53 protein-coding genes, 1 tRNA gene and 2 pseudogenes are annotated in these 57018 nt (G+C 62.4%); 24 read left to right on the forward strand and 32 right to left on the reverse strand.

Annotation, left to right across the window (positions count from 1 at the left end; translation table 11 throughout):
- Window positions 1–182: 182 nt before the first annotated feature.
- Together CXY71_RS07150 and CXY71_RS07155 are read right to left on the reverse strand one after the other, a co-directional pair.
- Window positions 183–2567, reverse strand: coding sequence for an excinuclease ABC subunit UvrA (locus tag CXY71_RS07150; RefSeq protein WP_104134968.1), 2385 nt, complete (start codon window positions 2565–2567; stop codon window positions 183–185).
- Window position 2568: 1 nt separating this feature from the next.
- Window positions 2569–3333, reverse strand: coding sequence for an SDR family oxidoreductase (locus CXY71_RS07155; RefSeq protein ID WP_104134969.1), 765 nt, complete (start codon window positions 3331–3333; stop codon window positions 2569–2571).
- A 193-nt stretch (window positions 3334–3526) separates the two neighbouring features.
- On the opposite strand from CXY71_RS07155, the gene CXY71_RS07160 reads away from it, so the two are divergent.
- The 4 genes from CXY71_RS07160 to CXY71_RS07175 all read left to right on the forward strand — a co-directional run bounded on the left by CXY71_RS07160 (window position 3527) and on the right by CXY71_RS07175 (window position 6279).
- Window positions 3527–4012, forward strand: a complete 486-nt coding sequence (locus CXY71_RS07160) for an NfeD family protein (RefSeq protein WP_104134970.1) — start codon at window positions 3527–3529, stop codon at window positions 4010–4012.
- On the forward strand, window positions 4005–5009 hold the full coding sequence (locus CXY71_RS07165; RefSeq protein WP_104134971.1) for an SPFH domain-containing protein: 1005 nt from the start codon (window positions 4005–4007) through the stop codon (window positions 5007–5009). The genes CXY71_RS07160 and CXY71_RS07165 overlap by 8 nt, the downstream gene beginning before the upstream one ends.
- 91 nt (window positions 5010–5100) lie before the next feature.
- Window positions 5101–5799, forward strand: a complete 699-nt coding sequence (locus CXY71_RS07170; protein ID WP_104135010.1) for a glycerophosphodiester phosphodiesterase family protein — start codon at window positions 5101–5103, stop codon at window positions 5797–5799.
- 111 nt (window positions 5800–5910) lie between these two features.
- Window positions 5911–6279: an RNA polymerase-binding protein RbpA gene (locus tag CXY71_RS07175; RefSeq protein ID WP_104134972.1), complete on the forward strand. Its 369-nt coding sequence runs from the start codon at window positions 5911–5913 to the stop codon at window positions 6277–6279.
- 95 nt (window positions 6280–6374) lie between these two features.
- Here the strand turns inward: CXY71_RS07175 and lnt are convergent, their stop codons facing one another.
- The 9 genes from lnt to CXY71_RS07225 all read right to left on the reverse strand — a co-directional run bounded on the left by lnt (window position 6375) and on the right by CXY71_RS07225 (window position 16780).
- Window positions 6375–7901 (reverse strand): apolipoprotein N-acyltransferase, encoded by a 1527-nt coding sequence (gene lnt / locus CXY71_RS07180; protein ID WP_104134973.1) that lies wholly within the window; start codon window positions 7899–7901, stop codon window positions 6375–6377.
- Between the two features lie 7 nt (window positions 7902–7908).
- Entirely contained in the window at window positions 7909–10356 is a 2448-nt protein-coding gene (locus CXY71_RS07185) for an RNA helicase (RefSeq protein ID WP_104134974.1), read from the reverse strand.
- A gap of 33 nt (window positions 10357–10389) precedes the next feature.
- Window positions 10390–11151: a twin-arginine translocase subunit TatC gene (tatC, locus tag CXY71_RS07190; RefSeq protein ID WP_104134975.1), complete on the reverse strand. Its 762-nt coding sequence runs from the start codon at window positions 11149–11151 to the stop codon at window positions 10390–10392.
- A 47-nt stretch (window positions 11152–11198) separates the two neighbouring features.
- Complete coding sequence (gene tatA / locus CXY71_RS22435) at window positions 11199–11441, reverse strand: twin-arginine translocase TatA/TatE family subunit (RefSeq protein ID WP_104134976.1); 243 nt, start codon at window positions 11439–11441, stop codon at window positions 11199–11201.
- 18 nt (window positions 11442–11459) lie between these two features.
- Complete coding sequence (locus CXY71_RS07200; protein WP_104134977.1) at window positions 11460–11786, reverse strand: hypothetical protein; 327 nt, start codon at window positions 11784–11786, stop codon at window positions 11460–11462.
- 3 nt (window positions 11787–11789) lie between these two features.
- Window positions 11790–13925, reverse strand: a complete 2136-nt coding sequence (locus tag CXY71_RS21905) for a YafY family protein (RefSeq protein ID WP_233204536.1) — start codon at window positions 13923–13925, stop codon at window positions 11790–11792.
- 17 nt (window positions 13926–13942) lie between these two features.
- Window positions 13943–14890 (reverse strand): FKBP-type peptidyl-prolyl cis-trans isomerase, encoded by a 948-nt coding sequence (locus CXY71_RS07215; RefSeq protein ID WP_146071776.1) that lies wholly within the window; start codon window positions 14888–14890, stop codon window positions 13943–13945.
- 127 nt (window positions 14891–15017) lie between these two features.
- On the reverse strand, window positions 15018–16019 hold the full coding sequence (locus CXY71_RS07220; protein ID WP_104134979.1) for a tRNA (adenine-N1)-methyltransferase: 1002 nt from the start codon (window positions 16017–16019) through the stop codon (window positions 15018–15020).
- Window positions 16016–16780: an HAD family phosphatase gene (locus CXY71_RS07225; RefSeq protein WP_255412626.1), complete on the reverse strand. Its 765-nt coding sequence runs from the start codon at window positions 16778–16780 to the stop codon at window positions 16016–16018. The genes CXY71_RS07220 and CXY71_RS07225 overlap by 4 nt, the downstream gene beginning before the upstream one ends.
- A 79-nt stretch (window positions 16781–16859) precedes the next feature.
- Here CXY71_RS07225 and CXY71_RS07230 point away from each other — a divergent pair, with 79 nt between their 5' ends.
- A complete protein-coding gene (locus tag CXY71_RS07230) occupies window positions 16860–17816 on the forward strand; it encodes a proteasome assembly chaperone family protein (protein ID WP_104134980.1) in 957 nt (318 codons plus the stop codon).
- 3 nt (window positions 17817–17819) lie between these two features.
- On the opposite strand, the gene mshC is transcribed toward CXY71_RS07230, so the two are convergent.
- The 3 genes from mshC to CXY71_RS07245 are packed head-to-tail and all read right to left on the reverse strand — an operon-like array spanning window position 17820 to window position 21418.
- A complete protein-coding gene (gene mshC, locus CXY71_RS07235; protein ID WP_104134981.1) occupies window positions 17820–19094 on the reverse strand; it encodes a cysteine--1-D-myo-inosityl 2-amino-2-deoxy-alpha-D-glucopyranoside ligase in 1275 nt (424 codons plus the stop codon).
- Between the two features lie 42 nt (window positions 19095–19136).
- Window positions 19137–19991: an undecaprenyl-diphosphate phosphatase gene (locus CXY71_RS07240; protein WP_104134982.1), complete on the reverse strand. Its 855-nt coding sequence runs from the start codon at window positions 19989–19991 to the stop codon at window positions 19137–19139.
- Window positions 19992–20050: 59 nt separating this feature from the next.
- Complete coding sequence (locus CXY71_RS07245; protein ID WP_104134983.1) at window positions 20051–21418, reverse strand: M20/M25/M40 family metallo-hydrolase; 1368 nt, start codon at window positions 21416–21418, stop codon at window positions 20051–20053.
- Between the two features lie 106 nt (window positions 21419–21524).
- On the opposite strand from CXY71_RS07245, the gene CXY71_RS07250 reads away from it, so the two are divergent.
- Window positions 21525–21609 (forward strand) — tRNA-Leu (locus CXY71_RS07250).
- Between the two features lie 92 nt (window positions 21610–21701).
- Here CXY71_RS07250 and CXY71_RS07255 read toward each other — a convergent pair.
- From CXY71_RS07255 to CXY71_RS07270, 4 genes are read right to left on the reverse strand one after another with little or no spacing between them, the layout of a single operon-like run.
- Window positions 21702–22571 (reverse strand): ABC transporter permease, encoded by an 870-nt coding sequence (locus CXY71_RS07255; protein ID WP_104134984.1) that lies wholly within the window; start codon window positions 22569–22571, stop codon window positions 21702–21704.
- Complete coding sequence (locus CXY71_RS07260) at window positions 22558–23526, reverse strand: ATP-binding cassette domain-containing protein (RefSeq protein ID WP_233198381.1); 969 nt, start codon at window positions 23524–23526, stop codon at window positions 22558–22560. Before CXY71_RS07260 ends, CXY71_RS07255 begins: the two co-directional genes overlap by 14 nt.
- Before the next feature lie 37 nt (window positions 23527–23563).
- Entirely contained in the window at window positions 23564–24721 is a 1158-nt protein-coding gene (locus CXY71_RS07265) for a DUF2092 domain-containing protein (RefSeq protein ID WP_104134985.1), read from the reverse strand.
- 50 nt (window positions 24722–24771) lie between these two features.
- A complete protein-coding gene (locus tag CXY71_RS07270) occupies window positions 24772–25176 on the reverse strand; it encodes a hypothetical protein (protein ID WP_104135014.1) in 405 nt (134 codons plus the stop codon).
- A gap of 83 nt (window positions 25177–25259) precedes the next feature.
- Between CXY71_RS07270 and CXY71_RS07275 the strand changes: the two genes are divergently transcribed.
- Window positions 25260–26138: a hypothetical protein gene (locus CXY71_RS07275; protein ID WP_104134986.1), complete on the forward strand. Its 879-nt coding sequence runs from the start codon at window positions 25260–25262 to the stop codon at window positions 26136–26138.
- A 3-nt stretch (window positions 26139–26141) separates the two neighbouring features.
- Here CXY71_RS07275 and CXY71_RS07280 read toward each other — a convergent pair whose 3' ends face one another.
- From CXY71_RS07280 to CXY71_RS07285, 3 genes are all read right to left on the reverse strand, one after another.
- Entirely contained in the window at window positions 26142–27080 is a 939-nt protein-coding gene (locus CXY71_RS07280; protein WP_104134987.1) for a nuclease-related domain-containing protein, read from the reverse strand.
- Between the two features lie 129 nt (window positions 27081–27209).
- Window positions 27210–27374 carry a hypothetical protein gene (locus CXY71_RS21440; protein WP_199184242.1) on the reverse strand — a complete coding sequence of 55 codons (165 nt, stop codon included), beginning with the start codon at window positions 27372–27374 and terminating at the stop codon, window positions 27210–27212.
- A gap of 91 nt (window positions 27375–27465) precedes the next feature.
- On the reverse strand, window positions 27466–28185 hold the full coding sequence (locus CXY71_RS07285) for an SOS response-associated peptidase (protein WP_104134988.1): 720 nt from the start codon (window positions 28183–28185) through the stop codon (window positions 27466–27468).
- Window positions 28186–28258: 73 nt separating this feature from the next.
- Here CXY71_RS07285 and CXY71_RS07290 point away from each other — a divergent pair, with 73 nt between their 5' ends.
- Both CXY71_RS07290 and CXY71_RS07295 read left to right on the forward strand, forming a co-directional pair.
- Window positions 28259–29095, forward strand: a complete 837-nt coding sequence (locus CXY71_RS07290; RefSeq protein ID WP_104134989.1) for a DUF3097 domain-containing protein — start codon at window positions 28259–28261, stop codon at window positions 29093–29095.
- 309 nt (window positions 29096–29404) lie between these two features.
- Window positions 29405–29608, forward strand: a complete 204-nt coding sequence (locus tag CXY71_RS07295) for a cold-shock protein (RefSeq protein ID WP_035840308.1) — start codon at window positions 29405–29407, stop codon at window positions 29606–29608.
- 71 nt (window positions 29609–29679) lie between these two features.
- Here CXY71_RS07295 and CXY71_RS07300 read toward each other — a convergent pair whose 3' ends face one another.
- Complete coding sequence (locus tag CXY71_RS07300; protein WP_233204537.1) at window positions 29680–30159, reverse strand: Lrp/AsnC family transcriptional regulator; 480 nt, start codon at window positions 30157–30159, stop codon at window positions 29680–29682.
- 107 nt (window positions 30160–30266) lie between these two features.
- On the opposite strand from CXY71_RS07300, the gene CXY71_RS07305 reads away from it, so the two are divergent.
- Complete coding sequence (locus tag CXY71_RS07305) at window positions 30267–31469, forward strand: PLP-dependent aspartate aminotransferase family protein (protein WP_104134991.1); 1203 nt, start codon at window positions 30267–30269, stop codon at window positions 31467–31469.
- On the opposite strand, the gene CXY71_RS07310 is transcribed toward CXY71_RS07305, so the two are convergent.
- A complete protein-coding gene (locus CXY71_RS07310; protein WP_104134992.1) occupies window positions 31466–33283 on the reverse strand; it encodes a DEAD/DEAH box helicase in 1818 nt (605 codons plus the stop codon). The genes CXY71_RS07305 and CXY71_RS07310 overlap by 4 nt on opposite strands.
- A gap of 87 nt (window positions 33284–33370) precedes the next feature.
- Here CXY71_RS07310 and CXY71_RS07315 point away from each other — a divergent pair.
- Window positions 33371–34158 (forward strand): annotated as a pseudogene (locus CXY71_RS07315) (SGNH/GDSL hydrolase family protein).
- Window positions 34159–34223: 65 nt separating this feature from the next.
- Here the strand turns inward: CXY71_RS07315 and CXY71_RS07320 are convergent.
- Together CXY71_RS07320 and CXY71_RS07325 are read right to left on the reverse strand one after the other, a co-directional pair.
- Window positions 34224–35459: a D-alanyl-D-alanine carboxypeptidase family protein gene (locus CXY71_RS07320; RefSeq protein ID WP_104134993.1), complete on the reverse strand. Its 1236-nt coding sequence runs from the start codon at window positions 35457–35459 to the stop codon at window positions 34224–34226.
- 44 nt (window positions 35460–35503) lie between these two features.
- Window positions 35504–36313 carry an RNA methyltransferase gene (locus CXY71_RS07325; RefSeq protein ID WP_104134994.1) on the reverse strand — a complete coding sequence of 270 codons (810 nt, stop codon included), beginning with the start codon at window positions 36311–36313 and terminating at the stop codon, window positions 35504–35506.
- Between the two features lie 131 nt (window positions 36314–36444).
- Here CXY71_RS07325 and CXY71_RS07330 point away from each other — a divergent pair, with 131 nt between their 5' ends.
- Both CXY71_RS07330 and CXY71_RS07335 read left to right on the forward strand, forming a co-directional pair.
- The gene (locus CXY71_RS07330) at window positions 36445–37368 is read left to right on the forward strand and encodes a Sir2 family NAD-dependent protein deacetylase (RefSeq protein WP_104134995.1); all 924 of its coding nucleotides are present in this window, start codon (window positions 36445–36447) and stop codon (window positions 37366–37368) included.
- Window positions 37369–37423: 55 nt separating this feature from the next.
- A complete protein-coding gene (locus CXY71_RS07335; RefSeq protein ID WP_158253011.1) occupies window positions 37424–38026 on the forward strand; it encodes a histidine phosphatase family protein in 603 nt (200 codons plus the stop codon).
- Window positions 38027–38139: 113 nt separating this feature from the next.
- On the opposite strand, the gene CXY71_RS07340 is transcribed toward CXY71_RS07335, so the two are convergent.
- Together CXY71_RS07340 and CXY71_RS07345 are read right to left on the reverse strand one after the other, a co-directional pair.
- Window positions 38140–39204, reverse strand: coding sequence for a glycosyltransferase family 1 protein (locus CXY71_RS07340; RefSeq protein WP_104134997.1), 1065 nt, complete (start codon window positions 39202–39204; stop codon window positions 38140–38142).
- Window positions 39201–40124, reverse strand: a complete 924-nt coding sequence (locus CXY71_RS07345; protein WP_233198385.1) for an alpha/beta fold hydrolase — start codon at window positions 40122–40124, stop codon at window positions 39201–39203. Before CXY71_RS07345 ends, CXY71_RS07340 begins: the two co-directional genes overlap by 4 nt.
- Before the next feature lie 157 nt (window positions 40125–40281).
- On the opposite strand from CXY71_RS07345, the gene treS reads away from it, so the two are divergent.
- The 5 genes from treS to CXY71_RS07370 all read left to right on the forward strand — a co-directional run bounded on the left by treS (window position 40282) and on the right by CXY71_RS07370 (window position 44351).
- A complete protein-coding gene (gene treS, locus CXY71_RS07350) occupies window positions 40282–41979 on the forward strand; it encodes a maltose alpha-D-glucosyltransferase (RefSeq protein ID WP_104134998.1) in 1698 nt (565 codons plus the stop codon).
- 129 nt (window positions 41980–42108) lie between these two features.
- On the forward strand, window positions 42109–42792 hold the full coding sequence (locus CXY71_RS07355) for a GAF and ANTAR domain-containing protein (protein WP_199184243.1): 684 nt from the start codon (window positions 42109–42111) through the stop codon (window positions 42790–42792).
- Window positions 42793–42817: 25 nt separating this feature from the next.
- Complete coding sequence (locus CXY71_RS07360) at window positions 42818–43531, forward strand: GAF and ANTAR domain-containing protein (RefSeq protein ID WP_104134999.1); 714 nt, start codon at window positions 42818–42820, stop codon at window positions 43529–43531.
- 287 nt (window positions 43532–43818) lie between these two features.
- Window positions 43819–44094, forward strand: coding sequence for a type II toxin-antitoxin system Phd/YefM family antitoxin (locus CXY71_RS07365; protein WP_104135000.1), 276 nt, complete (start codon window positions 43819–43821; stop codon window positions 44092–44094).
- Window positions 44091–44351 (forward strand): type II toxin-antitoxin system RelE/ParE family toxin, encoded by a 261-nt coding sequence (locus CXY71_RS07370; RefSeq protein ID WP_104135001.1) that lies wholly within the window; start codon window positions 44091–44093, stop codon window positions 44349–44351. Before CXY71_RS07365 ends, CXY71_RS07370 begins: the two co-directional genes overlap by 4 nt.
- 100 nt (window positions 44352–44451) lie before the next feature.
- Here the strand turns inward: CXY71_RS07370 and CXY71_RS20635 are convergent, their stop codons facing one another.
- On the reverse strand, window positions 44452–45105 hold the full coding sequence (locus CXY71_RS20635; protein WP_233204538.1) for an FAD-dependent oxidoreductase: 654 nt from the start codon (window positions 45103–45105) through the stop codon (window positions 44452–44454).
- Between the two features lie 350 nt (window positions 45106–45455).
- Here CXY71_RS20635 and CXY71_RS07380 point away from each other — a divergent pair, with 350 nt between their 5' ends.
- The 3 genes from CXY71_RS07380 to CXY71_RS07390 all read left to right on the forward strand — a co-directional run bounded on the left by CXY71_RS07380 (window position 45456) and on the right by CXY71_RS07390 (window position 48018).
- Window positions 45456–46601, forward strand: a complete 1146-nt coding sequence (locus tag CXY71_RS07380; protein WP_199184244.1) for a type I glyceraldehyde-3-phosphate dehydrogenase — start codon at window positions 45456–45458, stop codon at window positions 46599–46601.
- 331 nt (window positions 46602–46932) lie between these two features.
- The gene (locus tag CXY71_RS07385) at window positions 46933–47208 is read left to right on the forward strand and encodes a hypothetical protein (RefSeq protein ID WP_199184245.1); all 276 of its coding nucleotides are present in this window, start codon (window positions 46933–46935) and stop codon (window positions 47206–47208) included.
- Between the two features lie 225 nt (window positions 47209–47433).
- Window positions 47434–48018, forward strand: coding sequence for a class I SAM-dependent methyltransferase (locus tag CXY71_RS07390; protein WP_233204539.1), 585 nt, complete (start codon window positions 47434–47436; stop codon window positions 48016–48018).
- 293 nt (window positions 48019–48311) lie between these two features.
- Here CXY71_RS07390 and CXY71_RS07395 read toward each other — a convergent pair whose 3' ends face one another.
- From CXY71_RS07395 to CXY71_RS07415, 4 genes and pseudogenes are all read right to left on the reverse strand, one after another.
- On the reverse strand, window positions 48312–50072 hold the full coding sequence (locus tag CXY71_RS07395; RefSeq protein WP_104135004.1) for a pyruvate dehydrogenase: 1761 nt from the start codon (window positions 50070–50072) through the stop codon (window positions 48312–48314).
- Window positions 50073–50772: 700 nt separating this feature from the next.
- Window positions 50773–51348 (reverse strand): annotated as a pseudogene (locus CXY71_RS22605) (recombinase family protein).
- Between the two features lie 725 nt (window positions 51349–52073).
- Window positions 52074–52856 (reverse strand): HpcH/HpaI aldolase/citrate lyase family protein, encoded by a 783-nt coding sequence (locus CXY71_RS07410; protein WP_104135005.1) that lies wholly within the window; start codon window positions 52854–52856, stop codon window positions 52074–52076.
- 35 nt (window positions 52857–52891) lie between these two features.
- Window positions 52892–53482 (reverse strand): Lrp/AsnC family transcriptional regulator, encoded by a 591-nt coding sequence (locus CXY71_RS07415; protein ID WP_158253012.1) that lies wholly within the window; start codon window positions 53480–53482, stop codon window positions 52892–52894.
- Window positions 53483–53712: 230 nt separating this feature from the next.
- On the opposite strand from CXY71_RS07415, the gene CXY71_RS07420 reads away from it, so the two are divergent.
- From CXY71_RS07420 to CXY71_RS07430, 3 genes are all read left to right on the forward strand, one after another.
- Window positions 53713–54906: a pyridoxal phosphate-dependent aminotransferase gene (locus tag CXY71_RS07420; RefSeq protein WP_104135007.1), complete on the forward strand. Its 1194-nt coding sequence runs from the start codon at window positions 53713–53715 to the stop codon at window positions 54904–54906.
- A complete protein-coding gene (locus CXY71_RS07425) occupies window positions 54903–55256 on the forward strand; it encodes a M20/M25/M40 family metallo-hydrolase (RefSeq protein WP_104135008.1) in 354 nt (117 codons plus the stop codon). Before CXY71_RS07420 ends, CXY71_RS07425 begins: the two co-directional genes overlap by 4 nt.
- Window positions 55257–55329: 73 nt before the next feature.
- A complete protein-coding gene (locus tag CXY71_RS07430) occupies window positions 55330–56853 on the forward strand; it encodes a Na+/H+ antiporter NhaC family protein (RefSeq protein ID WP_158253013.1) in 1524 nt (507 codons plus the stop codon).
- Window positions 56854–57018 lie beyond the last annotated feature (165 nt).

Consider the following 57018-nt stretch of genomic DNA (forward strand, 5'->3'; position numbering starts at 1 on the left):
CCTGGGCCGCTATGACTCGCATCGCGGGCGAAGTGTTGCCCAACCGGCGTATTCGCACTCTATGCGTATATGCCGCACACTTGTTGACATAATGTGCATTATCGGTCACAAGCATGTGAGCGACCGAGAGGGGTGACCGATCCGCAGAACTGCCGACCTGGCACCCTTCCGGTAGCGCCGGATCAGGCGCCGACGTAGGCTGCCAGGTGTTCACCGGTCAGCGTCGAACGCCCGGCCACGAGATCAGCGGGCGTTCCTTCGAAGACGATTCGGCCGCCGTCGTGCCCGGCCCCGGGACCCAGGTCGATGATCCAGTCGGCGTGCGCCATGACCGCCTGGTGGTGCTCAACCACGATGACGGACTTACCGGAGTCAACCAGCCGATCGAGCAGTGCGAGCAGGTTCTCGACGTCGGCGAGATGCAGGCCAGCCGTTGGCTCGTCCAGAACGTAGACATCGCCGCTGTCGGCCATCTGCGTGGCGAGCTTGAGCCGCTGCCTCTCACCGCCAGAGAGTGTCGGCAGCGGCTGGCCGAGGCTAACGTAGCCGAGGCCGACGTCGGCGAGGCGGCGCAGAATTGCGTGCGCCACCGGCATGCGTGACTCCCCCGCACCGAAAAACTGCTCGGCCTCGGTCACCGACATCGCCAGCACCTCACTGATGTTGCGACCATTGAGGTGATAGTCCAAAACGGATGCCTGAAATCGCTTGCCCTCGCAGACCTCACAGGGAATGGCGACACCCGCCATAATTCCCAGGTCGGTGTAGATGACGCCGGCACCGTTGCAGCTGGGGCAGGCGCCCTCTGAATTGGAGCTGAACAACGCCGGTTTCACACCGTTAGCCTTCGCAAATGCCTTGCGGATCGGCTCGAGCATGCCGGTATACGTCGCCGGGTTGCTGCGCCGCGACCCCCTGATCGGGCCCTGGTCGACGGTCACCACACCGTCCCGACCCGAGACCGAGCCGGTGATCAGCGAGCTCTTACCCGACCCGGCTACACCGGTGAGCACCGTCAACACACCGAGCGGAATGTCGACATCGACGCTCTGCAGGTTATGGGCGCTGGCACCGCGCACCGGCATGACACCCGACGATGCACGCACGGTCGATTTGACTGCGGCCCGGTCATCCAGATGCCGACCGGTCAACGTGCCGCTGGTTCGAAGCCCGGCGAGAGAGCCCTCGAAGACCACCTCGCCGCCGTCCGAACCAGCACCCGGCCCGAGATCGATGACGTGGTCGGCGATCGCGATCATCTCCGGTTTGTGCTCGACGACCAACACCGTGTTGCCCTTGTCGCGCAGTTGGACGAGCAGGGTGTTCATGCGCTGGATGTCGTGCGGGTGCAGTCCGATGGTCGGTTCGTCGAAGACATAGGTCACGTCGGTGAGCGAAGATCGAAGGTGACGGATCATCTTAGTGCGCTGCGACTCGCCGCCGGAGAGCGTGCCAGCGGCCCGGTCCAGGGACAGATAGCCCAGCCCGATCTGCACGAACGAGTTCAGCAGGAGCTGCAAACCCGTGAGCAGCGGCGCGACGGACGAGTCGTTTAGGCCACGAACCCACCCGGCGAGGTCGCTGATCTGCATCGCACAGGCATCCGCAATGCTGATTTCGTTGATCATCGACGATCGCGCGCCCTCGTTGAGTCGGGTGCCGTTGCAGTCGGGGCAAACGGTGAAGGTCACCGCCCGCTCCACGAACGCACGAATGTGCGGCTGCAGCGAGTCAACATCCTTGGTGAGCATCGACTTTTGAATCTTGGGAATCAAGCCTTCATAGGTGAGATTGATGCCCTCGATCTTGATCTTGGTCGGCTCCTTGTGGAGGAGGTCGACGAGCTCCTCCCTGGTGAAGTCTTTGATCGCTTTGTTGGGATCGAAGAAGCCACAGCCGGTGAAGATCCGGCCAAACCAGCCATCCATGCTGTAGCCGGGGACGGTCAGTGCTCCCTCGTTCAGGGACTTGGTGTCGTCGTAGAGCGCGCTCAGATCGATATCGGTGACCGATCCCCGGCCTTCACAGCGGGAACACATACCCCCGGTGATGCTGAAACTGCGGCGTTCCTTGACGGTTTGTCCCCCGCGCTCGATTGAAACGGCACCCGCTCCGCTGATTGAGGCAACGTTGAACGAATACGCTTGGGGCGAGCCTAGGTATGGGGCGCCGAGCCGGCTGAACAGAATGCGCAGCAGGGAATTGGCGTCGGTGGCGGTGCCGACTGTGGAGCGCGCATTGACGCCCATCCGCTCCTGGTCGACGATGATGGCCGTCGTCAGTCCGTCGAGCACATCGACGTCGGGCCTGGCCAGGGTCGGCATGAAGCCCTGCACGAATGTGCTGTACGTTTCGTTGATCATGCGTTGCGACTCGGCAGCGATGGTGCCGAACACCAGTGAACTCTTACCGGAGCCGGACACGCCCGTGAACACGGTCAGCCGGCGCTTGGGAATCTCCACGCTGACGTTCTTGAGATTGTTTTCCCGAGCGCCCTGCACGCGGATCAGGTCGTGACTGTCCGCAACCTGCGTCTCCGATGCCGGGTTCGCCGTGTTCGTGGTCATGTTATTCGCCCGTAAACCCGGCCGTGTCACCCACGTAGCGCGTGTTGCCCACCGGAACCGGCTCAACGGCAGCGGCTACAACCTCGGCTGCGAACTCGCTGACGTTGTACAGGCGACCGGCCGACTCCTTGCGGGCGCTGAGGGCGCCGGGGTTGGACCGCTCGAGCAGGGTCGCCGTGATAGTGCCCTCGATCATGTCGCCGGACACCACGACAAAGCCGATACCGGACTCTTCGAGCTGCGGAATCACCGCGCGCAGGGCATCCTCACCGGCACGCTTGCTGCGAGCCACCTGGTCGTACTCCGGCATGGTCGGGGTGGTCTTTATGAAGTGCGCTTGGTGGCTAGTGACGTACACGACCCGGGAGTCGTCGCCGAGCAGCGGGACCGCCTCGTTGAGCAGGTTCACCTGGGCATTGAGGTTCAACGTCATGGCGTAGTCAGCGGCCATGCCGCTCTCCATGCCACCCGAGGCGTTCATCACCAGAATATCGAGGCCGCCGAATTCGGTGCGAATGGTCTCGAACATCGCGGCGACCGATGCCGGGTCGGTCAGGTCGGCACCGACCGTGATTGCCGTACCTCCGGCAGCGCGAATAGCGTCGGCAAGTTTGTTCGCACGTACTTCTTTATTGCGATAGTTGATGACAACCCTGGCGCCGGCTTCGGCGAAGTACCCGACCGTATCGGCACCAATACCGCGGGAGGAGCCGGTGACGAGTACACGCTTGCCCTCGAGTGATCCTGCTGCAAGTGGATTGGTCACGGGTGCTCCTTTTTTGTTGCATACACGCCGGTAGCCATGCACGTCAGTCATTCACGTCGAATTTAGGTGAGGCTGGCATCGACTGCCACACACTCGCCTGACGACCTTATCAACAAGCACCGCCGCTCCCCCCGACGTGTTGTCGGTCGCACCTGCTAGTTTCAGAGGAAATGGATTGGGGAAAGTGGCACCCATGGTCGACCTGACTGATTATCTCTGGATTCTATGGCTCGTGTTCATTCTCGTCGCCATCACGATCGAGCTCCTGAGCTTGGAATTCACCTTCCTGATGATTTCCATCGGCAGCCTGGGGGGCTTGGCCGCCAATCTGCTCGGTCTGGAGTGGTGGCTGCAAATCGTCGTCGCCGCCGGCCTCTCGGTGCTGCTCCTGCTCACCATCCGTCCGTTCCTGCTGCGTGCCCTGCGCAAGGGCGGTGATCCGGCTTTAAGCAATATTGACGCCCTGATCGGTATGACCGGCCGCGTCGTCGCGACGGTGACCGAGACCGGCGGGCTGGTCAAGCTGGCCAACGGTGAAACCTGGACCGCGCGCCTGGTTAAACCGGCAGGTACCGCCGCCAACGGATCTATCGATCCCGGACAGGCGATCACCGTGCATCTCATCGAAGGCTCCACCGCCGTCGTCATCACCGCCGAAAGGACCCAGAATCATGCTTGACCCCGCAGCTTTCATCGGACAGATCTTCGTGTTCGCCCTGCTCGCCGTTTTGGCGGTGTTCGTCATCGTCATTCTGGTGCGCGCCATTCGCATCATTCCGCAGGGCAACGCCGGCGTGGTCGAGCGCCTCGGCAAGTACCACAAGACCCTGCTGCCCGGACTGAACCTGCTCGTGCCGTTCGTCGACCGGGTGCGCCCCCTCCTCGATATTCGCGAGCAGGTCGTGTCCTTTCCCCCGCAACCGGTCATCACCGAGGATAACCTCGTCGTCTCGATCGATACCGTCGTCTATTTTCAGGTGACGGATGCCCGGGCGGCCACCTATGAAATCAACAACTACCTCGGCGCGGTCGAGCAGCTCACCACGACCACCCTGCGAAATGTCGTCGGTGGACTGAACCTCGAAGAGGCCCTCACCAGCCGGGACAATATCAACAGCCAGCTGCGCATCGTGCTCGACGAAGCCACCGGCAAGTGGGGCATTCGCGTCGGCCGAGTTGAACTCAAGGCTATCGAGCCGCCGCACTCCATTCAGGACTCGATGGAAAAGCAGATGCGTGCCGAACGTGACCGCCGTGCGCTCATCCTCACCGCTGAGGGAACCAAACAGTCCGCGATCCTCACCGCCGAGGGCGCCCGCCAGGCAGCCATTCTCGAGGCGGAGGGTGACGCCAAGGCTGCCGTGCTACGCGCCCAGGGTGAGGCCGAAGCGATCACAACCGTGTTCAAGGCCATCCACGAGGGCGACCCCGACCCCAAGCTGCTGGCGTACCAATACCTGCTGACCCTGCCCAAGCTTGCCGAGGGAAGCGCCAACAAGCTCTGGATCGTTCCGAGTGAACTCTCCGAGGCGATGAAGGGAATCGGCAGCGCGTTCGGTGCTCAACAAAACGGTGCTCAACAAAGCAGTGCACAGACTGCTGGTGCGTACCCGGCGTCGGCGGCCAGCGCAGCCACACCGACGGCATCCGCTCCCCCGGTTTCGCCGCAAAGCTAGCCGGTGGCGGAAAATGCACGGTCGGTGTTTCTGAGNTGCACGGTCGGTGTTTCTGAGCGGGACGCAACCGCGGGTGATCGCCCACCGGGGCATGACCCTGGAAGCCCCCGAAAACACGCTGCTTGCTTTCGTGAAGGCGCTCGCGACCGGGGCCACGCATCTCGAAACCGACGTGCACATTTCACTCGACGGTGTCGCGGTGCTCAGCCACGACCCCGACCTGACGCGACTGGGCCGAGACGTACGCATTGATCAGCTCACCATGGTCGAACTCAAACGCATCAGCCTGGGCGAGGGCCAGGGGTTCACGTCGCTCAGCGATGCTCTCGAGACTTTTCCGAACGCACTGTTCAACATTGATATAAAAACGGATGCCGCGGCCGAGCCGGCCGCACGGGCGATTCTCGACCAGCGGGCTTCGGAACGGGTGCTCGTGACCTCGTTCAACGAACCACGGCGGCAGCATGCTCTCAGGCTGCTCCCCGGCGTGGTGTCGTCGGCGTCATCGTCACTCGTGGCCCAGGCGGTCGCCGCGACGAATCTGGGGCTGACCGCCTTGGTTCGACGCACACTGCAGGGGTGCGTCGCTGTGCAGGTGCCTGAACGGTTCGGACCTGTGCGCATAGTCACTCCCCGATTCATCGCGATGATGCATCGGATCGACGTCGAGGTGCATGTGTGGACCGTCAACGATCCAATCGACATGATTCGACTCCTCGATAGCGGAGTTGACGGCCTCGTCACGGACCGTGCAGATCTAGCCGTGGCCGCCGTTACTCGCCGAACCTGAGAGTTATCTCCCAGAACGGGGGGAGCGGGAAGGGTAACGCCCAGCTTGATGGTTTAGAACTGTGAAGGCATCGTGATCGATCTGTGATTGCGAGCGAGAGGAGACCACACTATGGCTGACCGCAGTTTGCGTGGCATGAGATTGGGCGCACAAAGCCTGCAGAGCGAAGAAGGCGTCACCTTCTCCCCCCGAGTGGGACACACCTACCGGTGTGAAGCATGCGGACGCGAGACGGTAATGATTTTCTCGGCCGAAGCCGAGGCTCCGGACGAATGGGAATGCAAGTACTGCGCACGGACGGCGACTCGGCTCGTCGACTCCATGCCCGTAGTTGTTGACCACTCCGACGAGAAAATTCCTCGAACCCACTGGGACATGTTGCTGGAACGTCGCACCAGGGACGAACTCGAAGAGCTGCTCGAAGAGCGCCTCTCGGTATTGCGCCTGCGCCGAGGTGGCCAGCAGAAGATTGGTGCCTAACCGCCCGAAACCCCCGCACGACCCCGCACCAATGTGCTTGTACCCCCGTACTCGTGCTCGTGGTGGCGGGGTCGTCGTTGGTTAACCGCGAGGATTCAGGGCTGGCGGTGTCGCCGGGCCGCGCCCAGGCAGAGCACCAGACCAGCCAAGCCCAGACCCGACAGCAACCACTCGATTCCCCGACCGGCCACCATGGCCGGCGTAATGGTGTCACTGAGCGGCACAGTCTGTACCATGCTGCCCGCAGTGAAGGTGGCCAAGCTGTCCAGAGTGTCACCGCTGGGTGTGATGATGGCGCTCGACCCGACCGTGGAGATGTTCACGACGGTGCGACCGGTTTCGATAGCACGTAGCCGGGCAATGGCGAGCTGCTGCACGCTCTCATCGGTGTGCCCAAAATCGGCATTGTTGGTCTGGGCCAAAATTAGCTGCGCTCCGCTGTCGATCATCTCGTGCACGAGCTGGTCATCGGCGATGTCAAAGCAGATCGCGATACCGGCCAGCACGCCATCGATATCGAAGACGTTGTCGCGGGTGCCGATGCCGTAGTCGCGCCCGATCAGGTCGATCAGCTCCGGTGCGAACGGTCGCCAAAATGCTCGATCCGGCATATATTCGGCAAACGGCACCGGATGCGCCTTGTCGTAGACGTCGACGGCCCCACGCCCGGCCTCCCAGAGCAGGGAACTGTTGAAATAGATGTCTTCGGGTTGGGTGATCGTGCCCGTGATGAGCGGAGCATCCATTTCGGTGCTGATGTAGTCGAGTACCTGCGCCGCCGCCGCCGACCGGGTCGGGTCGATGTCGCTCGCGTTCTCTGGCCAGACCACAAAGTCTACGCTTTCGCCGATCAGCGGCAGGGTGGCCGAGGTGTGGTCTTGCAGAATCTGACCGGGCGAATTCTCCGCAAACAGTCCGGCGTCGGCGTTGCCTTGCACCGCGGCCAGTCGGGTCGTGCCGCTGGGCAGCGTCGGCCAGGCGGGGATGGCGAGCACGAGGGCGACCGCGCCGACCGCCACGGCTGCCCGCAGGGTGTGGGCCAGGTCTGGCTCTCGCAATAGTTGCACGGCGAGGGCGCTCAGCCAGACCACGATGAAGCTCAGGCCAGACAGTCCTACCCAGGCGACAAGCGTGCCGAACGGGCTTTCCGACTGCGAGAGCGCGACCCGGCCCCAGGCGAATCCGCCGTAGGGCCAGACCGCGCTGATCGCCTCTCTGGCTGTCCAGAGCCCGGCCACGATGACCGGAACCAATCCGAGGCGGCCCCAAACACTCGGCCAGATACGTGGCCCGTGGCGCAGAACGAGCGTGCTGAGGCCGAGGCCGAACGCGAAGAACAGGCTTTGCAATCCACCGAGCGCGAACCACGGAACGAGTCCGAGATACAGCGTGATCCAGTAGATGTGGATCAGCCAGAAGGACAGTCCGGCGACCAACCCGACCAGCAGCCCGGTGCCGAGGCTTCGTCCGAGCAGAGCCACGAGCATGAGCGCCACGCCGACCGGGGCGAGAAACCACCAGTCCCGGTCCGGAAATCCGGCGTCCAGAATGGCGCCGGCGCCGGCCGCTACCAGAACGGATGCCCACAATGGCAGGTTGAACGCACGCTCACTTCTCCACATGGCTGGTTCAGGCCACCGAAGAGTAGGCGACGATGCCGCGACGAATCGAGTCCATGGCCTCGCGTGCGGTCGGTCCGACATGACCGTCACCCGCGATCGAGAGCTGGTCGAGCAGGTCGATGGTCTGTTTGGTCCAGCGCACGAAATCACCCGCCGCCATTTCGGCTTCGTAGAGCACGTCGGCGAGTGACGCGCCGTGGGCCCACTTCCACATGGCGAGGCTGAGGCCGACCGCGAGCGGGTTACTGCCGGGTAGTTTGTGGTCTCGTTCCAGGTCGTCGATGCGGCTCCACAGTTCTTGCGTCTCGTCCAGAGCCGGTCGGAACGGTCCCTTGGGCAGGTAACGCGCGTCGATCAGACCCTCCTCGCGGCGCGGCTCGAACACCAGGGCGCAGGCCATGGCGGCCAAACTGGCGGCGTCGAGGTCTTTCCACAGGCCGCGGCGCAGGGATTCGGCGACAAGTAGATCCCGTTCGGCGTAGATTCGGCGCAGGATGCGTCCGCTTTCGCTCAACGCGATCGTTCCGCGAACGTCGGATTCGAGGTAGCCGTAGCTGAGCAGAACGTCAGTCACCCGGTCGAAGACCCGCGCAATGGCACCGGTGCGTTGGGAGATCTGCTGGCTGAGGGCATCCGTTTGCCGCTTGAGCTTGAACCAGCGCTCAGCCCAGCGCGAGTGCGCCTCGCGGTCGGGGCAGTGGTGGCAGCCATGGGCGCGCATCTGCTTGCGCAGGCTGGCTACCTCACGCTGCCGTTTGTCGCGCTCCCCCCGGAGTGAGTTGTCGGCCTTGGTGCCTTCACGCTCGACCTCGGTCAGCCGACGTCGAATCGACGAGTACTCCTCAAAATTGCCGAGGTGGCACGTCATGCTGGTCTTGAACCCGGACAGGGACTCTTCCTGCTGACGCACGGAGCGCGCGAGATCGACGACAGCCCGATCGGCCTGGAACTGTGCGAAGGAGGATTCGAGGACAGCACGGGTGCGGGCGACGCCGAACTGATCGATCAGGTTGACAGCCATATTGTAGGTCGGCTTGAAACTCGAATTCAGCGGATAGGTACGCCGAGAGGCCAGCGACGCGACCGACTGTGGGTCCAGACCCTGGGCCCACTGGATGACGGAGTGACCGAGTGTGTCGATGCCGCGACGACCGGCCCGCCCGGTCAGCTGGGTATATTCCCCCGGCGTGATTGGCACCCTGGCTTCACCGTTGAACTTCTCGAGCTTGTCGAGGACCACGGTGCGCGCCGGCATATTGATACCGAGGGCAAGGGTTTCGGTTGCGAAAACGGCCTTGACCAGCTTCTTCTGAAACAGTTCCTCGACGACCTCCTTGAACGCGGGCAGCAGGCCGGCATGGTGGGCGGCAACACCGCGTTCGAGGCCGTCGAGCCACTCGAAGTAGCCAAGCACGCCGAGGTCTTCGTCGAGCAGGGTGCGGCACCGGTCGTCGACGATCTGGCGGATTTCGTCGCGCTCGTGTTCCTGGGTCAGGCGCACGCCTGAGCGCAGCACCTGCCGCACGGCCTGGTCGCAGCCGACCCGGCTGAAGATGAAAAAGATCGCGGGCAGCAGGTGTTTACCGTCGAGCATGCGCACAATGTCACCGCGATCCATGCGCCCAGCATCAAACTGTGGGCGTTGCTTGTCGTGACCGCGAAAGCCGCCGCCCTGCCGACTGGAACCACGGCCACGACCACCGGCCGAACGCCCACCGGCGTGGGCGAGCCGAACGAGTTCCGGATTGACCCGGTGAGTGCCGATCAAGCCCGTGGAATCAAAGAGATCGAGCATGTTGTTTTTGACCAGCACGTGCTGTTCAAGGGGAACCGGACGTTCCTCGGAGACGACGACGTCGGTCTCACCGCGCACTGCCTGCAACCAGTCCCCGAACTCCTCTGCGTTCGACACGGTGGCGCTGAGCGAGACCATCCGTACCGCCCGCGGCAGATGAATGATCACTTCTTCCCAGACGGCCCCGCGAAAGCGGTCGGCGAGGTAGTGCACCTCGTCCATCACCACGAAGGCGAGATCGGTCAACAGGTCGGAATCCGCATAGAGCATGTTCCGGAGCACCTCGGTGGTCATAACAACGATGCGCGCCCCCGGGTTCACATTGCTGTCACCGGTGAGTAACCCGACCTGCTCCGCACCATACTCGGCGACGAACTCCTGGAACTTCTGATTGCTGAGGGCTTTCATCGGCGCGGTGTAGAACACCTTGGCGCGGAGCTGCTGCATCGCGAGATAGATCGCGAACTCGGCGACGATCGTTTTTCCCGCGCCGGTCGGCGCGGCGACGAGCACGCTGTTGCCGGTCTCCAGGCAAGCGCAGGCTTCGCGTTGAAACGGGTCGAGGTCGAATTTCAGAGCGCCTTCGAAGGCCCGTAGTTTCGGCTGGCTGGTGCGGGTGCGCGCGGCCGAATATCGTTCGGCCGGCGATTGCGTGTGCATCACGTGATCCTTAACACTTGCGACATAGAAGTTCTAGCTGGCCCCGAGTCCGAGATCCTTCTCGAACGCGAGCACTTTTTTGGCCGTGCGTCGATCGTGCAGCCATGCGATCCCGTAGGCGGCAAAGTACAACATGACCATGGGGATCGCGAGAAGGAACATTGACACGACATCGGCCGCGGGGGTGGCGATCGCGGTGAACAACACAATGACCAGAATGGCGATCCGCCAGGATTTGATGATGGATGCTGCGCTGATGACACCGGCGAAGTTCAAGAGCACGATGAACACCGGCAAGACGAATGCGATCCCGATGGCAACGACGAGCTTGAGCACGAAGTCGAAGTACCCCTGGGCGTTGATGAATGCGGAGTCCTCGGTCGGGGCGAAACCCGTCATGAGTTCGACCACGTGCGGCAGCACGATCCAGCCGGCCGCGCAGCCGGCTAGGAACAACGGGATGGCGGTCAACAAAAAGCCGAAAGTGTACTTCTTCTCCGTGCGCGTCAAGCCGGGCACGAGGAACGCGAACACCTGGTACAGCCAGACCGGACTGGATACGATCAGACCGACGTAGAGGGAAATCTTCAGCTTCAGGTCAAAGGCGCTCGTAATGTCGGGGTAGTTGATCTGCGCGTTGCGATGCTGGGCGTTGATGATGGCGTAGATCGGTTCACGCAGCTGGTCCCAGACGAAATCCGAGAGGAACCAACCGGCGATCGCACCGATCAGGAGGCCAGCGGCGGCTAGGTAGAGGCGCTTACGCAACTCGACCAGATGCTGGCCGAGCGACATTTTGCCTTCAACGGGCGTACGCCGACGCGTGCGTACCGCCACGGTAGCTAGGGCTTCGCGGCAGGGTCGATCGGACCCGAGGACTTCGCAGCGTCATCGCCAGTAGAGCCGCCCGACTGGGTCGGTGCGTTGGGATCGGGATCGACACTGTCGCTCTTGATCTCGCTTTTGAAAATCTTCATCGACTGGCCAAGGCTGCGGGCGAGTCCGGGAAGTTTGGGCGCACCGAAGAGAAGCAGTACGACGACGAGGATGATCAGAAAATGCCATCCGGTCAGATTTTGCAGCATGAGGGCGTGTCCTCTGTGTTAGCGGGTAACGTAGCGGGCGTTCCGTATCAGTTTACCCCGCACAATCCGGCCGTCGCGACGCACCTGACGCCGATGGACGCGTTCCGCTTCGCGCTGCTCGACCTCGTGGCGCAGTCCCGCAAGATCCATGAAGACGGCTGGCCTGAACTCCTCCGGTCTCGGGCTGACATCCACGTTCAGTGCAGCGACCTGATCGGCCAGGGCTTCGAACGCACAAAGAGCGCCGAGGGATTTCCGGTAGAGCCGCAGACCGGACCATACCAACACGGCCAGGGAACCCAGCGTCAGCCCACTCCAGATAAGCAACCAGGACCACCACGGCACCCGCTAATCCTCGTCAGCCGGGACAGGGGCATCGGTGTACTGCGCGACGCCTGCCGCCGCCCAATCGGCAACGACACGGCGTGGTTCGGCGGGTTCGAGTACGGTGACGATCCCGGCCAGTCCCGCAACCAGTCGTTTAAGGGCGTGGGAGTGGGCGACCCGCAGGGTGGTGCGAGTGCGAACCCCTGTACCCACCGGAACCGAACGTTCGGGGCGGTAGTCCGCAAGCAACGGCAGCGCGGCGGTTTCGAGTTCGAGTCGTACATCCAGATCGCCGCTGGAGGCCTGGAACAGGGTATCGGGCAGTAAAATCTCCGCGGCATGCGTACTTCGTGCTTTGGTGGTCGTGCGCGGGTCGCTGATGCGATCAAGACGGAACGTGCGCACCGCTTCGCGGAGATGGCACCAGCCGCGCAGGTACCAGTCGTTGTCAACGGATTCGATGCGCAGCGGATCGACGCGACGGTGTTCGTGAGCACCACGAGCGTTGAGGTAGTCGAACTCGACCTGCATCCCCGACGTGAGAGCTGCCTGGACGAGTGCACGTGTCGCCCCGCCATCTCTCTGCGCGACGGCCAGTTGGGTTGGCGGAGCCGACGCCCCGCGCGTCAACTTGGCCATCAGCGATGCAATCGCATTCGTATCAGCGTTGTCGGGGAGGGCCGAGAGGTATTGCAGGCCGGCGATGAGCGCTGCAGCCTCCCGAGCCGAGAACCTGGGAGAATCGTCGATAGCGACCTGATGGGTGAGGACGATGCGGTCGTTCAGCTCAAATTCATCCCAGAGTATGTCGAAGAGATCGCCGTGCAAATACTGACGTGTTTCCCCGGGAATTCCGGACAAGGCGATGAGACTGACCAAGGATCGCACACGTTCAGGGGGCAGGCCGAAATGCTCGGCGACCTCTGTGACGGTCACCGGACCCTGCTCAATGAGGTACGGAACCAGCGAAAGTAGGATGGTGAGCTGGTCGCTGGCGATCCGCGACTGCGAGGCCGGCGTGGAGGGCTGCGTTTTGGGTTGCGTCAGCCGACGACGCGGCGCCCCTCCGGCTGCCCGGACTGGCAAATCGGGCGAATGCCCATCGCGAACGGCGAGCAATCGGCTGGTCACGGCCGTGCGCAGAGCGAGAGGACCAACGACGAATACTTCCGGCCCGAAGGCGGCCAATTCGTCGGCGAGAACGTGCAGGTCGGTGAAATGCAGGATGCGCTCCCGGCTGGACGCCGGGTCCGTTGCCGGGATGCCATACTGGCGCGCGCCGAGCCGTACTGCCGCGTCGGTGCCCGGCTGCACCAGGATGTGCGCGACGTTGCTCGCCCACAGCTCTTCTAATTCGGCCAGGGCGCGGGCACTGTCGGCAGCAGTGCCCGCGAACGTATCGTCGGCAGCGTCGGTGACCGGGGCCGGGGACGCCGCCGGTAGGACCGTGACCGCTCCCACGATGCGCGAGAGGAGGAAGGTGCGCGGCGCATGAGCAACCTCATCGGTCGCGTAGAGGTGCCAGCGTCCCTCATGCTGAACGAGAGCCCGGGGGACGACCACGCGACGGAGCGGTTTCCTCTTGCCTGGCTTGAGGTAGAGAAAGGCCACGACCTGGGTGCGATCCAGCGCTTTGCTCAGCGGGTCGAAGCTGTGGTCCCGCGTACGAAGCAGCGGTGCGTAGCCGAGCACAGGTTCGCTCGAGTCGACGCCGAGCGAATTTAACTTGATCAGGGCGCGGCGGGATTCACCGGACAATGATCCTTCGCGCCACACCGTGCCGGCGAGTGTGAGCAGCGACACTTCGTCGGGAGTGAAGGTCACATCGGCCGGCAGGTCGTACAGTCCTTTCGGTATGCGATAGCGCAAGTGATGGTTGCTGCCGGGATCGTCCAGGGTCTCGATCGTCTCGAGGGGAATGCCTAGTTCCCGAATGTCGTCCTTGTCGCGCTCAAATTGGCGCTCCAGACTGCCATTGGGTCCAGCGATCAGGAATCGCTGCCGATAGCCCTGAACGTTAGCGAGGATATCCGCCTTGGTCAGCCCGGATTCCGTCGCTACGAGTGCCAGGACCAGGCTGAACAGGCGTTCCGGAGCGGTGACCGGCCGCGGTTTGGGTGCGTCGCGGCGTTCGTCTGGGTAGACCGGGGAAGGCACGAGGTCGCTCCCGCCGTTCAGTTGATGCCGAGGATGTCGAAGACGAAGATGAGCGTGGAATCGGCCGGAACTGCGCCCGACGCGGTCATGCCGTAGGCCTGTGCGGGCGGAATGACGGCGACGATTTGCGACCCGACGGTTTGCCCGGTGAGGGCCGCTGCCATGCCGGGGATGAGCTCAGTGGGAACTAACTCGACCGGGCTGCCGTTCGCCCAGCTGGAATCAAAGACCGTCTTCTCTTTCCAGAGCACTCCGGTGTAGTTCAAGGTGACCGTCGAATCTTCCTGGACCTTCACCCCGGAGCCCTTCTTGAGGACCCCGATTTCGAGTTCGGTGGGCGCGTCACCGGACGGCACGACAATGCCGGGCGTACCATCGGCGTCCAGGACTACCGCGGGAAGACCGTTCGCGACCGGCTGGTCTGCGCCGTCGGCCCGAGGCAGGAAGGCCTTCACAATGTCGACCACGAGCACGAGGGAGTCCGTCTCCGCGACCTGGAACTGTTCGTTGCCGCCGGCTGGTCCGAAGGCATCCTCGGGTGCGATGACGATCGCGACGCGTGCCCCGACCTGGGCGCAGAGCAGACCGTCGACGAATCCGGGAAGGGTGCTCTCATTGAGGATGATCGGGACGGCCGTTGAGCCGTCAAAAGCGCTCTGCTGGATCGCAGCACCGGTCGTGCCGTTGTAGAGGTTGAACTCTGCGGTGATCTTCTGTCCGGGAACGACTTTTTCCCCCGATCCGGCAATGACCTCGGTGCGCTGGGTGGACGCGGACTTGAGGGGCGTCGGAAAAGTGACATCCGGTGCCGTACCAAAGTTGCCGGAAACCGACACCAGCTCGGAGGCTGCACCCGAGGAGACCGGTGCGTCACAGGAGGCCTGGGCCGTACCGGGGCTGGCACAGGCGGTCAATGCCGCCATCACGAGTCCGGCGGTGGCGATCAGCGCGGATGCTTTGCGCACAAGTCCTTCTTTCGGTACGGGGTTGCTGCAGCACAGGGTGCTGCGTTGGATGCTGGGGTCGTTCTGTGACCGGGTGGTGCTGCCGTCGCTTCGCACGTAGTAGAACCGAAGCGGGCCGGGCCCTATCCTAACCGGCGTCGAGGTCTCGAGCCTTGGAGAGGTCTGCACTGGTCCCGGCGATCCGCACGCGTTTGCGCATGACCTTGGCACTGACATTGCGCTCACCGAGCGCCCCCGGTGTCCACGCCTCGACGTCGGCGTCATTGAAGTCGGTCTTCGACGGTCGCCGTTTCAATTCGGGCAGAATCGTGTCGGGAGCGAGTCGTCTGGCGGTAATGAGAAAGCCGGTGTGCCCAATCATTCGATGGTCAGGGCGAACGGCGAGTCCCTCTACGTGCCAGCCGCGAATCATGGTCTCGCTGGAGTCCGGGTTGGTGTAAAAACCGGTACCACGAATAGCCTCGGCCACGCGGGACAGCTGCGTTACCGTGGCGACATAGCAAAGCAAAACCCCACCGGGCTTGAGCACGTCGGAAACCGAGCCAAGGCATTCCCACGGTGCCAGCATGTCCAGGACGACTCGGTCAACGCTCTGTGCCGGCATGGTCTTCGGCAGGGTTTCGGCGAGGTCACCGAGGGTGATGCTCCAGTTCTCCGGATCATTGCCGAGGAAGGTAGCGATATTGTCCCGGGCGACGTCAGCGAATTCCTCTCGTCGTTCGAAGGAAGCGAGCCGACCGGCCGGACCGATTGCCCGCAATAGCCAGAGCGAGAGCGCTCCTGAACCGACTCCGGCTTCGACGACAGTGGCACCGGGAAATACATCGGCCTGGGCCAGAATTTGCGCAGCATCCTTGGGATAGATGATAGCCGCGCCGCGCGGCATGCTCATCACGAAGTCCACCAGTAGGGGGCGCAGCGCAAGATGCTCGACCCCGACGTTGTTGGTGACGACCGAGCCGTCGGGCTGCCCGATGATGTCGTCGTGCGCGAGAATTCCACGGTGCGTGTGAAAAGTCAGGCCGGCCTGGAGAGAAATGGTGTTCATCCGCCCCTTCGGTCCGGTGAGCTGTACGCGGTCGCCGACACGAAAGAGTCCACTGTTTTGGATGACCTGGTTGTTGCTCATGCGAGTGGTGCGCTTTCGTGTCGGGCAGCCCCGGTGGGGGCGAGAGGATGAACGGATTCGGAGAGTTCAGCGGTGGAGAAACGATAGAGCGCTGCCACATCATCGATCGTGCGACCGGCCAGCGTCGGCCAGCGGGTGTATTGGTCGCTTTCCGGCAGGTCGATCTGGTGGGGCACGGCGATGGTGATGGTTCCGGCGGCGACAGCGGAAGCGACACCGGGAACGGAGTCCTCAATGGCGATGCACCGGCGCGGATCGACACCGAGCCGTTCGGCCGCTACGAGGTAAGGGTCAGGGTGCGGCTTGCTGTTGGCGATCATGTCGCCAGCGATCACCAGGTCAAACGCGGGAAAATCAATCAGGTTGATGATCTGCCGAGCCATGCGCTCGACCGACATCGTCACGAGCGCGGTCGGCACTCCCGCCTTCTTCAGCTCTTGCAGGAGTTCACGAGATCCTGGACGCCAGGGAATACCATGCTCGGTAAGCTGCTGCTGAACCCGGTCGGTGAGGCGAGCCACAATGGCGTCTGGCGTGAGATCCACTCCGCGCGACTGAAGAATCGCCGCAGAGTTCCACAGTCCGGAGCCGACCAGCAGCATGCAATCGTCCTGCGTCCAGACGCCGCCGAATTCAGCGACCAGCTCCGTTTCGGCGCGCATCCAGTACGGTTCGGTGTCGACGATGGTCCCGTCCATGTCCCAGAGGACGGCGGCGGGCAGGGAAACGGGCGCGGAGAGCTGTACAGGATAAACATTCACGGGATCCAAGTCTAGGGCCACCGCCTATCCTTGACTGAGGCGCTCCACCGGGAGGCCGAAAGAATTGAGGACATACACGGTGACTGACGGTATTAGGTTTCTGGGCGGGCGGCTTCTCGTCGTAGCTTTCGAGGGTTGGAATGATGCCGGCGAAGCTGCGACCGGGGCGGTACGTGCGCTCAAAGACCTCCTCGACGTCGAGGTCATCACCGAGGTCGATCCGGAACTGTACTTTGACTACCAGTTCAACCGACCGGCCGTGTCGACCAATGAAGACGGCGTGCGAGCGATCGGGTGGCCGAGCGCGATCATGTATGGACCGACGGCCGCCGGACCGGTGAGCGTTCCGCTGGCCGAGGACGCCGAGCTGCGCGTCAGTGGTACGAATGCCGGCAATATTTACCTGCTCATCGGTACCGAACCCTCACGAAGCTGGAAGAGTTTTGCGGCGGAGATTCTCCACGCTGCTCTCGCCGCCGATGTGAGCGGCGTGGTGTTTCTGGGAGCGATGCTCGCCGACGTTCCGCACACCCGACCCATTTCTATCTTCGTGTCAAGCGACAATTCAAAAGTGCGCGGCGAATTACAGATTGAACGCAGCAACTACGAGGGCCCCGTCGGCATTCTCAGCGTACTGTCGGATGCCGCCGAGACTGCGGGCATTCCGACGCTGTCGATTTGGGCATCCGTCCCCCACTATGTGCATAACGCGCCGTCGCCCAAGGCGATGCTGGCCCTGATCGACAAGCTGGAAGAAGTGATCGACGTCGTGATCCCCCGTGGTGCGCTCGTCACCGAGGCGGCCGAATGGGAAACCGGGATCGATGTACTGGCCGGTGAGGATGAAGAGATGGCCGCCTACATCGCCCAACTTGAGCAGGCCCGCGATACCGTCGACTCCCCCGAAGCGAGCGGCGAAGCCATCGCGAAGGAGTTCGAGAAATACCTGCGTAAACGCGGCACTGACGGACGTGATGGACGCGGTGACGGTCGACCCGACGGGCCTGGCAGTCGGCCAGAGGGCCCCCGGCAGTAAGTTCTAGAGCGCCACGCCCAGCAGGGCGTGGACGGCGCGCTGGACCAGTTCAGGGGCGTCGACGGTGTCGGCTGCAGCGTGGTCGATGATGCGCAGCGCCTCCGGAGTGTCCAGATCGTGGCGGAGAGCCAGACGAAGCGATTGCACGACCGCTGTCGCTGAACCGGAGGTACCGTCAAAGGCCGTGGCACCGGCACCGAAGGCCGTTGACCAGCGGGCCAAACGCTCCACCCCTTCGTCGAGCAGGGACGACGTCCACTCCCAGTCGGCGCGATAGTGGCGGTCGAGCAGGGCGAGACGAATGGCCCGGGGATCGATGCCCCTGGCCAGCAGTTGCGACACCAGTACGAGGTTTCCGAGCGACTTGCTCATCTTCTCACCCCGGTAGGCGACCATGCCGGTGTGGCTGTAGACGCCGGCGAGCGGATGCCCGGACAACCCTTCCGCGTGTCCGGCGCTCATGTCGTGGTGCGGGAAGATCAGGTCGGATCCGCCGCCCTGCACGGTGAAGTCGGTACCGAGTTCCTTCAGGGCAATGACCGAGCACTCGATGTGCCAGCCGGGTCGCCCCGCACCGACGCAGGATTCCCAGGCCGGTTCTCCAGCCCGGGCGGCCCGCCAGAGCAGCGGATCGAGACGGTCGCGCTTGCCCAATCGGTCTGGGTCTCCCCCGCGCTCAGCGAACAGTCGGAGCATGCTGACTAGGTCGAGGTTGCTCTCCTCGCCGAGCGTCCAGCCCGTGTTCGCTTGCGCAGCTGCGATATCGAAGTAGAGATCGGCGGCGATCTGCCCGTCAGCACCGGCTACGGCATCGTCGGTCGGTACCGGGTAGGCCAGTCCGGCATCGCGAAGTGCGGCGACGGCGGCGGCGATCTCGTCGATGACCTCGGTCACGGCGACGAAATCGTTCGGTGGAATAATGCTGAGCGCTTGCATATCGGTGCGGTACAGCTCGACCTGCGATTCGGCGAGGTCGCGCCAGTCCACGCCGGTGGCCGTTGCACGCTCCAGGAGCGGGTCATCGACATCCGTCACATTCTGGGCATAGTGCACGCGGAAGCCGGCATCGATCCAGACCCGCTGCAGGGTGTCGAAGGCCAGGTAGGTATTGGCATGACCGATGTGCGTCGCGTCGTACGGCGTGATGCCGCAGACGTACAGCCGGGCCGCATGGCGCGGCTGCGCCAGCACCAGGCTGTCCGTTTTGGTGTCGTGGAGCCAGGGAGCACTGGATTCGCCGGGGACAGAGACAATTTCGGGTCGTTCCCATGCACGCATGCAACCAGCCTAGCTTTCAAAGTGCAGTCGCCTTGCGAGTGCCTAGGCGGAGATGACGTTCGTGCCGAGGAGGATGAACAGCACGATTCCCAGCACGATGCGGTAAATCACGAACGGCAGGAAGCTGCGCTTGGAGATGTAGTTCATGAAGAAAGCGATCACGGCGAGGGCCACGAAGAAGGCGATGACGGTGGCCACGAGCGTTTCGAGCGGGCCGAAGATTTCGGGCGTGCAGTTGGCTGCGCCAGCCAGGCACGGCTCGGCGATGGACTTGTAGATCTGGAAGAAGCCGCTTCCGAGCACCGCAGGAATGGCCAGCAAAAAGGCGTAGCGGGCGGCGGCGGCGCGCTCGTAGCCGAGGAACAGTCCGGCCGTGATGGTCCCGCCGGAGCGCGACACGCCGGGGATGAGGGCGAGGGCCTGGGCGAATCCGAAGATGACGCCGTGCCCGACCGTAATGTCTTGTAGTCGACGCCGTTTGGCTCCGATATGATCGGCGATTCCGAGCAGAATGCCGAAGACGATGAGCATGGTTGCGGTGATCCAGAGCGACCGCAGCACGGTCTCGATCTGGTCCTGGAACAGCAGTCCGAGGATGATGATCGGCAGCGAGCCGAGAATGATGAGCCAGCCCATTCGAGCATCCGGATCTGTGCGGGGAACGCTGCCCCCGAATGATCTGGCCCATTGGCCGATGATGCGAACGATATCGCGCCAGAAGAAGATGACCACAGCCGCCTCGGTGCCGATCTGGGTGATCGCGGTGAAGCGTGCCCCCGGATCTTCGCCGGTGCCCATAAACTGGCCGACGATGGCGATGTGCGCACTTGATGATACCGGGAGGAACTCGGTCAGGCCCTGGACCAAGCCCAGGATGATCGCATTCAGAAAGTCCACACGCTTCGCTTTCTCAGATTATTCAATGGATGCCCTCTCCGAGCTGGATCCAGGGTTTGCTAGTAGCTGGAAAGCAGGTCGGTCAAAACCTGCCTGCCAAACACTAATGCGTCAAGGGGCACTCGTTCATCCACGCCGTGGAACATGGCCGGGAAATCGAGGTCGGCTGGCAGCCGCAGCGGGGCAAAACCGTAGCCCTTGATGCCCAGCGCGCTCAAGGCCTTATTGTCGGTGCCGGCCGACAACAGGTACGGCAACACCGGCGCTCCGGGATCGTGGCGCCCCAGGGTGCCCACGACGGCTTCGATCAGCGGACCGCTGAACTCGGTCTCGAGGCCGATGTCACGGTGCATCGTCACAATTTCGATGTCACTCCCCACGATCTGTTGAATTTGGGCGAGGACGAGGTCTTCCTCGCCCGGCACCGAGCGGATGTCGATGAGAGCCTCGGCCGCATCCGGGATCACGTTGTGCTTGTACCCGGCGGTAAGGCCGGTTGGATTCGCCGTGGTGCGCAGGCTGGCCTGGATGAAGCCGGACGCGGTTCCGGTGGCGAGAGCGAGCTCATCGGGGCCGACCTGCTGCGGATCGACGTCGAGAATGCGTGCTATCTCGCCGAGCAGCTGCTCGGTCGTGTCGGTAAGGCGAATCGGCCACTCGTGGCGCCCCAGTTTCGCCACAGCCTCGGCGAGCCGTGTGACCGCGTTGTTCGGGTGCATGCGGGAGCCGTGTCCGGCCACGCCGCGGGCGATCAGTTTGATCCAGACGAGGGCCTTCTCGCCGGTTTGCAGCAGGTAGGCGCGCTTGCCCCCGAGGGTGATGGAATACCCGCCAACCTCGCTGACCGCCTCGGTGGCACCGTCGAACAGGTGCGGGTGTTCGTTCACCAGAAAATGGGACCCGAGCACACCGCCGGCCTCTTCATCGGCGAAGAACGCGATGACCAGGTCACGCTCCGGCGCGCCCCCGGAGCCAATCACATCCTGCAGGGAAGCGAGAATCATGGCGTCCATGTTTTTCATATCGACTGCGCCGCGCCCCCACAGCAGGCCGTCTTTGATAACGCCGGCGAAGGGGTCGACGCTCCAATTCGCCGGGTCGGCCGGTACGACGTCGAGGTGCCCGTGCACAACCAGGGCAGGGCGGGATCGATCCTTGCCTGCCACCCGGGCCACGACACTCGTGCGGCCGGGCTCCGAATCGAAGAGCTGCGGCAGGAGCCCGAGGGCTCGCAGTTTCTCGGCAACGTACTCGGCGGCATCCGTTTCACCGTTTGAACGACCCCCGCCATAATTTGTCGTGTCGAAACGGATGAGATCACGTGCGATCTCGGCGGTCAGATCGAGTTTCGGAGCGGCCGCCGTGGGTGATGCACCCACTGAATCAGCGGAACTCGGGGCCGGAAACGTGTTCGGGGAGGAAGCCATAACCACACGCTACCCGTCGCCAACGGGCGCACGGACACAACGGGCGTTCTAAACCGTGCTAAGTTATTACCTCGGCAGCCGGTTGATCCGGAGGCCGTTTCACCCAGTCCGGGTGGCGGAATTGGTAGACGCGCTGGCTTGAGGTGCCAGTGCCCGTTAAGGGCGTGTGGGTTCAATTCCCATCTCGGACACGGAGATTTCTTTCGAGAGATCAACGAGGACTGGTTGAGACAGTTCACAATGCCGGATCCCAAGGATCCGGCATTGTCTCATTGACGAGGGGTTACGACAAGATGTCCTTGGTCACGAATCGACTGTAAGCCAAAGCCCCGAAAACGGCGACGTAGCAAACCTGCACGATCGCATTCTGGCCGAACGAGCCAAGGTCGAGCGGCTGCCGCAGCAGGTCGGCGAAGCCAAGCCAGTAGTGGCTGAACAGCCAAGGGTGCAGCCAGTCGAGCTGCGGGATGACGTCGAGAATCTGCGCGACGACCGAAACGACGATCGTCGCAGCCATGGCTCCAACGGGCACATCGGTGAGGGTGGAGATGAACAGTCCGATCATGGACAGTCCTAGCAGCGACACTGTGACATATGCGGCCACCAGCAGGGACCGCCACAGCGACTCGGTCACGCTGATGTTGTCGCCGGAGAGCAGCGTCACCGGTCCGACCGGGAACAGGGCTGCGCCGATGAGGGCGCCGGACACGGTCAACGTCAGCGTGGCGACCAGGCAGAACAGGGCAGCGCCCGCGTACTTGATCAGCAGCAGCCGTACGCGGCCGGTTGGGGCCACCAGGAGGTAGCGCAGGGTGCCGAGGCTTGCCTCCCCCGCGATGGTATCTCCGGCGACAACACCGATGGTGAGCGGCAGAAACAGAGGAATGGCGACCACCATGGCGGTGAAGCCGACAAACAGGCCGTTCTGGCTGACCCGGTCGAGGAACGGCGGCCCCTCCCCCGGGTCCAGCGTCGACGACGACAGGCGCACAGCCACGGCGAGCAGGGTCGGGATGAGCGCCACGGCGGCGAGCATGGCCCAGGTGCGACGACGACGAAACAGTACGGAGATCTCCGAGCCGAGCAGATCCCAGCCTCCCACGCGCGCCCGCGTGTGCGTCTGCGTCTGCGGCAGGAATTCACTGGACGACATCAAAACCCTCCCCGGTCAGTGCGACGAATCGTTCTTCCAGGCTGGGTTCCTCGATGGCGAAACCTCGGATGCGCACGCCACCGGCCACGAGAGCCGTCACGATAGCCTCCGGCTGCCAGTTGGTGTCCCCGAGCAGCGCGATGACGACCTCGTCGGCCGCATCGCTCGTGGCGAGTACGGGATCGAGTCCGAGGTGAGTGAGCACCCGCAACGCGCCGGCGGCATCCGGTGTGCGCAGGTGGACCCGTGATTCGCCGACCTGCCGCAGCTGGGCCAGGGTGCCCTGCGCGACGAGGCTGCCCGCACTCATCACGGCGGCGTGCGTGCACATCTGCTCAACCTCGGCGAGCAGATGGCTGGAGACGAACACGGTCGTGCCCTCGGCGGCCAGCGAGTGCACGAGGCTGCGCACTTCACGGGTGCCCTGCGGGTCGAGGCCGTTGGTGGGCTCATCGAGCACCAGCAGCTCGCGTGGGAGGAGGAGGGCGTTGGCGATGCCGAGCCGCTGCTTCATCCCCAGCGAGTACGCGTGCACCTTTTTATCGGCAGCGTGGGAGAGACCGACCCGTTCGAGGGCACCCTGAACCCTGGCCCGGCGGGTGCCGCGTGGGGCGAACCGATCGGCGGTGTCGAGACGACGCAGGTTGGCCGCACCGGACAGAAACGGGTAAAAGGCCGGACCTTCGACGAGGGCGCCGACGTGGGGCAGGACCTCATGCAGTCGGGCGGGCATGGACTGACCGAGCACGCTAATGGTGCCACTCGTCGCCAGACTGAGCCCGAGCAGCATGCGGATGCTCGTCGTTTTGCCCGATCCGTTAGGCCCGAGAAAACCGAAGACCGAGCCGCGCGGAACCATGAGGTCGATGCCATTCACTGCCGTTTGCGAGCCAAATTTCTTAGCGAGTCCCCGGGTCTCGATCGCCAGGCCCTGAACCTGGGTTTCGCCGGTCACAGTGCCGTGCGCAGGATGCCGGCCCCGGACACCGGTGTCACTCCGCGGCTGCCTGGAGCGCGGCGAGCGGAACCGCGCCGGTGAACACCCGCCCGTCGTTGCTCAGGAATACCGTCACAAGGGAGGTGGTCAGGGCACGGCCACCGTCGACGGTCGTAGTCAGCTGGTCAAGCAAGGGGTTGTCGGTGACCTCGGCCGGCATGGCTGCTGCCGGCACCTCGACGATGGTGGACCAGCCGGCACCCGTCACGACGGGAACCTCGTCCGCTGCCGGGCTGTGATCGCCCGGCTGGTCGCCGGTAGCGCCTTCCGTCGGAGACGGCATGGCCTGTTCCGTCACTGTGGCGGTGGCCGGGGGCGTGAAGTCGAACAGGCCGGCGTTCGGGGCCGCGAAGTCGATGGCGGTGAAACCGACCTGCACTGCCGGCGCGGTCTGGCCCTGGGCCAGCACGGTCACCTGCAGCGGCAGCCCGGTCGCGGAATCAACGGCGATAGAAACTGATGCGACGAGCGTGTCGGTCTTCAGCGTCTCGTTCGTTCGTGGCGTGAAGACCAGTTGGTACACGTTGCGCCCCGCGATGCGGGCGTCGGTGCCGACCGAGACCGTCGTACTTGGATCGAGCTCGTCCAAGAAATGCTCGGCGAGCTCAGCCGGATTCGCGAGATCAGTGGGCAACTGTGACTTCAGTTCGGCGGACTTCGCCTGGGCACTAGCTTCGAGGTCAAGGCTCAGGTGGGTCGCCGCGTTCGTGCTGGAGTCGTACAGCCAGACGTCGCTGCCGTTGTGCACAATATCACGTTCGGCCATGTGGTCCTTGATCTGCACCCGGGACTGGCTTTCGCCGCCAACATACAGTCGAAATTCGTGCGAACCGCTCAGGAGTTCTAGGGCCGTGGTCATTCCCAGGGGGATGGCGCCGTCGGTACTTTCGGGCAGGGCTTTCGACATGGAGTCGCTCATGCCCGCGCTGAGGTCTAGCGACGGAAGGCCCAGGTCAGCCGACTGTTCAACGGTTCCCGAGAATGCCGACACGGTGCTGTCGTTCACTAGGGCAAGAACCTGTTCCGGCGTCTTGCTGGGCAGATCGACGGTGGCACCGGCCTGGAACGGCACAGCGATCACGGCAGCGACGACGACTGCTGGAACGACCAACGCTGGCAGCCAGCCAAGAGAATTGCGAGACACGAGCTTCATACCGCGATCGTACGCCCCGGCGCCGCGCTCGAACGATGGAGTCAGCGTATTTACAGGTCCCCGGAAGGGCTATCGCGGGTCGGTTCGCTCCGGCTCGGCGCTTCATCGGTGATGCCGATGAATTGGCTGCCGATGCCGTCGCACTCGTTGCGCGCGAGTCCTTTGGCCGGATCGGGCAGTTCATCCGCCCCGTGGTTCGAGCAGGTGATATAGGTAAACGTCGGCCACCACTTCTTGGGCCGCACGGCCTCGGTATAGCCACAGATGGTGCAGGTGAGCTGCACCCAGACCGGCTTCTTTCCGGTGCGGTTCGCGCGCGACTGCAGTAACCAGGCCGGCGGCTCGGCTTCCAGCCTGACCAGCTGTGCCTCGCTCAGGCGCGAGGGAATGCCGTGGCGGGTGGCCATTTCCAGGGGGATATCCAGGCGCAGTGCTACTTCTCGTCGCGTAATCATCTCAAATAACGATAGGCGCTTTTTGCGGGCCGCGCGGAGCATCCGTTCTCAGCTGGTGTCCATGACTATGGGAGAATGACCCAATGCCAAACACTCCGTCCCCGCTGGGGCTGCTCCTGGACGTAGACGGGCCGATTGCGAGCCCGATCACCCGCACGATCAGTACGCCGAGCATCGTGTCCGATCTAATCACCCTGGCCGGCGCGCACGTGCCGATCGCCTTCATCACCGGGCGGTCCGCCGATTTCATTCGCGAGCAGGTCGTCGCTCCGCTCGTGGCCGGGGGGTTGCCCGAGAACTTTCGCATGTATGGGGTCTGTGAAAAGGGTGCTGTCTGGTTTCCGATCAGCACCGAAGGCATGGGCACTGTCGTGGTTGATCGGGCCGTCGCCCTGCCGTCGGCCGTCACCGACGAGGTGCGCCAGCTGGTCGCCACCTCGTTCGCCGCCGAGATGTTCTTTGACGAGACAAAGCAGGCGATGATCTCCGTTGAGCAGCGCACCGATGTCAGCCGGGAGGCCTTTCAGGCCCGCCAATCTGCGTTCAACGTCGCCGCCTTCGCCATTATGGTCAAGCACGGGCTCGGCGTTCGATTCGAAGACCTCGAAAGCGCGGACGCCTCCGGGCAGATTCCGTTTCGGCTGGACGCCACCATCATCTCGACGGATATCGAATCGGTTACCCTGGACAAGGACCATGCAGCTCAGCGAGCCCTCGCCTACTTCGCCGAGAGCGGTCCGCTGCCCCGGTTGTGGCGGTCGGTGGGTGACTCGCGCAGCGACTACCGCATGGCCGACCACCTGCACGAGGCCGGTTACGACGTGTCACACGTCGACGTTAGACCGTCCGATGGAATTCTCGACCGGCCGTATCCGGTCATCGTCATCGGTGATCAAATTCACGATGAAGCCGGGGCGACTTTTCTGCACTACTGGGTCGACCAGCTGGCGCTGCCCGCCTAATAGTCAGGTATTAACGAAGCGGATACCGTTCTGCAGCGTGCTGCGCAACTCGAAAACCTTCTCGAAGCTGCCTCGTTCCATGCCGACCAGTCCCTCGCGCAGTACACCAACCAGTCGTGACCTGGGGATTCCGATGATCATCGGGCGACGGCCACGCTTCGGCAGGGACACCGCTTCGTCGAGAGCGCCGTCCGGCAGCACGATAATGAGGGCGGTGAAACGTACCTTGAGAGCGCGCGTGATCGACTTCGCAGCGTCTTCGAACTGATGGATCGGGCGATCATCTGGGCCCTGGTCGTCGCCGACCAGTTCACCGCGCCGCAGCTGCACCGGGCCACCCCAGTCTTCGGAGAGGATACCGAACAGTCCGGCCGGCCCGAGAATGATGTGGTCGAGCTTGTCGGTCTGCGGGCCGGTGTCGATGTCGTGCCAGGCGGTGAATCCGATGCCGAGGTTGGCCACGACTTGAGCGGTGGCCTCCTCCGCGAGGGCCTTGGCGAGGCAATGCCGCACGAGACGGGGGGCGCTGCGGATCAGGGCCGGGGCGTACGGGTCGTCGATGACGGTGCCGCGGCCGGCCCATTCGCGCACGAGATCGAGGTATCTCAGGCGCGCCTGCCCGCCGGGGTGACCGTGCATGCGGGTTTTCAGGCTGGATTTCGTGGCCGGGCCGCGGGCGGCAGAGGCGGCGTAGGCGGCGTAGGCATCCACTTCTGGATCGGGCTCACCGAAGCGACGGCGATCGTAGGCCGCCCGGTTATCGGGCGTGCCAACGTGTTCCCAGGCCAACTGCACGGCATGAAACCTGATCGCGCTGCCTCCGACGTCGGGGTGCGTTTGGCGCAGGAGCAGTCGGTAGGCGCGGCGCAACTCGTCGTTGGTCGCCGTCGGGTTCACACCGAGCACCTCATAGGGGGTGGATGCGGCCGGGCTGTCATGCATCCTGGACAATACCTTTCTGCGGGTGCGGGCAGACCGTCACATAGACGATCCGAGGATTCACCGTATCGTGGGAATCTGACATCCCGCCGAGGGCGCCGGTCGCTCTGCAGCCAGGGTTCAGCGCAATCGCTAGTCGCGCAGCAGGTGGAAGGGGATTGCCATGGAGAGGGATACGCAAAGAATTCCGGCCACGAAGGTCAGTCCCATCAGCGACGTGACGGAGAACGCCAGACCGAACAACCAGAGGCCGAGGACGAAGATCGCGAACGCGACGATGAAGGCGACAATGTTCATAGGAAACCCTTTCACGGCAGTGCCCGGTGTTTTCGCCCAGCAACTGGTTTGAACGTACTTATTCGAGCGTACCGGCTGGGGCCGGTCGGAATTACAGGAAATCGCCGGCGATCGCGTCGAGCGGCTCGATCAGCTCGGGTCCGTTCCCGACCACCGGAGCGACCTCGTAAAAGTTGAGTGATTCCACGACCTCACGGGATGCGGCCACAGCAGCATCGACGAGCGTCTGGTCGGCGTCCGTAACCGGATCCAGCCACTGATCCCACCACTCCTCAGGCAGGGGAACCGGGGTGCGGTCGTGAATCTGCGTGAGCGGGCCCAGGGCCTCCGTCGTCAAGATTGCGGCTGACAGCACCCACCGCGCGGGATCGTCGTCGGCAGCCGCCGGATTCTTCCACCAGGAGTACAAGCCAGCGAAGGCGAGCGGCAGACCGTCATCCGAGTGGATGAAAAACGGCTTCTTCGTGGTTCCGTCGGTGTGCCACTCGAAGTAACCGGTAGCCGGCACGAGGGCCCGACGGGAACGCACCGACGTTTTAAAGGTCGGTTTCTCGGCGGCGGTCTCGGCCCGCGCATTGAAGGTTGGAAACTTCGAGGTGGGCTCGGTGGCAAAGGACGGAATCAGGGACCAGCGCGCCGATTCCAGCCGGCGCACGGCCGGATCGGTGCGCGCTGACTCGAGCACGATGGGAATCTGCTCCGTGGGCCGAATATTCCAGGACGGCTCCGGCAGGTTCTCCCCCTCATGCTCGACGTCGAACATGGCGGCCAGATCGGGCGCCGTATCGGTAATGATGAATCGACCACACATGTCTCCAGAATACCGCGGCCCGCCCGAGCACGGCGCGGAGTGCACGAGACGACAATCGACTAGCGTCGGTGCAATGGACGATCGATATAGCGAAGACGTACTCTCCCCCGGCTGGCGCGAGGCCGGTCGCATCATTATCCCCATCCAGGAAGCGACCAGGGACCTCGTGGTGGAAGAGATCGCAACCGGGTTCTGCGGCGCAATCATTGGGGTCGAGAAGAAGATCGTCACGCTGGAGGACCGGCACGGCAAGCTGCGCTTGTTTCCGCTCGGCTCCGGGTTTCTCATCGACGGCAAACCGGTCACGCTGATAGCTCCGACCATGGCGGCAGCCCTCGGCCGGGTGCGCACCGCTTCGGGCTCAACCGCGGTTCCGAATGCCCCGGCGCGCGTCGCGCGGGCTAGCCGGATCTTCGTCGAGGGCCGGCACGACGCCGAACTCGTCGAGAAAGTCTGGGGTGCCGACCTGCGTATCGAGGGCGTCATCGTCGAGTACATCGAGGGCGTAGACAACCTGGATGAGATTCTGCGCGAGTTCCGGCCTGGCCCTGAACGCCGGGTCGGCGTGCTCGTTGACCACCTCGTGCCGGGGTCCAAGGAGAGTCGCATTGCCAAGGCCGTGGCGCGCGGCCCGTTTGCGGCGAACGTGCTGGTGGTGGGGCATCCCTTTGTCGACGTCTGGCAGTCGGTGAAACCGGCTCGCGTTGGCCTCGCCGCGTGGCCCGAGATAACGCGGAGCATCGAGTGGAAGCACGGAATCTGCGCGGCGCTCGGCTGGCCACACGAGGAGCAGGCCGATATCGCCCGGGCGTGGCAGCGTATCCTCGGCCAGGTGGGCACTTTTGCCGACCTGGAGCCGCAAATTCTTGGCCGGGTGGAACACCTGATCGACTTTGTGACAGCGCAATGACGGTTTGCTCGTCGTTTTCGGTGATCTCGCAATCGCAGTCATTCCCAGTGGTAGACCCGCAGTTCACCCCTTTTCCACAGCAAATGACACGCTATCCGGTAAAAAATACGCTGAATTCCGAAACCATCCAGACTTGTGGGCTAGTGTTGGATTCGAAGTTGTAGTGCTTGCACGTCTTAAACGCACTGATTGTGATTCATCTGGATCATAGTTAGTGCGCCACATTCCTTTCGGAAGCGGACGACGAATACCGCGACGAACGGTCCCGACAGTCGGGGCCGGTCTAACACTCCTGGAGGAGTTTTACAAATGGCAACAGGTACCGTGAAATGGTTCAACGCTGAAAAGGGCTTCGGCTTTATCGCACCCGACGACGGAAGCGCCGATGTTTTCGCGCACTACTCCGCGATCGCGTCGAATGGCTACAAGTCCCTCGATGAGAACCAGAAGGTCGAGTTCGAGGTAACCCAGGGCCCCAAGGGTCCTCAGGCCGAGAACATCCGCGCCCTCTAAATAGAGCTTGCGAAGAACGCTCCCCGCTTTGGCGGGGGGCGTTCTCGCTTTAACCGTTCCGGTGAATTGCCCTATTTGACCAGGTCCTGCCAGCCATCACCGTCGACGTACTCAAAGATCAGGTTGGTCTCGGTGTGGGCGACGGCCGGATGCTCCGCAAGATGCTCGAGCACAAAGTCGCGCAGGTGCGAGGCATCCGCTGCGGCCACGTGCAGCAGGTAATCGTCGGCACCAGCGGTGTGGAATAGCCCGATCACGCCGGGCCAGTGCGGGGCGGCGTTGCGAAAGTCATCGATCTGCACCCGGGCATGCTTGGCCAGCCGCACCGAGATGAGCGCCTGCAGGCTGGCCCCGAGCGCGGCCAGGTCGATATTGGCCCGATACCCGCGAATGTGGCCCAGCTGCTGCAGCCGACGCAGGCGCAGGGATACGGTGGACTCGGCGACTCCGATTTCGCTCGCGAGCGCCGCTCCCGAAGCTCTAGCGTTGATCGACAGCGCGCGCAGTAGTGCACGGTCGACCCGGTCGAGTTCCGGCTTCTTCGATTCCATCAACAGACTCCCTTATTTCTAGCAAGTTTATGCGATTCGGCTCAGTGATTTGCAAGGGTCTGCAAAGTCACTTGTGTTCAGGGGCAGAACCTGTTTCTGTATGGCTCATGTTGCCACCGCTGTCACATATCGAAACAGTTGCCGTGCACGCCGGAATGGATGGTCTTACCGAGGCTGGTACCCACGTTCCGGGGATTGATTTGTCGACCACGAACCCGCTACGCGGAGTGGAGTCTGGCGGGGATTCATACGAAAATCTCGCCACCGGCGGCACGCCGGGACCCAGCGATTCCGCGGTCTACCAGCGATTGTGGCAGCCGGGCGTCGCCCGGTTTGAGAACGCACTGTCTGCCCTGGAACGGACCGAGGGCACCGTTGCCTTCGCCACCGGAATGGCGGCCCTGACCGCGACCCTGATCGCCACAGTCACGGCCGGCAAGCCACACATTGTGGCGCTGCGTCCCGTGTACGGTGGAACCGATCATGTTCTCGCGAGCGGGCTGCTCGGCACGACGGTCACCTTCACCGACCTGGCCGGCGTTGGTGCGGCCATCCGCTCAAACACCGGCCTGGTAATTCTAGAATCACCGGCTAACCCGACGCTCGAATTGACCGACATCCAGGCGGTGGCGGATGCTGCCGGGACGGTTCCCGTGCTGGTGGACAACACCTTCGCGACGCCCGTGTTGCAGCGCCCGGTCGAGTCGGGCGCCACGCTCGTGCTGCACAGTGCGACCAAGTTTCTCGGCGGGCATGGTGATGCCATGGGCGGCACGGTGTCTGGCGCCGCCGAGTGGATGGTGCGGCTGCGTCAGGTGCGCGCGCTGACCGGCGGCCTGCTGCAGCCGTTCAACGCGTATCTGCTGCATCGCGGGCTGCGCACCCTGCCGATTCGGGTGCGCGCCCAGCAGGCTAGCGCTGGCGAGATCGCTGACTGGCTCAGCGCCCACCCGGCATTGACCCAGGTGCTCTATCCCGGGCTGCCCGGCCAGGACCCGCAGGGACTGATCGGCCGGCAGAGCGCCGGGGCCGGGTCTCTAATCGCGCTCGATCTCGGCTCTTTTACCGCGGCTGTGCGCTTCACCGAGGCTCTGCGACTGATCACCCACGCGGTGTCGCTCGGCGGGGTCGATTCGCTCGTGCAGCATCCGGCCTCGCTCACGCACCGACCTGTGGCGGCTGATGCACGGCCGGGGGCCGGCATCGTGCGGCTGTCGATCGGGCTCGAGCACGTCGACGATCTCATGGACGACATCCTCACCGCGCTGATGGTCGCCCGGGTACCGATAGGAGCGGTCGCGACGGCCTAGCTGCGGCCGAGGCGGCGGCGCAGCAGGTCGATGCGCCTCTGCAGCTGAGTCACGCTGGCCTGAGCGACGGCGGGCCCGCCACAGATCCGACGCATCTCCGCGTGGATCATGCCGTGCGGTTCGTTGGCGAGCTTCGACCACATGCCCACGAGGCTGGACAATAGGGTGCGCTGTTCTTTGAGTGTGCGGTAGAGGGGCGGCGGTTCGAGCGGGGCGATCTCCCCCGTCACCGGGTCCTTGCGCTTGTCGGTCGACCGTTTGGACTGACGGGATTGGCGTTGCCGCAGCAGCTCCGACACCTGTTCCGGTTCGAGCAGGCCCGGGATTCCGATGAAGTCGAATTCCTCATCGGTGCCTGGTTCAGCGAGCTCGCCGAATTCGTCACCGTCGAACATGACCATGTCGAAGGTGGCCTGCGAGTCGAGGGCCTGCCAGGTGAAGTCGTCCAGGCCGAGGTCGTCTGACGCCTTGTCCTCCTTGTTCGCCGCAGCGACCATGGCATCTTCGGGGTTATACATGCCGTCGTCGCCGTCTTCACGGTTGCTGCGGTCGAGGGCGTGGTCGCGTTCCAGTTCGAGCGTGTTGGCCAGGCTGAGCAGCCCGGGAACGTTGGGCAGAAAAATGGATGCTGTTTCACCGCGTCGACGGGCCCGCACGAATCGTCCGATCGCCTGGGCGAAGTACAGCGGTGTGGCCGCGCTGGTCGCGTAGACGCCGACGGCAAGGCGCGGCACGTCGACGCCCTCAGACACCATGCGCACGGCGACCATCCACCGACGGGTGTTCTTGGAGAACTCGTCGATCCGGTCGCTGGCTTCTTTCTCGTCGGAGAGCACAATCGTGACCGGTTCACCGCAGATGTCCTCGAGGATGACGGCGTAGGCGCGTGCGGTGGTCTGGTCGGTCGCAATGACGAGGCCACCGGCATCCGGGATGCCGTGCCGTACCTCGGTCAGGCGGGAATTCGCGGCACGCAGTACCGATGGAATCCAATGCCCGCTGGGCTCAAGCGCGGTGCGCCAGGCTTGGCTGGTGATGTCCTTGGTGTTGCCCTCGCCGAGTTTGGCTTCCATCTCGTCGCCGGCCCGGGTGCGCCATTTCATGTGTCCGGCGTAGACCATGAACATGACCGGGCGCACCACACCGTCGGCGAGGGCCCGGCCGTAGCCATAGGCGTAGTCGCTCTGCGACATGCGGATGCCGTGCTTGTCTGGCAGGTAGCTGACGAACGGGATCGGCGAGGTGTCCGAGCGAAACGGGGTGCCGGTGAGTGAGAGACGACGGGTGGCCGGGCCGAAGGCCTCGCGAATCGCGTCGCCCCAGCTGAGGGCGTCTCCCCCGTGGTGAATTTCATCGAGGATCACCAAGGTACGGCTGGATTCGGTGAGCTGTTTGTGCAGGGCAGCGCGGGCTGCCACTTGGGCGTAGGTGACGACGACGCCGTGATAATGGCTGCCGTAGCTACGGTCGGCGTTCTTGAACATGGGATCGAGACGGATGCCGGCGCGCGCCGCAGCATCCGCCCACTGGTTCTTGAGATGCTCGGTCGGCGCCACAACGGTGATGCGGTCGATCGTGCGGCGAGAGCGCAGTTCAGCGGCCAAGCGCAGGGCGAAAGTGGTCTTTCCGGCTCCCGGTGTGGCTGCGGCGAGGAAATCGCGTGGCTCGTGCACGAAGTAGGCCTCGAGCGCCTCGGCCTGCCAGGCGCGTAGCTTGCCGGCTGTACCCCAGGCCGCGCGTTCTGGGAAAGACGGCGACAGGTGTTCGGCTGCACTCGTTCCCTGTGCTGGGCCGAAAACCGATGGAGTATTCACTTCTCATAAAGCTACCAAAGACCACCGACCTTCGTAACCGACGGCACTGTTTGCACTAATGACACCGGGTTCAGAGAGAATGGTTTGATGACGAAGCAACAGCATCCATGGTCGCGCTACGTCGCGCTCGGCGATTCGTTCACCGAGGGTATCGGTGACCCGGAAGATCAGAGCCCCGGTGGGCACCGGGGCTGGGCTGACCGGGTCGCCGAGGTATTGAGCGAAGGGACCGATGATTTCGCCTATGCCAACCTGGCCGTGCGCGGCAAACTCATCCGACAGATCGCCGACGAACAAATCGAGCCGGCGCTGGCTCTACGCCCGGACCTGATCACGATTTCGGCCGGTGGCAACGACGTCATTCGCCCCGGAACCGATCCGGACTTCATCGCGGCCCGTTGCGATGAGGTGATTTCCGGGCTCCGCCGGGACGGTGCGACGGTCGTGCTGTTCACCGGAGCCGACGTGGGATTCTCTCCCGTGTTTCGCAGCATTCGCGGCAAGGTCGCGATCTACAACGAGAACATCCGGGCGATCGCGACGAAGTACGACTGCATCGTGGCCGACATGTGGTGCTCACCGAAATTCAGGATTCGCGCATGTGGGCGCCCGACCGGCTACACCTCAACGCGCTCGGACACCACACCGTGGCGCGCATGGTGTTGCAGACCCTCAATGTGAAGAACTCGTTGGAGCCGAGCGAGCCGGAGCCGATGCCCGGAACAACCTGGCGGCAGGCCCGCACCGAAGATTTCGCCTGGGCGAGAGAATACCTGATGCCGTGGGTGCTGCGTCGGGTGCGCCACCAGTCCTCCGGTGATCACGTACTGCGCAAGCGCCCCGAAGCCGGCCCGTCCACGCTCCCGCGCGTCTGACCCGTCTTTCTATCCGGGCCCGGACCGTGCCACGGGTGGGCAGCTGGGCGGGTCAGCCGGGCGGGTCAGCCGGCGGCGAGTTCGCCCGGGTGGCCCATGCGCCAGGCCGGGCCGGGATCGGTGACGCTGTCCTGAAGTTCGAGCGGCACCGTCACCGGAGATCCCGTTCCGATCGTGAACGACACCTCGCCGACGTCGTCGCCGGCACGTCCCAGCTGCAAATCGGTCGCCGTCACGGATCCTGAAATAGGTGAGTCTGACCAGACCAAAGCGGATACCGCCCGCGCGGCGACGATATCGCTCACGTCACCCCACTTAGTCGTGTAACTGCCGAACACGGCGCCTTCCTCGGTTAGTACGACGTCCTGGAAACCGGGCTGCACACTCTCGATCAGCGCGCTGATCGCCGAATTGAGTTCGGAATGGGTGTCGCCACCCAGCACCACTCCAACGAGCGTGACCGTGTTGTCGCCGACGATGAAATCAGTGGAAAAGAGCAGGCAGGCGCCCGCGACATCCGTTGTACCGGTCTTGATGCCGTCGACGCCGTCGCGGCCTAGCAGTTTGTTGGTATTGGTGATCGTGCCAATGACCGGTAGCACCGCCGAGGGCAGGGCGACTATTTCGGCTAGGGACGGGTGGCCGACGACGAGCTTTCCGATCTCGACGAGGTCGGCTGGGGTACTTACGCTGGCCGTTGATATTCCGCTCGTGTCCGCGACACTGGTCTGGGTCAGGGCGTTGTCGGCTAGCCAGGTGGTGGCGGCCGCCAAATAATTATCGACGGATCCGTAGGCCCAGACCGCGAGCGAGGCGGCATAGTTATTGGCTGACGGGAGCAGCATCGCCTCAAAGACCTCACGCTGAGTGAGCACCATGCCGGAAACGACGGGGGCCGCCGATCCGTTCTCGGCGATCACATCGTAGTAGATATCCACGTCAGCATCCGTGAAGGTGATATTGGGCCCGGCCTCACCGACGCCGAGCGGCTTCGCGTCGAGAATCACCAGGGCGGTGACCATCTTGGTGATGCTTGCGATCGGTACCGTGTTCTGGTCGCCGCTCGAAGCAAGCACGCCGGGGAGACCGACCGCGCCGATCGCACTGCTACCAAAGGCCGGCCAAGTCAGTGCGGCGACCGGCTGGGTCAACGATGCCGGCTGCACGATCGTGGCAGCGCTCTCTGGAACCGGAGCGAGGTTGGTGGCGCCGACATAGCCGACGCCGCCCAAAACCACGAGCAGAACGCTGGCGACGGCGAGTCTACGCCGTCGGAGGATGATACGCCGGGAGGGAGACATCCGCTCAGCCTAACTTCTTCATCGCGCTCGGCGAGTCGGCGCGCTCACGCGCGCGTACGCAGCGCGTATAGCGCGACCGCGCTCGCGGAGGCGACGTTGAGCGAGTCGACGCCGTGCAACATCGGAATGGTCACGACCGTGTCGGCAGCTTCGAGTGCGTGCCGGCTGAGCCCGTCGCCCTCGGCACCGAGGATGATCGCCAGCCGTTCGGGCATCGCCTCGGCAAACACGTCGAGGGAGATCGCGTTGTCGGTCAGTGCCAGCGCCGTCAGGTGAAAGCCGGCAGCGTGAAGCAGCGGGGTGGCCACCCTCCATTCCGGGAGGCGGGTCCACGGCACCTGCAACACCGTGCCCATGCTCACCCGCACGCTGCGCCGGTAGAGCGGGTCGGCGCAACGCGGGGTGATCAGCACGGCATCGGCGCCGAGCCCGGCTACGGAGCGAAAGATGGCCCCGACGTTGGTGTGGTCGACGATGTCTTCGAGGATCACGATGCGGCGGGCATGGGTGAGAAGCGCCTCGACCGGCTCGAGCACCGGCCGGTGCATCGCGGCGAGGGCACCGCGGTGCAGGTTGTAGCCGGTGAGTTGTTCCAGCACGCTCGCCTCGCCGACATACACCGGTACTTCGGGCCAATCGGCGAGTAAACGCTCGGCGTCGAGCATCCACTGTTCCTGAATGAGCAGGGAACGCGGAAGATGACCGGCCCGGAGAGCACGAGCAATGACCTTGGGCGACTCGGCGATATAGAGGCCGCCGGCCGGTTCCAGCACTCGTCGCAGGGCGACGTCGGTCAAACGCGAATAGTCGGCCAGACCCGGGCTGGACAGGTCGGTAATGCGGGTGATTTGCACGGAAAAGTGCCTTTCCAGAAGGGGTATTGGGCTCAAGCCTGACAGGTGGGTAGTCAAACGGGAAAACAGACGAGTTTAGAATCAAGAGACCAGTATTTTTTGCTGTCCGTCTCTGCCCGAAAGGAACGCCGATGACTGCCGATTCGGTCGTGCCCAGCGACACGGTCCTGGTGGACGCGCTTGAGCCTACCGATGGTCCCGACGCCGCCGCCGCACTCGCCTCAGCGGTGGCCCTCGATTCCGAGCGGGCAGTGGATGCCGTCGCCACGCTCCTGCGCGGCAAGCGTGCCGCAGTGCTCACCGGCGCCGGCCTCAGCACCGATTCGGGGATTCCCGACTATCGCGGGGAAGGCGCGCCGAAGCGCACGCCGATGACTTTTCAGACCTTCGTCGTCGACGAACGATCCCGCAAAAGGTATTGGGCCGGCAGCCACGTGGGCTGGAGCGTGTTTCGACGGGCCGAACCCAACCTCGGACACCGCTCACTCGTACAGCTGGAAAGCGCCGGCGCCATTGCCGGCGTCATCACCCAAAACGTCGACGGACTTCACACCCGAGCGGGATCGCGCCATGTGGTCGAGCTGCACGGGTCCCTCGACCGGGTCATCTGCCTGGCCTGCGGGCAGGCATTCGGCCGGGACAGCATTGCTGCCCGGCTCGAGGCCGCCAACCCGATTCTGCGTGATTCGGACAGCATCCGAATCGCTCCGGATGGCGATGCCGACGTGGGCAACATCGACGACTTCGTGGTGCCGGACTGCACGGTCTGCGGCGGCATGCTCAAGCCCAGGGTGGTCTTTTTCGGCGAACTCGTGCCGACGGAAACGTTTTTGGAGGCATCCGCTTTGATTCAGGCGGCGGACGCGCTGATCGTTGCCGGGTCGTCGCTCGCGGTGAATTCGGGCATCCGTCTGGTCGAACAGGCGCGACGCCGCAAGCTACCGATCATCGTCATAAACCGTGGGGCGACCAAGGGTGACGGACGAGCCCTGCACAAGCTCGAGGCCGGAACCAGTGAAACCCTCGCCGCACTGGCCGACCGGCTGCTGGGCTGATCGGGCTTGTGCGCGGCCCAGGCAATCACCGACCGATGAATCGGGGCAATCATTCGTGACCAGGTTCTCCATTGTGCGTCATGGCCAGACCGACTGGAATCTACATCAGCGAATCCAAGGCAGCACCGACATTCCCCTCAACGCTACCGGGCGCGCCGAGGCCGTCGCCGCCGCTGAGCGTCTGCAGAGCAGGCGGTGGGATGCCATCGTGACCAGCCCGCTGTTGCGCGCCGCGGAATCGGCCAGAATTATTGCCGCGGAGCTCGGGTTGGAGGAACCCGAGGTGGTTCCCGCCCTGACCGAACGTCACCACGGCGCCATCGAAGGCCTCACTTTCGCCGAGCGTCAACACCGTTTTCCCGACGGTGTCCCCGTTCCTGGACTCGAGACCCGCCGCGACGTCATTGACCGGGTGCTCGGGGCATTATCAGCACTTGCCGTCGGGCGTACTGGCCAATCCGTTCTCGTATTGAGTCACGGCGGCATCATCGGAACGCTGCTGCGTCACCTCACGGACGGCGACCGTCCCCGGCACGGCGAGTACATCGCCAATGGGTCCGTGCACGACTTCTCCTGGGCGGACGATCAGCTGCTGCTCACCCACTTCGACGCGGCGACGCGCGAGCCGGGCGACCGAGGCTCGTCTCCGGTGCTCTGACCCCGACCGGATCACCCTACGAGCCGGCCGAGCACAACGCGTCGCGCGGGATCTACGCCAGTGCGCCGAAGTTGGGCGCAACTCCCGTGCACCGCGAAAGTGCTGCGCTTTGATTACGCCGAACGCTCCTCCAGCACCTCGAGCAGCGTGCGTGCCGACTTGGCCCAGGTAAAGCGGGCGGCCTGCTCCACCGACCGAGCGGACCGGGCCGCCCACTCCCCCGGTTCTGCCAGGCTTCGAACTGCCGTGGCAATGCTTTCCGCATTGCGCGGGTCGAAATACAAGGCCGCCGAGCCGCCGATCTCCCGAAAAATGGGAATGTCACTGGCCACGACGGGAATTCCAAGGCTCATCGCTTCGACCAGGGGAATTCCGAAGCCCTCATCGAGCGAGGCGGTCACCAGCGCGGTCGCCGATCGCAACAGCCGGTGGTATTCATCATCGCTGACCCCGTCGTGAAAGACCAAGCGCGCCTGCGGGGCACGTCGCCCCAGTCGGGAACGATCGGCCTGAGACACCCGGCTGAGCAGGTGCAGCTCGTATTCCGGCAGGTCGGCCATGGCCAGAACCAGGGTATCGAGGTTCTTGTACGGCATAAACGAGCCCATATAGACGAGCCGGGTGGTCTCCGGAATGCTGCGATGACGCAACGTCCCCATAACAGGATCGGCAGCGTTGGCCACCACAGTGACCGGTCGCCGGGTGAGCCGGTGCTCTGTGATCAGCGCTCGGGTGGTTTCGGACACGGTAACGACGCCGTCGGCACCGTTGAGCAGCATCCGTTGTGGCCACCAGGAAAGATGGTAAGCCCGCCAGAGCAGCCGGATAAACGCGGGCAGATCATGCGGTGGTGTGCGGTTATGGTAATAAATGAGGTCGTGCACGGTCAGAAACAGCCGATACTTGCGTCTCCACGAGCCCATGGTTTGCATTGGACTGAACACCACATCAGGCTTCAACCGGTTGACCGACAATGCGATCAGCGGTTCAAGTAAACTGGTCGGTGCCCGCACGAGCTGCCACGGCAAGGCCGGCAGCATCGCCAATTGCCGATGGTCGCTGATCAGCATGGTAAGCGGATGCAGCCGGCCGAGTTCGGTCACCAGGCCAGCGGTGTACCGGCTGATGCCGTCGTGCTGATCCAGCCGGATGTACCGGCAGTCGACCACGATTCTCACTCCGGTCGCTCCTCGGCAAGAAATTCACGAATGTAGGTGGCCGCCGGTTTTGGCGTTTCATAGTGGATAAGGTGGCCCACGTTGTCGATGACGCGCAGGGTCGCATTCGGAAACAAGCTCCGCAGCCGAAGTTGCGCCGCGAGCGGCGTGATGTCGTCGCGGTCGGCCGCGATCAGCAACGTCGGCTGCGGAATGCGTGCCGCGAATTCGCTCACGTCATGGCTGACCGAGGCGGTGAACGCCGCCATGACCACCTTCCGGGAGGCGAAGGCACTGAAGTATCGATCGTGCTGATTGTGGATCCAGCGGCGCACCGCCGGGTCCCGCGTTTTCGCCATGCTCACGCTCATGACGCGCACGATAGCTCGGTTCTGCAGCAGTGCGTAGCCCCACCGCTCCGGAAGGGATGCGGCGGCCCAGTAATAGAAGATGGCCAGCCGGGTGAGAATTCCGCGTGGTCCGGACAATGCCGGAGCGGCGATCGGGTTGACCAGAACGACGTCGGCGGCGGCCAGCCCCTCGGCGACAGCCGCGGCGACCACGATCGACCCGAAGGAGTGCCCAAGCACGACCAGACGCCCCGTAGAGGCCAGTTCAGTGAGAAATTCATGCAGCCAGCGGGCGTATCCGGCCAGGGAATGGTCCCCGTCGGGGAGCGGCTCCGACCGGCCGAATCCGGGCAGGTCCGGTGCGATGATGCGCAGGGCGGGAGCTGCGGCATCCGTTTCGACGGCGCTGGAGGATTTACCGGCACCGAGCAACTCGGCCACGACCAGTTGCAATCCGTGGTGATCGCCCCGAAACCCGTGCACCAGCACGAGCGTGGTAGCGGCAGCGGGGTCACCGTATTCCCAGTACCGGGTGGTGCTGCTTCGCCCGTTGGCGCCGCGAACGGATGCCGTGAGCTCGCGCACCGTCAGGTCAGCCAAGACTTTGTCGTAGGGAGAAGAAACGTTCACCGGCCCTAGTTTAGGCGGGAGACTTGCGTGAAGCTGGACCTGCACTGGGTCGGCCGTTCTAGACTCGAACCACGACGCGGATCGAGATAGAGCCCTTTGCCGGGACGGAAGGACAACCGTGAGTTTCACCGCCCCCATTCAGTTACCCGGTTTGGCACTCGATCCGCTGTGGTATCGCCGCGCCGTCTTCTACGAGGTGATGGTTCGCTCCTTCGTAGACAGCAACGCCGATGGATCCGGTGATCTCGCCGGGCTGGTATCGAAGCTCGACTACCTGCAGTGGCTCGGAATCGACGCCCTGTGGATTCCGCCGTTCTTCAACTCTCCGCTGAAAGACGGCGGCTACGACGTGGCCGACTACCGCACAATTTTGCCGGAATTCGGTACCCTCGAGGAATTCAAGGATCTCGTCACCAAGGCGCACGAACGTAACATGCGCATCGTGATCGACTTTCCGCTCAACCACACCTCGGACCAGCACGAATGGTTTCAGCAATCCCGCGAAGACCCGGACGGACCCTACGGTGACTTTTATGTCTGGAGCGACACTGACGAGCGCTACCCCAACATTCGCATCATCTTCACCGACACTGAGGAATCGAACTGGGCCTTCGACCCGGTGCGTCGCCAGTTCTTCTTTCACCGGTTCTTCTCGCACCAGCCCGACCTGAACTTCGAGCTCCCGGCCGTGCAGGAGGCGATCTTCGACGTCATTCGTTTCTGGCTCGACCTTGGCGTAGACGGCTTTCGGCTCGACGCGATCCCCTACCTGTTCGAGTCTGAAGAGGGCAACGGCGAGGGCGAGCCACCGACGCACGAGTTCGTCAAGCGCCTGCGGGCCATGGTCGACCGCGATTACCCGGGGCGGGTCATGATCGCCGAGGCCAACCAGTGGCCCCGAGAGGTCGCCGCCTTCTTCGGCACCGAGGAAGAACCGGAGTGCCACATGGCCTTCGACTTTCCGGTGATGCCACGCATCTTCTACTCGTTGCGTTCCCAGCAGGCCAATGAGCTGGTGCGGGTGCTCTCCGAAACGACCGACATTCCCGAGGGGGCGGGCTGGGGCGTATTCCTGCGCAACCACGACGAGCTCACCCTCGAGATGGTCAGCGAGGAATATCGGCAGGCTATGTATGGCTGGTACGCCTACGACCCGCGGATGCGCGCCAATATCGGCATCCGCAGACGGCTCGCTCCGCTGCTTGACAATTCGAGGGCCGAGCTGGAACTGGCCTATGCCCTGCTGTTTGCCCTTCCCGGCAGTCCGTTTCTTTACTACGGCGATGAGATCGGCATGGGCGACAATATTTGGCTGCCCGACCGGGACAGCTCACGCACACCGATGCAGTGGACCCCCGACCGTAATGCCGGTTTTTCGGATGCCGATCCGGGCAAGCTATTTCTGCCCATTGTGCAATCCCTCGTCTACAACTTCACCCAAACCAACGTGGAGTCACACCTGGCCCAATCGGGTTCGTTGCTGCACTGGATTCGCAATGTGATTCACGTGCGAAAAGCCCACCAAACCTTCGGCCTCGGCACCATCCGCGTGCTTAAAACCAACCATGAATCGGTATTGGTGTTCACGCGCAGCTACGCCGGTTCCGGTTCAATGTTCGGCGACCAGCCCGAAACCGTGATGTGTGTGTTCAGTTTCTCGCACAACCCGGTCGCATTTACGATCGACGACGTCGACATGGCCGGAACGCGGTTGTACGACCTGTTCGGTGGATCCGTCTTTCCGAGCTTCAATGAGGAGGGCTTACTCACGCTCACCCTGGGGGCGCAGAGCTTCTACTGGCTGCATTGCGGTTGACAGATCACGGCAAAAGAGCGGATGCTGCGAGCTGGTCAATTGCCCATCCGCTGTCCTTGTTGCCGCATCCGAGAGTACGTATCCTTAAAACTAGCAAGCTATCGCCCTAGGTCTGGAGGCCGGTCGATCGTGCCTGAATGGTTCAGCTCAGAAGGTGGCGTCGAAGACGTGCCCCTGTGCGCCACCTTTGTCGATGCGTTGCCCGTAACCGGTGCCGCGGTTTCGGTGTTTGGCGGGGCTGTTCCCGAAACGGTCGTCTGCGCCACCGATGGGCTGGCCGCTCGCCTCGACGAGCTCCAGTTCGATTTGGGCGAAGGTCCCCGATGGGAAGCGGCGCGCACGCGCAGTCCCGTGCTCGAACCTCGGGTGCGCGAGGGAGCGCATCCGCTTTGGCCGGTCTTTTTCTCGGCACTCTTGGATACCGAGGTGGAGGCGCTCTATGTCTTTCCGCTTATCCTCGGCGCGCTCGATGTGGGCATCGTGGAGCTCTACAGCACCACCTCTGGAGCGCTCGATCTAACCGACCGGGCGAAGGCACTCGTCCTGGCCGATCAAACGGCCTGGAACCTGTTAGATCGGCTGCTTCGAGATAAGGAAGCCACAGCTTCAGCGACGATCACTGAGGCTTCTCCCCTGTCGAGACGAGAAATTCACCAGGCTACCGGCATGGTAATAGTACAGATGAATGTCACGCCAACGGATGCGCTGCTCCTCCTCCGCGGACACGCGTTTGCGCACGGTAAGACCGTTCGCAGCATCGCCGGTGATGTCATTGCCAGGCGGCTGCAATTCACTCCGGATACTGAGCAATAAGCTGGAAAGGTCATAGAATCAACCCATGGTCAGTCAGACTCGTGCCTCGATGGTGAGCGCCGCCTTCGTGAAGTTGACGGACACTCTGGTGGGCGCATATGACGTTCTCGACGTACTGCACACCCTCGTCGAGGAATGTGTTGAGTTGCTCGACGCCTCCGCTGCCGGCCTCTTGCTGGCGGATCCGAGTGGCGAGCTGCAGGTCGTCGCCTCGACGAGCGAGGAAAGTTATCTCGTCGAAGTTTTGCAACAGCAGGCCGGAGCCGGGCCATGTGTCGATTGTTACCTCACCGGCAAGGTCGTCACCATGGGCGACATCGCCGCTTCCGGCGATACCTACCCCGAATTCAAAGCCGCCGCGCTGTCCCAGGGCTTCCGCTCGGTGCATGCCATTCCTATGCGAGTGCGTGACCGGGCAATCGGCGCTCTCAATCTGTTCCGTATCGAAACCGGCGATGTCACACCCGAAGATGCCGCCATCGGCCAGGCCATGGCTGACGTGGCGACGATCAGTATTTTGCAGGAACGCACCGTACGCGAAGACGCCATCGTCAACGAACAGCTACAACGTGCCCTCAACAGCCGCATTGTGATTGAACAGGCCAAGGGGGTCATCGCTCAGCTCAGCACCGTCGATATGGACGAAGCCTTCAAGAGGTTACGAGCTGATGCCCGCGCACGCAATCAAACCATGCGCGAGAGCGCCGAAAACGTCATCAACCGTCGCATTCGCCTCTGATCAATTTCACGCCACGATTCAGGTCAGCGACGAGTCTTGGAGCAAAGAAGATCAGCCCGAGCCATGAGTTGAAATGCAAGCCCGTGATGACAGCCGGTTCTTGTTGCTCGGGCCACGATTTGGAAACGCCGATACTTCGTCTTGGCAGCTCCGGAGTTCTTCATTTGCCCGGGCTTAATGATGCCGGAAGGACGAGCACGGAATTGCACTGTCACCATTCCAATGTCCAACCCCTGGTGGGATGCTCGTTACTTGTACATCTCATGCCAGGATTGGACGGTTGAGTTATGTCGACCACAATCCCCGTCACGGTCTCTGAGGCACGTGAACAACTCGCATCAATCATCGACCAGGTTCGTTCTGAGCACGAGCGTGTTTTCCTTTCGCACCGAGGTCGTCGAGTGGCGGCCGTCGTCGACGCCGATGACCTGGAGCGCCTCATCGAATTGGCCGAAGACATGGCCGACATTCGTGCCGCGGAGGAGTCCCGTGAGGAGATGCGCCACACGCAAATTGAACCGACTCCGTGGGACCAGGTAAAGGAAGACCTCGGCCTCGCATGACTTACTCCGTCCGGATCGCACCGGGCGCACAGCGGCAGCTGCATAAATGTGATCCGCCGGTTCGCCGGAGGATCCAAGCAGTGATCGATCTTCTGGCCCAGGATCCACGTCCGCCTAAAGCAATTCAACTCGTCGATGGCTCCGGTGAGTGGCGGGTGCGCACCGGCGACTACCGCATCAGCTACGAAATTCACGACGCGCAATTGGTAGTGCTGGTCCTCCGGCTCGGACATCGTCGCGACATTTACGAATCCTGATAGGAGAACCCTGTGCGGGACAAGAACCCGCGGAGACTAAGCGGATTTGTCCGCCTGATCGAGGAACAAATCGATGATGTGCCGGCATGCTGCTGGCCATTCAACCCACGGATAGTGTCCGCACGATTCGATCGTCGCGGAGGCTCCCGAAGGGGGTCTGAGTAGTAATGGATCGAAAACGTCCGCTAAGGGTTCGGTCGTTCAGTCCTGGCTGTTCGGATCGCGCAGCGGGCGGAGTTGATTGGGCGGTAGCTCGGGCATGCTGAATTGGTATCGGCCGAGGAAGTTGATGTGTTCGTGGCCGGGTGAGCTGCTGTTGTTGAGTCAGGCGCGGGTCGGCGACGCGCTGATCACCGCGCGCACTCTCCCGCCCGGCGTCGGTCCGGGCCGCATCGCGCTCGACGGTCACTGTCACTGTCACGGTCACTGTCACGGTCACGGTCACGGTCACGGTCACGGTCACTGTCACGGTCACGGTCACGGTCACGGTCACGGTTGCGGTTGCGACAATACTTCGTCGGGTGATGGCCTCAACCCGGGTGTATCCGCCGCCGATGAAGACGAAGGTTAGTGTCTTCGTTCGTTCGACCGGGTCATCGGCCGAGGCGGCACGGGCAATGCTGTCCAGTATCCGGTTGCGAAGGTACAGCGTCTCCTCGATCGTCTTGAAATCGACCGCGTTCTCCTCTAGGCCCGGTGTGGGAAAGGTGCGCGTAATTGCACCCAATGCGACGACCACATGTTCGTCATGCATGACGCGGATCTCCCCGTCGAGGGAAATTAAGGCTGTTGTTTTCGAGCCGCAGTCCAGCTTGTGTAAACGGTTGCAGTCCAGAAAACGGTCGTAATGCAGGCTCGACCTTACGCCGCGCGCAGCGCAGTTGTACGGTCACATTGCGCGGTTCAACTTCACCACTTGCCATTTCTGGAAGTAGCGCCATGTACGCATTGGGCGCAACCAGGGTGATCGTTATTGGTATCGAGAACAGGTGTTTCCGCAACCCTCCCGCGGTGTAGGGGCCGACGTAACCGCCACCGAGAATGAGCACATGCAGCCTCGAGGCTGCATGACCCCATTAGACATCCGGTACATGCTACCGACAAGTGATCCCGGCAATGTGCTTCCGCTTGTTGACGGCAGCTGATGGAGGGGGGCAGCATGAAAGGGTGCCTATCTTGTCGTGGAAACCGGCGAGTGGAATACCGATGAGTAGAAACAGGGGATTTCAGATGCCGAAAGTTGCGATCAATGGGTTGGGTCGAATCGGGCGGGCGGCATTGAAAATTGTGCTCGAGTCGGAGGATTTGGAACTTGTTGCGGTCAACGATGTGGCATCAATTGAGAATCTTGCCTACCTGCTGCGATACGACACGGTCTACGCCCGGTACCACCGTCAGATTGTTGTGGAGGCTGATGCGCTGGTCATCGACGGCCACCGGGTGGTGGTCCTTGCCGAACGAGACCCAGCGGCGCTGCCATGGCAGGAACTCGCAGTCGACCTAGTGTTTGAATGTACTGGTGCTTTCACCCAGGCGGATGACCTGGCCAAACATATTCAGGCGGGCGCGTCGTTCGTCATCTTGTCTGCCCCGACGAAGTCCGACTCCGTCCCGACGGTGGTGCACGGGGTGAACCGGCCGGACGGGCATCCGCAGATCATCTCGTGCGCTAGTTGCACGACGAACTGCATCACACCGGTCATCGAGATCGCGACAAGGCGGCTGGGGATGGAGCGTGCGATCATGACCACAATTCATGCTCACACCGCGACCCAGCGCTTGGTCGACTCGCCGAACAACAATTTCCGACGTGGCCGCGCAGGTGGCGCGAACTTGGTACCCGCGCCGACTGGTGCTGCGCAGGCGACAATCCGGGCATTGCCGGAGCTGACCGGGCTCTTTGACGGGATTGCGATCCGCGCTCCGATCGAGGTTGGTTCCATTGCCGACATTGTCATTGTCACCTCCCGCCCGACCAGCGCAGAGGAGATCAACGCCGTGTTCACCGAGGAGGCGAAAACGCCCAGGTACCAGGGTATCCTGGGCGTTTCGGCGGACCCGATGGTCTCCTCCGACATCATCGGTGATTCACGCGCGTCCGTGGTGAACCTCGACCTGACGCAGGTGGTGGACGGCACCCTGATCAAGATCATGGCCTGGTACGACAACGAATGGGGCTTCACCCACCAAATGATCCGCGAAGCTAGGGCCACCCTCGGGCTATCGCTTAGTGGGGAAACATCTCTGTGACGAGAAATACAGTGAGGTTTCAACGTCACCTTCCACAGGTAGGGAATGTAGCCCGATCCGCGATATTGGCATTTTAGGGCAGAGAGTTTGGCTCAATTACATCCGACGTAGCCCGCTTATCTTTGGCGAGTTCGAATGGATGATGCGTATTCAAGTCAGCTGATCCGCACCGTGACGATGAATTACACCACACGGCGAGACATGACCGATCGGGCAGATCAGCCCAGACACTACGAGAGAAGCCACACTCAACGTGCTCGCGGGGACTGTCTCTTAAACGGTGTTTCCGGCCTGACGCGCTGAACGTGGGTCTGGCGGGAAAGATGCCGTGATGACGACACTTGATGCTGTGACGAAGAAAATGAAATCTGAGCCCAGCCGTGAGGCGGTGGCCGCGAAGGAATGGGTGTGCCTGGCTCAGGAGCAGGGCCTGGCCCTGGACGGGCCGAATGGGCTGCTGGGCCAGTTCACGAAAACATTTCTCGAGACCGCGCTGAACGAGGAAATGACCGATCACCTCGGCTACAAGGACGTCGTCGAACTCGACGGCGGTATGGACGCATGGGTTACATCCGGACGCATGCTGCTGTCGGAACCACCGGCCTGAGTCGTGTTGATTAATCCCCAATCCACAGGTTTGCCTAGGGTGATCGGCGTCCTTATCTCTGAGGAATCCGGAGCGGCTGTGCTATCGCTGAATTGCGTCTTTGACCGAGGAGCCCACAGCTGTGGAGTGAACTGCGGTTGGGGCGTCATGAAGGCATTTGATAACTTCGACCAGGACGTAAAGGTGCAATAGTGTGTGTCAGGGAGGCTGGTGGTCATGCCGACAATGTCTGCTCTTGAAGGTGCATTCTGCCGCAGTGCACCATGGCGTCTTGCGGCGCGTCGAGTCGTCCGGTGGGCGATACAGGGTGTTTCGCTTACCGGTGACGTTCTTGAGATCGGAGGGGGTAATGGCGCGACGGCCGCCGAGTTGGCGCGGGCAAATGCGTCGTTGCGCCTGACGATGATCGACTACGACCCCGTGATGGTTGGCGCCGCACGGAAACGTCTTGCAGAGTATCCGCACGTGGCTGCGCGCCAAGCCGACGTCACACAGCTTCCCCTCGATGACGAAACTTTTGATTTCGTTGTAAGTTTCCTGATGCTGCACCACGTTGTCGACTGGGAGAAGGCAATCGCAGAGGTCGCGCGCGTGCTCCGGCCCGGCGGTATTTTCACCGGTTATGACCTCACTGCCTCCCGAGCAGCTTCGTGGCTGCACCTCGCCGATCGCTCCCCGCATCGCCTCATCGAACGCGGGGCCTTCGAACCTGTCCTCGGACAAGTCAGACTCGATGCTGTCGGGCTGAGGTACTCCTTCGGCGGTCGAGTGCTGCGATTCACTGCACGCAAGCCTGCGTTGTCTACCTGAAATGGGCGGAGGCGTCGCAGGCAGGTCCAGGCAGGTCTCATCGACCGCGACCAGACGTCGACCCGTCAACCAGCACTGCGGCGCGTCCTTGACAGCTATTGACTGGGCGACCCGTGTCGGTAGACATGAGAAGCTACGCATAGGCGGCCACAAAATTGCTCTCTGACGGCCAGTAGAACTGCCCGTTGCACCGGACGTCACGCGAATCTGTCGTGATCGTGTCCAGAATCGGTCCGGCTCCGTGCATGGACTCGAGGAGCGCGTTTGCGACTCCGGCTGGTCGACCGGCCGATCTAACGGCGGCCAGGAAGTAGTCGCAGATTGCTCTTGGCGAGTTTAACTGCCTCGCCCGTTCCTCCCTTCATGACCACCTTCGATACAGCCAGCGCGAAACCGCGAACCATCTCTCCGGTGATCGTTGGCGGAAGCGAGAGCGCCATTGGATCGGTGACCAGGTCGACGAGTGCCGGCCCGTCATGCGCGAGAGCGGCTTCGAGGACGGAACGGATGTCGGTGGGTTTCTCTACGCGTTGGCCGAAGATCCCGAGAGCGTTGGCCACGGCCGCGTAGTCGACGGAGGGCATATCGACGCCGAAATCAGGGAAACCGTCGACGAGCATCTCGACTTTGACCATGCCGAGAGTGGAGTTGTTGAAGACGATGATCTTCACTGGCAGCGCGTTGGCGGCAACGGTGATCAGTTCGCCCATCTGCATTGACAGTCCTCCGTCGCCGCACATGGCGATCACCTGCCGGCCGGGGTAGCTGAACTGGGCGCCGATGGCCTGGGGTAAGGCGTTAGCCATCGACCCATGCAGGAAGGAGCCGATCAGCCGCCGTGAGCCGTTCGGGTTGATGTAGCGGGCCTGCCAGACGTTGCACATGCCGGTGTCTGCGGCAAAAATGGCGTCTTCCGCCGCGAGGTCATCGAGCAGGGAAGCTGCGAATTCCGGATGGATCGGTATCTTCGTGTCCACGTTCTTCGCATAGGCGTCGATCACGCTGTTCAGTAGCCGATCGTGGCGCTTCAGGGTCTTGTCGAGGAATCGCCGATCGTTGCGCGGCGCGACAAGAGGAGTCACGGCCGCGATGGTGGATGCCACGTCGCCGTGCACTGGGAAGTGCACGTTTGCGCGACGGCCCAGGTGTTCGGCTCTCGCGTCCACCTGGGCGATCCGTTCAGCTGTACCGTCCGGCAGGAACTGGTCGTAGGGGAAGTCCGTGCCGAGGAGAATGAGGAGGTCGGCGTCGTGGATGCCGGCGTGCGCGGCACCGTAGCCAAGCATGCCGGTCATGCCCACGTCGAAGGGGTTGCCGTACTGGATCCATTCCTTGCCGCGTAGGGTATGCCCGACGGGAGCGGCCAGCAGGTCAGCGAACGCCACGACCTCATCGTGGACGCCGGCCACCCCAGCTCCGGCGAAGATCGCTATCCGCTCTGACTCGTTGATGGCATCAGCGAGAGCCACCACGTCGGTGTCGGCAGGTACCAGCGCGGGCCGACCCGGACGAGCCAGGTCTGGCGCTACGCCGACGGCACTTTGTTCGGCGATGTCGCCCGGGAGACTGATCACCGCGACACCCCCGAGGCTGATCGCATGCCGAAGCGCGGAGTTGACCACCCGCGGAGCTTGCGCCGCGGTGGAGATCAGTTCGCGGTAATTAGAACAGCCAACGAAGAGGCGGTCGGGGTGGGTCTCCTGGAAGTATTCGCTGCCGATCTCGAAACTGGGGATATGGCTGGCTATCGCTAGAACCGGGGCGCCACTGCGGTGGGCGTCATAGAGACCGTTGATCAGGTGCAGATTGCCCGGCCCACAGCTTCCGGCGCAGACAGCGATCTCTCCGGTGAGTTGCGCCTCCGCACCAGCCGCGAAAGCGGCGGCCTCCTCGTTGCGCACGTGCACCCAGTCGATGCCGCCCTTGGCCGACCCGCCGGTTCGCCGCACCGCATCCACGATCGGGTTCAGGCTGTCGCCGACGATCCCGTAGATGCGGCGCACTCCGGCCTGCAGGAGTTGGCCAACGAGTTGATCTGCGACGGTGCATGTCATGAATTCATTCAACGCGCCGTTGCTTCAAAAGGATAGCCGAGAAGGCGTTTTCCTGTTTTTTCTCGGACGGCGCTCATATGCGGTTGTGCGAGAAGCATCGTCCCCCTGGGAAGGATTCAATAAGCCTAGAACTGTGCGCGTCGCCGTCAACGCATACGGTGTCATAGGAAAGCACGTCGCAGATGCTGTGCGTATGCAATCCAATATCGAACTCGTCATGATCAGTGACGTCGTGTCCGACTATCGAATCAAGACCGCGGTGACGCTCGGCATCCCGTCTACGCCTCGGTGGAGGAGAAATCCTCGAAGATGGCAGCGGCCGGAGTGCGTCGCTTGAGGAATACACAGCCTGCTCCATGGTGTGGACGTCATCGTGGACTGCAACCCAGTGGTAGTCGGCGCGGCGAACCTCGACCACTACCGGGAAGGCGGGGTCAAAGTCGTCTTCCAAGGGGCGAGAAGCACCCGTTCACCGGGCATTCCATCGTGGCGCACGCCAATTACGAGTCGGCGTTGGATCGGGACGCCACTCGGTTCGCTTCCTGCACCACCACCGCGCGCTCGCTGTCCGCGGTGCGGGACTCAAACCTGCTCAAGAAGGCTCGGGGCGTGCTCATCCAGCGGGCCACTGGCCCGTGGGAGTCCGATCACTCGAGCATCATGAACACGATGGTGCCCGAAGGAAGTGAACGGCCGCGAATCAGGGTTTGGCGAGGTCTCGGTAGATTGTGGGCCGGGTGACGCCGAATTCTTCGGCGATGTGCGCGACGGTGTGAGCCCGTTTGCCGGTGGCGTCTTTCTCTTCATACATCTCACGGGCTAGCCTGACCTGGCGGGGTCCGAGTTTGGGTTTTTGTCCGCCGGTCCGTCCTCGGGCGCGGGCCGCGGCGAGTCCGTCGCGGGTCCGTTCGGACATCAGGGCATGTTCGAATTCGGCAATGGAGCCGAGGATCTGGAAGAACATCCGCCCGGTGATGGTGGACGTGTCGATGCCCTGGTCCAAGACCACCAGATCAACCCCGCGCTCTTGGAGGATGGTGTTGGATCACTCGATGAGGTTGTCCAGCGACCGGCCGAGCTGGTCGAGTTTGGTCACAACGATTTGATCGCCGGCCCGGTTGGCGGAGAGTAGGGCCTTGTCGAGTGCGGGCAGGCGGGAGAGTGTTCCCGAGGCTGTGTCGAGGAAGACCTGTTTGCAGCCGACCTCGGTTAGGGCGTCGTGTTGGGCTTCGGGGTGCTGGTCCCGGGTAGAGACCCGGCCATATCCAATTCGCATGCCGGCAACATATTACCAACCCGGTAGCGCGTTATAGAGGCGCGTACACGGCAAGCATTACACAAACCGCCCCATGTTTTCGCGACGTACTGATCCTGTCCCGAAGTGTCTTGCGAACGATCGTTACCGAACGCCACACCCCACACGCGTTAGCGTCGGATATTCGACTAATTCACAAGCCACCCCAGCCTCGCCGTAGGCAAGAGCCATGACTGAACGCAATCCGTCGGGGTCAGCAGTTTCTGAATGGACGTAGAAGGAAGATTTCGGGCCGTGCGTCAAGAACCCGACGCTTGAGTCGGCCGATGGGGCACGCGAAAAAGGTATCGTCCTGTGCAACATGCTCGGGCCCTGCGTCTGCCAAGGATGCAATCACCGGAAGTAGCGTCCCGCGGCTGGACACGCGGGCTTTGATTTCGATATTCCTTGGCATGACCCCACTAAACCATGGCGTGACCATCGGGTGGTGAGCCGCGACTCTCCGTGAGGGGAACTCTTCGCGGGACGGTCTGCGTCTGATTCTGGCAGGGCGGATTTTAGCCGCCATGCAACACCAAACCAGGGTGGGACTCAATCAGATTGACATTCTCAACCCTGCCAGGACGATGTGGCACTTCAGAAGAGCTCTGCCATGTCAGGTGTCTATGCCGAGAACTAAGGATCCTATGGCTTACTACCATCAGCGCCGTCCGAAGTCCTGAACGGGAGGTCACCCAAGACAGGTTTCAGGCATTCAAGTCAGTCAGTGCTCCCATGGAACCCCGCGCGAGCCAAGCGACATCCGAATGCAGGGCAATGAATTCAGCGCCTACGTCCCGGTACCACCGGGCATCCTCGACGCTCACGGCAAATGCTCCGACGGACTTATTCTCCGCGTGAGCCGCTGCAATGATCCGAGCAATGGCCTCCCGCACCGCTGGGTGGGTCGGTTGGCCGAGTCGGCCCATGCTGGCCGAGAGGTCTGCGGTGCCGATGAAAAGGCAGTCGACACCTTCAACTGCAGCAATTTCCTCTACATTGCCCAGTGCTTCGGCCGACTCGATTTGGACAATGGTGCACGCTTGGGCGTTGGCCCCATTTACGTATTCCGGATCTAGCCCGAATCTTCCGCCGCGCACCAGTCCGGCGACCCCTCGAATACCGTCGTTTCCTCCGTCGGGGAAGCGCATCGCCCGAACCGCGAGCTCGGCGTGCACTGCGGTATTGACGTTCGGGACAATGATGCTTTGGCAGCCGATGTCCATGGCGCGCTTGACTAGCACCGGGTTGAGTTCGGCAATGCGGATCAGAGCCTCGGCCCGCGCCCCGGCCTCGCGTGCAGCCCCTAGCGCACGTAACTGTTCGGTGGCGCTGGCCGGATCATTGGGGGCGTGCTCTAGGTCAATGACCAGCCAGTCAAAACCAGAATGAGCCATGACCTCTGCCACGGCTGGGGAACCCAGTGTGAGCCAGGCGCCGGTGGTGGGGGTTCGGCTCGTCAAAGACTGCTTGATTGTGTTTGTACGCACTAGTGGGCTCCTCGAAAACTTGGTTGTGTTGGCGGCTAGCTGGTGATGCGTTCATGAAGCTGGCCGAGCAATTTCTCCGTGAACGATTGCTGTTTGGATTCGGCCAGGCAAAGCAGCGTCTCGGTGCGTTGGAGGGTAGGGATCTGCCAGATGGCCTCGAGTAAGATCTCGGTCAAGTGCTTATGATTCCGTACTCGGATCCTGACCAGGAGATCATAGGCGCCAGAAACCACGTTGATGTCCTCAACCTCTGCAAGCTTGGTGAGGGAATTCATCAGTAGCCCGATGTCGGTGCCGGCGACGGCAACAACCGGCAGATAGACGACCGTTGGGTAGCCTAAGCGTGCCCAGTCGACCTGGACGGTGTATTGCTGGAGAATACCGACCCTCTCCAGGCGGGCTATGCGTTCCCCCACGGCCGGCGCTGACATGTTAACATGGCGGGCCAGCGTGCGCTGGGATTGGCGAGCATCAGTGGCAAGCAGCTGCAATAGTGCAATGTCCACGGCATCATAGTTCTCCTCGTCGGGAACCGGGCGAATAGCCTGCCGGAGACTCCCTAGTGGCGCCCGCCCCTTCGCCGTGGCGTCCTGATGCTGCTCAGCCATTTCCGTTGTCGCGTCCATGCTTACATTCCTTCGTTTCATGGCCTCAACGAGGTTCCATACATGACCTTACATTTGAAAGGTAATCAATTTCAATACTTTTCGAAAATTAGGTTTATTTGCTTTTCTATTGACATTTGATCATCACGTGATTCACAGTTAAGCACAATATTTCGATCGGGCTTCGCAATGTCCGTCAAACCATAACTGCGGCGACCATTCCAGACCGCGGGCGAAAGGAAGCTAACGCTATGTCTTTCCCGGTAGCTCTTACCAGCTGGGACCTCAGGGCTCGCACCCAGGTCCAGCAGCTCCGTTCCTCGGCAATCCGCGAGGTCGCCAACGCCGCCATCGGCACCGCGGGCGTATTGCCCTTCTGGTTCGGCGAACCCGACGAGCCCACGCCGCAGGACATCCGCGACGTCGCCACTCGTGAGATCAATGCCGGAAACGTCTTCTACGTCCAGACTCTAGGAACCCCTGCTTTACGCGAATCACTGGCTGCTTACATCACCCGCCTGCACGGCCGTGGCTCAGTCGACCAAATCGCCGTCACCAGCTCCGGAACGTCAGCTTTGATGACGGCGGTCCAGGCTGTCGTCGGTTACGGCGACCACGTGGTTGCCGTAACACCATTGTGGCCAAACTTGGTGGAAATTCCCAAGGTGCTCGGCGCACGGGTAGAAACAGTCTCGCTGGATTTCAAAGCCACAGGCTGGAACCTAGATGTCCAGAAGTTGATTGACAAGCTCACCCCCGATACCCGGGCCTTGATGCTGAACTCCCCGAACAATCCCACCGGTTGGGTTATCGATGTGGAAGACCAGCGCACCATCTTGGAGCACTGCCGTCGAAATGGCATTTGGATCATCTCCGATGATGTGTATGAGCGCTACTACTTCGAGGGCGTCAGTGCCCCCACCTTCTTAGACATTGCCGATGAGGCAGACCGAGTCATCAGCTGCAACTCATTCTCCAAGACCTGGCTCATGACTGGCTGGCGCATCGGCTGGATCGTGGCACCGAAGCAGACCCTGCCCGAAATTGGAAAGCTCCTTGAATTCTCAACTACCTGCACCCCTGGATTTATCCAGGCGGCCGCCGAACATGCCCTCAACTATGGCGAACCAGTCATCGAGCGCACCCTCGCGAGACTAAAGACCGCCCGCGACCACCTGCAGACCCAGCTTTTAACCATCCCCGGCATCGAGTTGGCGGCCGCCGCACCGGGGGCCATGTACAGCTTCTTCAAAGTCTCCGGCGTCACTGATTCGCTGGCATTCTGCCGCGACCTGATCTCCGAAACCGGCCTCGGGCTCGCCCCTGGTATCGCGTTCGGCCCCGAGGGCGAGGGCTATCTTCGCTGGTGCTTCGCCAGCGAACTGCCCCGCATCGACGACGGCGTGGCCCGACTACGCAGCTACATGGAACGGGGCCGCCAATGAGTTCCGTCCGCGCCCCGCGCGGCCTCAACTGGCTCTCCACACTCATCGGTTTCGACACCACCAGGCGATGCTCAAACGTAGCCTTGATCAACGACGTCGATGCCAACCTGCGTTCCCTGGGAATTGAACCCCTGGTGGTCCCCTCCAGCGACAAGAGCAAGGCCAACCCCTTTGCCACGCCTTCGGCCGCGGACGGATCTACCCACGGTGGAGTGATGCTCTCGGGCCACACCGACGTGGTGCCCGTGGACGGACAAGACTGGCACTCCGCCCCTTTCACCGCGGAGGTCCGTGATAGGAGGCTCTACAGCCGCGGCTCGCATCAAATTGGTTTGTCTCCCATGTCGTGATCCGGCCCTGAAGCGTTTCACCATCGTTCGTTCAGCAATAAATTTGTTCAGCGTCAATTGGAAAGGAAAATCTGTGCCTCAATCATTTGACCGCGATTCCAAGAATGACCCGAGAGGACTTCTTCGGTATTATATCGGCGCAGCAGGGGCTTTTATCGGACCACTTATCCTTGCCGCAGCAAGTATCACTTTCTTTGTGGTATTCCAGGTTTTCGACCTTACTGGTCTGGCTGTGGCAGGCTTCATCGGACTGTTTGCCAGTTCGTGGCTTGCTCGCAATCAACAGCATTTTTGGGACGCAGCCATCGCCGGAATTGCATCTCGTACATCTGCGACGTTGTTGCTGCTGATGCTTCTGGTGGGGATGCTTGGTCAGATGTTCAAAGCAACCGGCGTTTCACAAGGTTTTATTTGGTTAGCCGAAATTGGACACGTCAATGGTGGCGTTTTCGTGATGCTCACGTTCCTGATTACATGCGCAATCGCGATGGCCACGGGCTCGTCCTTAGGGACAATGTTCACGATGTTTCCCATTATGTATGCTTCAGGAGTGGCAATCGGTGCAGATGCTGTCCTGCTCGCGGGGGCCATCCTTTCAGGGGCCATTTTTGGCGACAACCTGGCACCGATTTCTGACACTACGGTTATTTCTGCAACGACGCAAAAATATCGCCGCCGGGCAGGAAATGCAGAGATCGGTGGAGTGGTAAAGGCGCGAACACGCTACGCGCTACCAGCAGCGGGGATCAGCGCAATTATGTTCTTGGCTTTCGGTCTGATGACGCAGGGGAATACCGCTAGCACATCCGACAAGAGCATGGGTGACCCCCTCGGTCTAGTCATGCTTATTCCCGTTGCTGTGCTTATCGCCATTGCATTTTGGAAGCGGGATCTCTACCTTGCTGTCGGTGTAGGTATGGCCTTGGGCACTGCCTTGAGCCTTGCCACAGGCCTTGTCGATATCAATGGTGTGCTGGGCGCGGTAGATGGTGTCCCCACCGGTTATCTCGTGGATGGCTTGTCTGGTATGTTGCCACTCATTGGCCTGCTGGTTGCTGTGTTCGGGATGATTGGAATCATCGAAGCATCAGGGATTTTTGACAAGATCATTTCCGCGGCCGCCGGATCACGTTTCGGCCGAAGCCCTCGGGGGATTGAGAGCATGATTGCCGGCACGTCGATTATTACGACGGTCATTTTTGCAGGATTGAATGGCCCAGGAATGATGTTCGCTGGGCCAGTGACGGACAGGATCGGTGCCACGGTTGGGCTGCATCCATATCGTCGATCTAACATTATGGACTGTTTCACCATGGGTGTGGGCGTTGTAGTACCCATCGCGAGCTCTTTCCTGCTCGTTGCAAGCCTCAATACCCAAGGGTATGAAGGTGTTCCAGAGCTGAGTATTTTCCAAGTCTTAACCGGCGCCTTTTACCCGTTCGTCCTAACAGCCATCATGGTCTTCTCCGTGGTAGCAGGATGGGGCAGAAGCTATGAGGGGCCAGACGGGGCAGAGCTCAGGAATCTTGATAGTGACGCGTCACTCGAACCAGGTCGAATCGAACCCGCCCTGATTACAGCCCAGGATCGCATGTAGCAGTCATAGACAGGCGAGAGTGTCCAAGCCCGGCGTTCACGTCGCCCTTATTTCATACCTACGCAAAGTGGAATGCTATTCCAAGGGACTGCTGAAGGTTTAGTTGACACCTGACTTGCTGGAATTCGGTTCCGGCAGTGGAAGGATCAACACCATGACCCGAAA

The organism is Cryobacterium sp. Y62 (genome assembly GCF_002929785.1).
GTDB lineage: Bacteria > Actinomycetota > Actinomycetes > Actinomycetales > Microbacteriaceae > Cryobacterium.

What these genes read in the sequence shown, in the direction of transcription:
- CXY71_RS07150 (WP_104134968.1), bottom strand. Translation starts at nt 2,567, where the DNA reads ATGACCACGAACACGGCGAACCCGGCATCGGAGACGCAGGTTGCGGAC.
- CXY71_RS07160 (WP_104134970.1), top strand. Translation starts at nt 3,527, where the DNA reads ATGGTCGACCTGACTGATTATCTCTGGATTCTATGGCTCGTGTTCATT.
- CXY71_RS07165 (WP_104134971.1), top strand. Translation starts at nt 4,005, where the DNA reads ATGCTTGACCCCGCAGCTTTCATCGGACAGATCTTCGTGTTCGCCCTG.
- CXY71_RS07170 (WP_104135010.1), top strand. Translation starts at nt 5,101, where the DNA reads ATGACCCTGGAAGCCCCCGAAAACACGCTGCTTGCTTTCGTGAAGGCG.
- CXY71_RS07175 (WP_104134972.1), top strand. Translation starts at nt 5,911, where the DNA reads ATGGCTGACCGCAGTTTGCGTGGCATGAGATTGGGCGCACAAAGCCTG.
- lnt (WP_104134973.1), bottom strand. Translation starts at nt 7,901, where the DNA reads ATGTGGAGAAGTGAGCGTGCGTTCAACCTGCCATTGTGGGCATCCGTT.
- CXY71_RS07185 (WP_104134974.1), bottom strand. Translation starts at nt 10,356, where the DNA reads ATGCACACGCAATCGCCGGCCGAACGATATTCGGCCGCGCGCACCCGC.
- tatC (WP_104134975.1), bottom strand. Translation starts at nt 11,151, where the DNA reads ATGTCGCTCGGCCAGCATCTGGTCGAGTTGCGTAAGCGCCTCTACCTA.
- tatA (WP_104134976.1), bottom strand. Translation starts at nt 11,441, where the DNA reads ATGCTGCAAAATCTGACCGGATGGCATTTTCTGATCATCCTCGTCGTC.
- CXY71_RS07220 (WP_104134979.1), bottom strand. Translation starts at nt 16,019, where the DNA reads ATGAGCAACAACCAGGTCATCCAAAACAGTGGACTCTTTCGTGTCGGC.
- mshC (WP_104134981.1), bottom strand. Translation starts at nt 19,094, where the DNA reads ATGCGTGCATGGGAACGACCCGAAATTGTCTCTGTCCCCGGCGAATCC.
- CXY71_RS07245 (WP_104134983.1), bottom strand. Translation starts at nt 21,418, where the DNA reads ATGGCTTCCTCCCCGAACACGTTTCCGGCCCCGAGTTCCGCTGATTCA.
- CXY71_RS07255 (WP_104134984.1), bottom strand. Translation starts at nt 22,571, where the DNA reads ATGTCGTCCAGTGAATTCCTGCCGCAGACGCAGACGCACACGCGGGCG.
- CXY71_RS07265 (WP_104134985.1), bottom strand. Translation starts at nt 24,721, where the DNA reads ATGAAGCTCGTGTCTCGCAATTCTCTTGGCTGGCTGCCAGCGTTGGTC.
- CXY71_RS07270 (WP_104135014.1), bottom strand. Translation starts at nt 25,176, where the DNA reads ATGATTACGCGACGAGAAGTAGCACTGCGCCTGGATATCCCCCTGGAA.
- CXY71_RS07275 (WP_104134986.1), top strand. Translation starts at nt 25,260, where the DNA reads ATGCCAAACACTCCGTCCCCGCTGGGGCTGCTCCTGGACGTAGACGGG.
- CXY71_RS07280 (WP_104134987.1), bottom strand. Translation starts at nt 27,080, where the DNA reads ATGCATGACAGCCCGGCCGCATCCACCCCCTATGAGGTGCTCGGTGTG.
- CXY71_RS21440 (WP_199184242.1), bottom strand. Translation starts at nt 27,374, where the DNA reads ATGAACATTGTCGCCTTCATCGTCGCGTTCGCGATCTTCGTCCTCGGC.
- CXY71_RS07285 (WP_104134988.1), bottom strand. Translation starts at nt 28,185, where the DNA reads ATGTGTGGTCGATTCATCATTACCGATACGGCGCCCGATCTGGCCGCC.
- CXY71_RS07290 (WP_104134989.1), top strand. Translation starts at nt 28,259, where the DNA reads ATGGACGATCGATATAGCGAAGACGTACTCTCCCCCGGCTGGCGCGAG.
- CXY71_RS07295 (WP_035840308.1), top strand. Translation starts at nt 29,405, where the DNA reads ATGGCAACAGGTACCGTGAAATGGTTCAACGCTGAAAAGGGCTTCGGC.
- CXY71_RS07300 (WP_233204537.1), bottom strand. Translation starts at nt 30,159, where the DNA reads ATGGAATCGAAGAAGCCGGAACTCGACCGGGTCGACCGTGCACTACTG.
- CXY71_RS07305 (WP_104134991.1), top strand. Translation starts at nt 30,267, where the DNA reads ATGTTGCCACCGCTGTCACATATCGAAACAGTTGCCGTGCACGCCGGA.
- CXY71_RS07320 (WP_104134993.1), bottom strand. Translation starts at nt 35,459, where the DNA reads ATGTCTCCCTCCCGGCGTATCATCCTCCGACGGCGTAGACTCGCCGTC.
- CXY71_RS07330 (WP_104134995.1), top strand. Translation starts at nt 36,445, where the DNA reads ATGACTGCCGATTCGGTCGTGCCCAGCGACACGGTCCTGGTGGACGCG.
- CXY71_RS07360 (WP_104134999.1), top strand. Translation starts at nt 42,818, where the DNA reads ATGGTCAGTCAGACTCGTGCCTCGATGGTGAGCGCCGCCTTCGTGAAG.
- CXY71_RS07365 (WP_104135000.1), top strand. Translation starts at nt 43,819, where the DNA reads ATGTCGACCACAATCCCCGTCACGGTCTCTGAGGCACGTGAACAACTC.
- CXY71_RS07370 (WP_104135001.1), top strand. Translation starts at nt 44,091, where the DNA reads ATGACTTACTCCGTCCGGATCGCACCGGGCGCACAGCGGCAGCTGCAT.
- CXY71_RS20635 (WP_233204538.1), bottom strand. Translation starts at nt 45,105, where the DNA reads ATGCATGACGAACATGTGGTCGTCGCATTGGGTGCAATTACGCGCACC.
- CXY71_RS07385 (WP_199184245.1), top strand. Translation starts at nt 46,933, where the DNA reads ATGACGACACTTGATGCTGTGACGAAGAAAATGAAATCTGAGCCCAGC.
- CXY71_RS07390 (WP_233204539.1), top strand. Translation starts at nt 47,434, where the DNA reads ATGTCTGCTCTTGAAGGTGCATTCTGCCGCAGTGCACCATGGCGTCTT.
- CXY71_RS07395 (WP_104135004.1), bottom strand. Translation starts at nt 50,072, where the DNA reads ATGACATGCACCGTCGCAGATCAACTCGTTGGCCAACTCCTGCAGGCC.
- CXY71_RS07415 (WP_158253012.1), bottom strand. Translation starts at nt 53,482, where the DNA reads ATGGACGCGACAACGGAAATGGCTGAGCAGCATCAGGACGCCACGGCG.
- CXY71_RS07420 (WP_104135007.1), top strand. Translation starts at nt 53,713, where the DNA reads ATGTCTTTCCCGGTAGCTCTTACCAGCTGGGACCTCAGGGCTCGCACC.
- CXY71_RS07425 (WP_104135008.1), top strand. Translation starts at nt 54,903, where the DNA reads ATGAGTTCCGTCCGCGCCCCGCGCGGCCTCAACTGGCTCTCCACACTC.